We start from the raw sequence: 50,856 nt of genomic DNA, 5'->3' as shown, positions 1-50,856 counted from the left end.
GGAGGGGGTGGGGTTAGGGGGTGCGGACGGCGTCTAGGGCTAGCAGGGCTACGTGTAGGGAGAGGGCGGCCTCGACCGAGTCGAGGTCGACGTCGAGGATGCGGGCGATGCGGGCCAGGCGCTCGTAGAAGGCTGGCCGGGACAGGTGTGCCGCAGCCGCGCCAGCCGACTTGTTGCGTCCCTGCTCCAGGTACGCACGCAGGGTGTCGAGCAGCCGCTCCCGGGGGTGCCGGGCGTCGTATTCCAGCAGCGCCCCGAGTTCGCGCTCGACGAAGGTCTGCAATCGGGGCTCGTCGCGCAGCAGGTGCAGCAGGCCGGCCAGGCCGACGTGCGGTAGCCGGAAGATCGGCAGGTCGCGCCGGTCCCGGCGGGCCGCCTCGGCGATCTGCCGCGCCTCGACCAGCGACCGTCGGGCCTCCCGCAGGCTGCCCACTCCGGAACCGGCGGCGACGATCACCCCGTACCCCGCCGTCCGACCAGCACCGTCGGACCCGGCACGGGCCCCGTCGACGCCGGAACCGGAAACGGCACGGGCTCCATCGACGCCGGGGACGGCGCGGGACGCTTCGGTGCCGGCCGCGGCCCGGACCGAGCCGGCGTCGAGGCGTACCCGGCGCAACGCCGCGGCGAACGCGGACAGCGCGCGATCCTCGGCGGCCGGGTCCGGCAGGGCCAGCAGCACGCCCACCGAGTGGTCGTCGACCGCGCTGGTCAGCGCGGTCAGTTTCGCCTCCCGCAGTGCCTGGCCGACCGCCTCGGACAGGTCCCGTAGCCGGGCCGGGCCGGCCTCCGGGCCGCTCTCGGAGGCCGGGTCGTCGGCCCGGTGGCGGACCAGTACGCCGACCAGGTGCCGGCGGTCGAGCACCACGCCGAGCGCCTTGGACCGCAGCGCCACCTCGTCCACCGGTCGGGAGTGGTCGAGCAGCGCGGTGAGCAGGGTGCGGTGGATCTGGCGTTCCAGCCCTTCGGCGTCCCGGCGGATCAACCGGCCCAGCGCGAGGGTGGACGCGGCCCGCTCGACCAGGATGGTGAGTCGGGTCGGCGGACCGTTGTCGGTGCGCACATCCGAACCGGCCGGGTCGGTAGCCCGACTGGTGGGCAGGTCACCGCCGGCGGGCCAGCGCAACAGCAGCCGTCCCCAGTCCTGCCCCCGGGCGCCGACGACCGTCACCAGCCAGCCGCTGTCCGGGTCGTACGCGGTCCGCCCGGTCGGCCGGATCCGCCGGGAGTGCTGCTCCCAGCCGTCCAGCAGCAGCTCGGCGCTCTCGCCCGCCGGGTCGTACCCCAGCACCTGCCGGGACAGGTTCTCCAGCACCACCGGGCAACCGGACAGCTCGGCGGCCTGCCGAAGCACCTCGGCGGCGTCGGCCCCCTCGACGGAGAGATCGGTGAACCGTTGGTGGATCTCTTCGGTGGCGCGCAGCTCGGTGAGCTGGGCATCGACGATCAGTGCGTGCACCGCCTCGGTGATCCGCACGAACGGGGTGGCCCGGCGCAGCTCGACCAGGGGCAGGCCGCGCCGCTCGGCGGCGGCGGCCATCACCCGGGGTACGCCACTGACGTAGCGGCGGCCCAGCTCGACGACGAGACCGGAGACGCCGACGTCGGCCAGGTCCCCGATGAACGCGCGCAGCCCCGCGTCGTCGCCGGGCAGCCCGATGCCGGTGGTGAGCACCAGCTCGCCGCCACCGAGCAGGGTCGCGATGTCCGGCACCTCGGCGACGTGCACCCAGCGGACCGGCCGGTCCAGCCCGGCGTCCCCGGCGACCAGGCGCGGCGCGCCGTGGCGGACCGGGTCCAGCGCGAGGACCTCACGGACGGTAGGGAACACGGCCGCCACGTTACCGTCCGTGACGCCGGATCTCGACATCCCGCCGCCGGCGTCCGCCCTCACCACGGGTCGTCGCGGCTCAGCTCCCAGCAGGCCACGGCGGTGGCGGCGGCGACGTTGAGCGAGTCGACGCCCCGGCGCATCGGGATGACCACCCGGGCGTCGGCGGCGTCCATCGCGGCCCGGGTCAGGCCGGCACCTTCGGCGCCGAGCAGCAGCGCCGAGCGGGCCCGCTGGGCCGCGTCGAGACTCTGGATCGGCACCGCGTCCGGCGCCGGGGTCATCGCCAGCACCGTGAAGCCGGCCTCCCGGACCTCGGCGAGGGCGCCGGGCCAGGGGTCGAGCTTCGCGTACGGCACGGCGAACACCTCGCCCATGCTGACCCGGACGCTGCGCCGGTAGAGCGGGTCGGCGCAGCTCGGCGAGAGCAGGACCGCGTCAACCCCGAGCGCCGCCACCGCCCGGAAGATCGCGCCGAGGTTGGTGTGGTTGTTGACGTCCTCCAGGATCACCACCCGGCGCGCGGCGGCGAGCACCTCGGCCGCCGTCGGCAGCGGCCGGCGGTGGAACGACGCCAGCACTCCCCGGTGTACGTGGAAGCCGGTGGCCCGCTGCAGCACGTCCTGCGTCGCCGCGTAGACCGGCGCGTCTCCGGTGTCCAGGTCGGCGAGCTGGTCGATCCGCTTGGCGTCGACCAGGTACGACCGGGCGGGGTAGCCGGCGCGCAGCGCCCGGCGCAGCACCAGCTCCCCCTCGGCGATGAACAGGCCGTGCGGCGGCTCCCAGCGGGTGCGCAGCTCGACGTCGGTGAGCGCGCGATAGTCGGCGATCCGGTCGTCGTCGGGGTCGGTGATCTGGTGGACGGGCACCCGACGATTCTGCCGGACGGCCGACCGGGTGCTGCGGGGCCTGCTCGGCGTGGTGTTTTGCCCGATAAAGAAGGGGAATGACCGGCGGAGTACCGGACCCGACGTGGAGGACCAGCCAGGTGAGCACAGACCACACCGCGCCGGACGAAGCGGGCGCCCTGCCCCGGCACCCGACCGTCGCGGACCACATCGTGGCCCGCCTGTTCACCTGGGGCGTGCACCGCTACTACGGCTACCCCGGCGACGGCATCAACGGCCTCACCTCCGCGCTGCAACGCACCCGGGAACGGGCCCAGTTCATCCAGGTGCGGCACGAGGAAACCGCGGGCTTCGCCGCCTCCGCGCACGTCAAGTACGGCGGCGGGCCGCTGGGCTGCGCGTTGGTGACCAGCGGTCCGGGTGCCATCCACCTGCTCAACGGCCTGTACGACGCCAAGCTCGACCACCAGCCGGTGATCGCCCTGGTCGGGCACACCGCGGTCACCGCCGAGGGCGGTGGCTACTACCAGGAGGTCGACCTGCACGCCCTCTACAAGGACGTGGCCGCCGCCTTCCTGGCCCAGCTCGACCATCCTGCGCAGGTCCGGCACCTGGTGGACCGGGCGTGCCGCACGGCGCTGGCCCGGCGTACCGTCACCGCCCTGATCCTCCCCCTGGACATCCAGGACGAGCCGGCCGTGCCGGATCCGCCGCACGCGCACGGCTACTACCAGACCAGCAACGTGCCGAGCAGCACGCCGACCGCGCCGCCCCCGCAGGACGTGCGCCGGGCCGCCGAGGTGCTCCGCGGCGGGCAACGGGTGGCGATGCTGGTGGGTCAGGGTGCGCTCGGCGCCAAGGACGAGGTACGCGAGATCGCCGAGCGGCTCGGCGCGGGGGTGGCGACCGCGCTGCTCGGATTCACCGCCGTCGACCATCGGGAGCCGTGGGTGACCGGTGCGATCGGGCTGCTCGGCACCCGTCCGAGCTGGCGGCTGATGAACGGCTGCGACCGGCTGCTCATCGTGGGCAGCAACATGCCGTACTCGGAGTTCTATCCGCCGGCCGGGCAGGCCCGCGCGGTGCAGATCGACCTGGACGGCACCCAGCTCGGGCTGCGGTATCCGACCGAGGTCAACCTGACCGGCGACGCCGGTCCCACACTGCGGGCGCTGCTGCGCGAACTGGGCCCCGGGCCGGGGCCGACCGCCTGGCGTCTGGAGATCGCCGAGGCCACCTCGGCATGGCGCCGTTCCCAGCGCGAACTCGCGGAGCAGCCCGCCGACCCGGTCAACCCCCAACTGCTCTTCCACACCCTGAGCAAACGGCTGCCCGACGACGTGATGATCTCAGTGGACTGCGGTACATCGACCGCCTGGTACGCCCGACACGTGCAGGTACGCCCCGGAATGCTGGCCAGCCTCTCCGGCACGCTGCTGTCCATGGGCGGCGCCATGCCGTACGCCCTCGGGGCGAAGTTCGCCCACCCGGACCGGCCGGTGGTGGCGCTCATCGGCGACGGCGCGATGCAGATGAACGGGGTCAACGAGCTGATCACCGTGGCCAAGTACTGGCGGAGCTGGGCCGACCCGCGCTTCGTGGTGCTCGTGCTCAACAACCGGGACCTGGCATTCGTCAGTTGGGAGCAGCGCTCCACCGAGGGGACGCCGATGTTCCCGGACAGCCAGCAACTGCCGGACATCGGCTACCACCAGTGGGCGCAGGTGCTGGGGCTGCACGGTGAGCTGGTCGACTCACCGGACCAGGTGCCGGGACTCTGGGACCGGGCGCTCGCCGCCGACCGACCGGTGGTGATCAACGCGTTGGTCGATCCGGCCGAGCTGATGCTGCCGCCGCACTTCACCGCCGAGCAGGCGCGAAAGACGGCGGCGGCGGTGCTGCGCGGCGACACCGACTGGGCCGGGATCATCCGACGGGGCCTGCCCGCCACCATCGCCAGCTACCGACCGCGCCGCCGCCGAGACTGACCTTCGCCGAACACCGGCTGTCGCCGCCCGGCGACCATGCCTCAGCTGGCCCGGATCGGCGGGACAGACGCGATGGCGGTGCAGTCGCGACCGGCCAGGTCACCCATCGCCGTGTTGAGGTGCGCCCCGGCGTCCGCCGCCCTGCTGTCGAGGAAGAACGGTGTCTTCGTGGCCGCTGCCAGCGTCATGTCGTCCCGTAGGCCGGTCCGCGCGACCTCGATGTCGATGTTGCTGGCCCTGATCCACTCGGCGAACCTCCGGTCGACCGCCGCCTTCTCGCCGGCCAACGAGCCCGGCGTCGACCGTTCGCCGAGATCGTCGAAGACGGCGGTCACCCGGACCGTCCGGTCGCTGAGCATCCGGAGCAGGCCAGCCAGGTCCAGTCGCAGCAGGTCGGTCGGCGTCGCGTTGTCGGCCCCGGGCGCACCGGCGCGCAGGACCTCACGGTGATTCTCCGCCGTGATGGCCTCCGCCTCGGCACAGGCGGCGAGCACCTGCCGCTGGTAGAGGTAGAGGGGCAGGTACCGGAACCCGACCACCACGAGCACCGCGAGGACGAGAAAGGCACCGAGCAGACCGACTCCGAGCCTGGACCGGCGCGGCTGCGCCCCGACTCCGTTCACCGCATCCCCCGCGCCGCGTCGACAACGAATCCAGTCGATGGATTCTACGAGCGACGTACCCCTGCCGCTGTCTCCTGACCGACCCCCGCGAGGTGAGCGGGGGACGGTCGCGGGGGCGGGTCAGCCGCGGCGGTCCAGCCAGCGTTGGAGCGCGGAGCGGGGATCCTGGGTGGTCTGGGGGTCGGGGACGGCGGGACGCTCGACGGGGCGGTGCGGATCGCCGGTGAGGGCATGGCTGGGTGCGGCGAATGCCTTCTCCGGCTGACCCTTGACCGCCGTCGCGATGACCCGGGCCACCGCGTCGATCACCTTGGCCTGCACGGCGGAACCCACCTCGTCGGCCGGGTCGTCCGGGTTCGCGGCGATACCGGCGGCCGCGACCTGCGGGGTGAAACCGACGAAGGTCTCGGTGGAGTTCTGCTCCGAACTGCCGGTCTTACCGGCCACCGGGCGGCCGTCCAGGATGGTGTTCACGGTGGTGGCGGTGCCACCGTTGCACTGCCCGTTGGCCGACTGCTGGCCGACCGGGCAGCGGGCCGCGTCGGTCGCGGCGCGGGCCACGTCCGGGTCGAGCACCCGCTTGCAGGCCGGCTCACCGACCGGCACCTTCTCGCCGTTCGCGGCGGTCACCGAGACCACCGGCAGCGGCGTGCAGTAGGTGCCCTCCGCGGCGACCGTGGCGTACGCGTTGGCCAGGTCCAGCGGGGTCGTGGCGGCCACGCCCAGGGTGAACGAACCCCAATTGGCCGCGTTGTCCTTGGCGAAGGCGGCGTCCGCGTCGGCCCGGAAGGTGATGCCGAGCCGCTGCGCCATCTGCACCACCTTGTCCTGGCCGACCTGCTCGGCCAACCAGACGAAGTAGGTGTTCACCGAGCGGCCGAAGCCGTCCCACATCATCCGGTACCCGTCCATCCACTCCGGGTTGGCGTTGGCCGGGCACCAGTGGCCGTCGCAGGTGCCGGGCCCCTCGGCGGCGTACCGGGTGGGCAGCTTGGCGGGCGCGTCGAAGCCGGTGGAGAGGGTACGGCCCGACTCCAGCGCGGCGAGCATGGTGAACAGCTTGAAGGTCGAGCCGGCCTGGTACCCGTCGACGCTGGAACCACCGGAGATCAGCGGGTTGACGGTGTTCGGGTAGTTGGCCTGCCCGGCCGGGTTGTCAGCCAGGCTGTAGTGCCGGTTGACCGCCATCGCCAACACCCGCCCGGTACCCGGCTGCACGGCCGCGATCGGCAGAGCGCGCTTGTTGTCGTACCCGTAGACCTTGGTTGCCTGCTGTTGCGCGGTGGCCTGGACCTGCGGGTCCAACGAGGTGACCACCGTGTAGCCGCCCGAGCGCAGGGCCTGCTCGCGGTCCGGCACGGTCGCGCCGAACGCCGGCTGGGCCAACCACCACTGGCGCAGGTAGTCACAGAAGTAGCCCCAGTCGTCGTGGCCCTGGGCCACGGCGGTGCAGCCGTTGGGCTGCGCGGTGGGGTGCAGGGCCAGCGGCTCCGCCTTGGCCTGGGCGGCCTGAGCGCCGGTGATCGACCCGGTGGCGACCATCGAGTCGAGCACGTACGACCGGCGGGCCAGCGCCGCGTTCTTGTCCCCGTCGATCGGGCTGTACGCGTCCGGGGACTGCACCAGCCCGGCGAGCAGGGCCGACTCGGCGAGGGTGAGTTGTGCCGGGGGCTTGCCGAAGTAGCGCTGGCTGGCCGCCGCGATCCCGTACGCGCCGGAGCCGAAGTAGGCGATGTTCAGGTACCGGTTGAGGATCTCGTCCTTGCCGAGGCTCTCCTCCAGCGCGCTCGCGTACCGGATCTCCTGGAGCTTGCGCCCCATGGTCGGATCGGTGGCGGCGGCGCGCTCGGCGGCGCTGCGGGTGGGGTCGGTCTTGAGGACGTTACGGACGTACTGCATGGTCAGGGTCGAGCCGCCCTGCGCGGTACCGCCGCCCTTGACATCGGCCACCAGCGCCCGGAACAGGCCACGCGGGTCGGCGCCGCCGTGCTCGTAGAACCGCCGGTCCTCGGCCGACACGATCGCCTGCCGCATCACCGGGGCGATCTCTGCCAGCGGGACGTCGGTGCGGTTCACGTCGTAGAACGTGGTGATCAGCGTCTTGCCGTCGTTGGCGTAGAGGTAGGAGCGCTGCGGGGTGGCCGGGGTGCGCAGCGCGGCCGGCAGCGCGGCGTACGTCCCGATCGCGGTGCGGGCGGCGAACCCGAGCAGCAGATTGCCCGGCAGCGCGGCGACTGCCAGGGCGAGCCCGGCCAGCAAGCCGGCGAGCAGCACGGTGAACAGCCGCGACAGCGGCGAGCGGGAGGCGGCCATGCTCCCCAGGATTGCCACGAAAGCCGCCAACCGACCACCCCAGCCCCCCAATTGTCAGCAACTTCACGACCACCCCCACCCCCACCCCCCTGACGCGGTGATCAAGAGGTTTGCGTCAGCCGGAGGCCCGGTTCTGACGCAGACCTCTTGATCACCGGGCCGTTAGGGGGTCGGGGTTGTGGGGGTGGAGAGGCTGGCGGCGGCTGCGTCTCTTGCGGTTTCGCGGGGCATCAGGCGGCCCGAGCGGTAGCCGATGCCGATGCCGGCGATCAGTACGAAGATCGCACCGAACGTCTGGAGCGAGCCGATCAGCGCGCCGCCCAGGCCGAGCAGGGGGGCAGCGATGATCAGCATGACCCCGTCGCCGAGGCTGAACGTGCCCGAGCGGGCAACCGCCCATCCGGTGAGGAACCAGCCCACGCTGTAGAAGGTGGCGCCGACCAGGACCAGCGAACGCGCGGTGGTGCCGAAGACCGGCGTCTGCTCGGCGAGCCCGGCGAAGGGCAGCATCAGCACGGTACCGGCGATGCTGACCAGCAGACCGGCGGCGGCCACCCGGCGGCTGCGAGTCGCCGCGAGCAGACCGGTGAGGGCCAGCAGCGCGAGCAGGCCGAGCCAGACCGCCGCGACCCAGCCGATGAGGTACACCGGCCGGCCGTCGGCCGGATACGGGTCATTGCCCACCCCACCGTCGCTGGCCATCGCCACCGCGCCGTAAAGAATGGCGTACGCGGGCAGCAGCCACACCGCGGCCCGCGCGAAACGGCGCACCGACCAGGCCCAGCTCGCGTTCGTCGCTGGCCCGGCCGGTGTCGGCTCGCCAACGAACGGCAGTACGCCGAACCCGCCACCGGTTCGCCGGGAGCCCAGCGGGCCGGCCGGATCATGCGCGCCGGGCACCGGGGCAGAGGACCACATCCGATTCGCCGGATCCTTCATGCGTTACCTCGCTCGCCGACGAGCGGTGCGGGACGCGCCGGGGCGCCCCGAATGCCTGGTCACCACCCGTCCTAGGACCGATCGTGGCAGGACTCGGAGCGCCCCATGAGTCTTTCTCGCATTTACCCGGCCGGGCGGCCGGCGCGCTGGATCAGCCGCGCTCGCGCTCGTCGGCCGGATCGTTGACCAGGCTGTCCGGGGAGACCGGCTCCGGAGCGGGCAGCCCCTGCGGCGCCTTGCCGCCGGTGGCCTGCGCCTCGGCGACGCGTACCTCGTCGTGGATCTGCTGGGCCGCGGCCGCCGCGGCCTGGGCGGCCTCCGCGGCCTCGCGCTCGACCTGGCTCGCCTGATCGGCCGCCTCCGGCGCGGGGAGATCCCCCACCATCTGGCTCAACCCTCCGAGCGCGCCACCCATCCCCTCCAGTGCCTTGGTCAGCTCGGCCGGGATGATCCAGACCTTGTTGGCGCTGCCCTGGGCGATCTGCGGCAGGGCCTGCAGGTATTGGTAGGCGAGCACCTTCTGGCTCGGGTTCGCCTGGTGGATCGCGTCGAAGACCGTCCGGATCGCCTTCGCCTGACCCTCGGCCTGCAGGATCCGGGCCTGCCGGTCACCGTCGGCCCTCAGCACCGCCGACTGCTTGTCACCCTCGGCGGTGAGGATCACCGACTGCTTGTGGCCCTCGGCGGTGAGGATCGCCGCGCGACGGTCCCGCTCGGCGCGCATCTGCTTCTCCATCGAGTCACGGATGCTGGCCGGCGGCTCGATCGCCTTGATCTCCACCCGGGTCACCTTGATGCCCCAGCGGCCGGTGGTCTCGTCCAGCACCCCGGAGAGGTGCCGGTTGATCTCGTCGCGGCTGGTCAGCGCCCGCTCCAGATCCAGCGAGCCGATCACGTTACGGAGCGTGGTGACCGTGAGCTGCTCGATGGCCTGCAGGAAGCTGGAGATCTCGTAGGTCGCCCGGACCGAGTCGACCACCTTGAAGTAGAGCACCGTGTCGATCGAGACCACCAGGTTGTCCGAGGTGATCACCGGCTGCGGCGGGAAGCTGACCACCTGCTCCCGCATGTCGACCTTGGTGCGGACCGCGTCGATGAACGGCACCAGCAGGTTGAGGCCGGGGCTGAGGGTGCGCTTGTACTTGCCGAGCCGTTCCACCACGTCCTGGCGTTGCTGCGGCACGATCCGCACCGCCTTGGCCAGCGTCACCACGGCGATCAACGCCACCGCGAGCACCAGCACGCCTATGACCGTCATCCCGTTCACCCTCTCGCTTCCGGCAGCTCGCCGGCGGAAGAAATGTCGTCCTGCCAGACCAGGGCGGTCGCACCCCGGACCTTTATCACTCGTACCCGTCGACCCGGCTCGAAGGTCTGCGTCGCGTCGTACGGCCGGGCGCTCCACATCTCCCCGTCGATCTTGACAAGGCCATGCTCGGCGTCGACCCGCTCCAGCACCAGTGCCGTGGAACCCTCGATCGCCTCCACGCCGAACGGCTGCTCGCCGCTCTCCAACGCGGAACGCTGGTGCCGCCGGAGGACCGGACGGATCCCCACCAGGCTCAGCGCCGACACCACCGCGAAGACCAGGGCCTGCAGCACCGGCGGCGCGCCCAGGGCAGCGGCACCGGCGGCCGCGAAGGCACCGGCCGCGAACATGATCAGAAAGAGCGTCGTCGTGAAGATCTCGGCGACCGCCAGCATCACACCCAACACGATCCACACCACGGCGTCCACACCACGATCGTGACACGCGAATGCACGCGCGGCTGACCCGTGATGATCAGTAGGCTCGGCGAGACCCGGGCCCGCTCCTCCGCGGATCGCCCAGCGCCGATGTCTGAGGAGATCGCCTTGACCCTGCTGCCCGAGACCGCCCGCCAGGTCGACGCCCGGGTCGCCCAGGCACAGGCCGTCGGACGCGCTCCGTCGCTGGTGCTGGGCGTGGTCCGCGACGGCAGGCTGGCGCACCTGGCCGCCGCCGGCGAGCACCCTCGCCCGGACGTCGACCTGCAGTACCGGCTGGGCTCGATCAGCAAGACGATGACCGCCACCCTGGTCATGCAGTTGCGCGACGCCGGTCGCCTGGCCCTGGACGACCCGCTGGAGCGGCACCTGCCGGGTACCGGCGTCGGCGTACTCACCCTGCGCCAGCTACTCGGGCACGCCAGCGGCATCCAGCGGGAGCCCGAGGGCGAGTGGTGGGAGCGGACCGCGGGCGTCGACCTCGCCACCCTGCTCGCCGGACTCACCGCCGACAAGATCGCTTACCCCCCGTACGCCACGTACCACTACTCCAACCTGGCGTACGGGCTGCTCGGCGGCGTGCTCGAACGGCTCACCGGTACGCCGTGGGCCGACCTGCTCGACGAGCGGATCCTCACTCCGCTGGGGATGCGCCGCACCACGTACGCGGCCACCGAACCGTTCGCCCGCGGCTACGTCGTCCACCCTTGGCACGACACGCTGCGCGAGGAACCTCGTACCGACACCGGCGCGATGGCCCCCGCCGGGCAGCTCTGGTCGACGATCGAGGACCTGGGCCGGTGGGCGGCGTTCCTGGCCGACCCCGACCCGTCGGTGCTGGCCGCCGAGACGCTCACCGAGATGTGCTCCCCCGTGGTGATCAGCGACCTGGAGGCGTGGAAGGGCGGGCACGGCCTCGGGCTGGAACTGTTCCGGGAGGGCGACCGGGTGTACGTCGGGCACGGCGGCTCGATGCCCGGCTACGTCGCCTCGTTGGCCGTACACCGGCCCAGCCGCACCGCCGTGGTCGGCTTCGCCAACTCGTACGGCCTGCGCGTCGGGCACATCGGCGGGCTCGGCCGACAGCTGCTCACCCTGGTGCTGGACGCCGAACCCGCGCCGGTCACCCCGTGGCGTCCGGCCGCCGCGGCACCGCCGCCCGAGCTGGCCGAGCTGACCGGCCGCTGGTGGTGGATGGGCAGCGAGATCGAGGTGTCCGTGGACGCCGCCGGCGAGCTGCGCGCCGGCCCGGTCGGAGCGCCGGATCTGCACTTCGTGGCCGAGGGACCGGACCGGTGGCGGGGCCGCGCCGGCGGGGAGAACGGCGAGATCCTCACCGTGCTGCGCGACGACCACGGTCGCGCGGTCGCCCTCGACATCGCCACCTTCGTCCACACCCGCACCCCCGACCAGGAGCCCTGAACGCGCCGGGTGCGCTGGGTGCGCGGGTGCGCGGGGTGCGCGCCGTGCGCTACCGCGCTGCGCGGTGGCGCAGCGCCGCGTAGCGCAGCGCCGCGTGGCGCAGCGCCGCGTGGCGCAGCGCCGCGTGGCGCAGCGCCGCGTAGCGCGGTAGCGCGGCGCCTGCGCGGGTCAGGCTGGGGTGGTGACGAAGTCGATGAGGCGTTCCATGGCGTTGATCAAGGGAGTCTCCACGTCGGCGAAGCTGTTCACCCGGGACAGGATGTGCCGCCACATGTCGGCCGGTTCGGCCACTCCGAGGGCCGCGCAGACGCCCTCCTTCCACGGCCGTCCCGGTGGCACCACCGGCCAGGCCGCGATGCCCAGCGCGGCCGGCTTGACCGCCTGCCAGACGTCCACGTAGGGGTGCCCGGTCACCAGCACGTACGGCGAGTTCACCCGGGCCACGATCCGGCTCTCCTTGCTGCCCGGCACCAGGTGGTCGACGAGGACGCCGAGACGCCGGGTCGGGCCGGGAGCGAAGTCGCGTACCTCGGCGTCGAGGGCATCGATGCCGTCCAGCGGCTCCACCACCACGCCCTCGATGCGCAGGTCGTCACCCCAGATCCGCTCGACCAGCGCCGCGTCGTGGATGCCCTCCACCCAGATCCGGCTGGCCTTGGCCACCTGGGCGCGGACGTTGTCCACCGCGACCGAACCCGAGGCGGTACGTCGGCGGGCCGCCGGCACCGGCGCGCGGGTCGGGCGGCGCAGCGTCACGGGGCGACCGTCGAGCAGGAACGCCGCCGGCAGCAGCGGGAAGTTGCGCCGCCGACCGTGCCGGTCCTCCAGCACCACCGCGCCCGACTCGAAGCCCACCACCGCGCCGCAGAATCCGGAGTCGACGTCCTCGACCACGAGGTCCGGTTCGGCGTCCACCTCGGGGGTGACCTTCCGCCGCCGCCAGTCCCCCGCCAACACGTCCTCGCCGTATCGCCCCGCCATGTCGATCACGCTAACCGGCAACCCGCGCCCCCACGCACCGCCACGCCGACGGCGGCGCGACGGTGGACGGGCGGACCGAGGGTGGGGCGAAGGGGGCAGTTCGGGGCAGGGCGGGCGGCCGGAGCGGCAGTCGAGACAGGGCCGCCGGTGACCACGTACCCTTTCGGCATGTCCACCCCCGCCACGGGCGCGGCCACTCTCGCGCCGCGCCGGTCGAGCCGGTTCGTTGCCTGGGTACGCGCCTGGCGTGCCGGGTTGGTGCCGTACGACGAAGTGGCCGACGCCATCGCCGGCGACGAGGAGCACCTCGTGGCGGATGCCCCCGGCACCTGGACCGACGTCCCGCTGGGCGCCGCGCTGCCCACCCTGGCCAAGCTCTCGCCGGACGAGATCCGCCTGGTGCTGCCCGCGCCGGGCGACCCACGAGGGCTGCCCGGTCCCGGGGACTTCGCGGGTGCGGCGCTGGTCACCGGCGAGGCGGTGGTCGCCGGCAGCCTCGGGTTGATCCCGCAGGTACGGCTGCACACGTCCGGCTCCGGGGACTGTTTCGAGACGGTGCTCTGGCGGGTGTACCCGCTGCCAGCCGACGCGCCCGCCGCCTCGCTCACGCTGCCCGGCGCCGCCGAGGCCGAGGCCGAACTGGCAGCCGCGCTGGCCGAGACCACCGCCGCGCTGACCCGCCTCGACGTCGCCCAGTGGCGACCCGAGTTGGCCGGCGCCCTGGCCGCGCTGCGGCGCCCGGACGGCACCACCGACCTGCCGCCCGGCTTCGACCCACGCGCCCGCCGGCTCTTCGCCCGGGCCGCGGTGCTCGACCGGGTGCTCGCCCTGGCCGGGCACGCCGCGCCCGGTGGCGCGATCAACAACTACGAGGCCCAGCAGCGGGACGCGGCTCTCCGCCCGCTCACCACAGCCTGTCGGCAGGCGCTGGTTGCCGCCTGCAACGCCCCGCTGCGCCCCTGACCGCACCACCCTCTGATCGCGCCGCCCCGCAGCGCCGCACCACCCCAAGCGCCGCTCCGCACGGCCGCACCGCGGCGGTGCGCGCCGCGCATGATCGTGCTCGATCCAGGATGTAGTGGCCTCGGCCGGGAGGATGGCCACTACATCCTGGTTACAGCGCGATCATCACCGCGATCACCACAGCGCGATCACCCCAGCGATCACCACCGCGACCGGCACCGACACGACCGCCCCAGCCAGGGGTCAGATCTCGTCGAGCAGGTCCGCGACGGAGTTGACGATCCGCGACGGACGGTACGGGTAGCGCTCCGCCTCGGTGCGGCTGCTGATCCCGGTGAGCACCAGGATGGTCTCCAAACCGGCCTCCAGGCCGCACAGGATGTCGGTGTCCATCCGGTCGCCGATCATCGCGGTGCTCTCCGAGTGCGCGTTGATGGTGTTCAGCGCGGAGCGCATCATCATCGGGTTCGGCTTGCCGACGAAGTACGGCTCGACCCCGGTCGCCTTGGAGATCATGGCGGCGACCGAGCCTGCGGCGGGCAGCGCGCCCTCCACGGACGGGCCGGTCACGTCGGGGTTGGTGCAGATGAACCGGGCCCCGTCGTTGATCAGCCGGACCGCCTTGGTGATCGCCTCGAAGCTGTAGGTGCGGGTCTCGCCGAGCACCACGTAGTCGGGGGCGAAGTCGGTGAGCACGTAGCCGACCGCGTGCAGCGCGGTGGTCAACCCGGCCTCCCCGATGACGTACGCGGTACCGCCGGGCCGCTGGTCGGCCAGGAACTGGCCGGTGGCCAGCGCGGACGACCAGATCGACTCCTCCGGCACGTCCAGCCCCATCCGGCTCAGCCGGGCCGTCAGGTCCCGCGGGGTGTAGATCGAGTTGTTGGTCAACACCAGGAACGGCTTGCCGGAGGCACGCATCCGGTTGATGAACTCGGGTGCGCCGGGCACCGGCTGGCCCTCGTGCACCAGCACGCCGTCCATGTCGGTCAGCCAACTCTGCACGGGCTTGCGGTCATGCATGATGATCCTCAGAGGTCAGGGGCGACGGGTCGGTACACAGCAGACGCTGGGACAGGTGTCCCACATCGGCAGCTCACCCAGGCGGCGGCGCAACTGTGCGCCGTCCGGGTCGATCCGCTCGAGGACCAGCTCACGGACCATGGTCACGAAGCGCGGGTCGGTGCCCGGGGTGCCGGCACGGACGAAGTCCAGGCCGAGTTGCTTGGCCGTCTCCAGCGCCTCGGTGTCCAGGTCCCACACCACCTCCAGGTGGTCGGAGACGAACCCGATCGGGCTGACCACCACGCTGGTGGTGCCGCCCTGCGCGAGGGTGGCCAGGTGGTCGTTGACGTCCGGCTCCAGCCACGGCACCTGTGGTGGCCCGGAGCGGCTCTGCCACACCAGGTCGTACGGCAGGTCGGGGGCGGCGGCCGCGGCCACCAGCCGGGCGACCTCGTGCAGCTGTGCCTCGTACCGGCCGCCGTGCGGGCCGGCGTTGGCCGCCATCGAGCTGGGTACGGAGTGTGCGGTGAAGACCAGCCGGGTGGTGTCCCGCTTCGCCGGGTCGAGCTGGCCCAGTGCGGTCCGTACCGCGTCGACGTGCGGCTCGACGAAGCCGGGGTGGTCCCAGAACTGGCGCAGCTTTTCGATCACCGGCGCGTCCGGGCCGACGGCGGCGCGGGCGGCGGCGATGTCCTCCTGGTACTGCCGGCAGGACGAGTAGCCGCCGTACGCGCTGGTGACGAAGGCCAGAGCCCGGGTGACGCCGTCGTCGCGCATCTGGGTCACGGTGTCGGCGAGCATCGGATCCCAGTTGCGGTTGCCCCAGTACAGGGGCAGGTCGAGGCCGTTGGCGGCGAAGTCGGCGCGGATCGCGGCCAGCAGGTGACGGTTCTGCTGGTTGATCGGGGACACCCCGCCGAAGTGCAGGTAGTGCTCGACGACCTCGGCCAGCCGCTCGGGCGGTACGCCGCGACCCCGCGTCACGTTCTGCAGGAACGGCATCACGTCCTCGGGCCGTTCCGGCCCGCCGAAGGAGACCAGCACCAACGCGTCGTACACCATGGGGTCATTCTTGCCGGTCGGCCCGGACCGGCCGGCGACGCCCCCTGCTCCGCGCTCGGCGGCAAATGTTAAGAAGGGCCCCCTGCTCTACCGCAGGCGTTAACAGGGTGCCCTTCCTTACATCCTCAGGCGCCGATGGCGTGGTAGCCGCCGTCGACGTGCACGATCTCGCCGGTGGTGGCCGGGAACCAGTCGGAGAGCAGCGCCAGGCAGGCCCGGGCGGCCGGCTCCTGGTCGGTGAGGCTCCAGCCCAGCGGTGCCCGCCCGGTCCAGGCGTCCTCGAACTGGTCGAAGCCGGGGATCGACTTGGCGGCGATGGTGCGCAGCGGCCCGGCGGCGACCAGGTTGCTGCGGATGCCCTGCTTGCCCAGGTGCAGCGCCAGGTAGCGGGACGCGGACTCCAGGCCGGCCTTGGCCACGCCCATCCAGTCGTAGACCGGCCACGCCTTGGTCGCGTCGAAGGTCAGGCCGACCACCGCGCCGCCGGCGGACATCAGCGGCAGCGCCGCCATGGCCAGCGACTTGTACGAGTAGGTGGAGACGTGCAGCGCGGTCGCCACGTCCTCCCAGGGGGCGTCCAGGAAGCCGCCGCCCAGGCAACTCTGCGGGGCGAAGCCGATCGAGTGCACCACGCCGTCGAGCCCGTCGACGTGCTCGCGCACCCGGTCGGCGAGGCTCGCCAGGTGCTCGGTGTTGGTCACGTCCACCTCGATGACCGGGGCCGGCTCGGGCAGCCGCTTGGCGATCCGCTCGACCAGGGACATCCGGCCGAAGCCGGTGAGTACGACCTGAGCGCCGTTCTCCTGAGCGAGCTTCGCCACCGAGAAGGCGATCGAGGCGTCGGTGATGACACCGGTGACGAGCAGCCGCTTACCAGCGAGCAGTCCGGACATCGCAGTTTTCCTCCGTACTCAGAAAGGTCAGTGGCCCATGCCGAGGCCACCGTCGACCGGGATCACCGCACCGGAGACGTACCCGGCGGTGTCCCCGGCGAGCCAGGTAACCACTGCGGCGACCTCGTCCGGGCTGGCCATCCGGCCGGCCGGGATCGACTTGCGGATCTCCGCCTTGCGGTCCTCGGACAGCCCGGCGGTCATGTCCGTGTCGATGAAGCCGGGCGCCACCACGTTCGCGGTGATGTTGCGGCTGCCCAGTTCCCGGGTGATCGAGCGGGCGACGCCGACCAGGCCGGCCTTGCTGGCCGCGTAGTTGACCTGGCCCGCTCCGCCGGAGAGGCCGACCACCGAGGAGATGAAGATCATGCGGCCCCACTTGGCCCGGAGCATCTTGCCGGAGGCACGCTTGGCGACCCGGAAGGCGCCGGTGAGGTTGGTGTCCACCACGCCGGTGAACTGCTCCTCGGACATCCGCAGCAGCAGCGTGTCGTCGGTCATCCCGGCGTTGGCGACCAGCACCTCGACCGGTCCCAACTCGGCCTCGACGGCGGTGAACGCGGCGTCGATCGAGTCGGCGTCGGTGACGTCGGCCCGTACCCCGAACAGGCCCTCGGGCGCGTCGCCGCTGCGGTGCGTCACCGCAACCCGGTCGCCCTGCTTGGCGAAGGCCTGCGCGATGGCGAGGCCGATTCCCCGGTTTCCCCCGGTCACCAGCACGGTACGGGCCACTGTTCCCCCTTGCGAATGGTCAGCACGAACCCGTCGGAGCCTAGGCGTTACCGGCAGGTAAGCGCTAACGGGAGCCGCGTCACACCTCGGTACGACACCGGGATCAACCCCTGGTGGCACGCGTCGCGGGGGTGTCGACCCGTAGCCTCCCGATGGTGAACCGGCACCCGATCGCCGTGGCCCTGGCGGCCCTGCGGCAGACCCTGCTGGGCCCGGACGCCCCGCCCGGCCGACCGCTGCTGGCCCGCTGGCCCGCGCTGGCCCGGTACGCCACCCCGGCCGGGCTGCTCGCCGCGCTCGGCCTGTTCTCGATCACGTTCGCCGTGGAGACCGACTGGGGGCTGCCGGCGCCGGTCGGGGTGCTGTTCGCGGCGATGACCGTGGCGCCGCTGCTGGCGCTGCCCCGGCGTCCGCTGCTGGCCTGGCGGCTGATCGTGGTGGCCCTGCTGGTGTGTACGTTCAACGCGCCCGCCGACCAGTCCTGGCCGTGGACCCCACCGCTGGCGCTCGGGTCGGTCGCGGTGGTCGCGGTGGTCGTCACGCGGGTCGACCGGCCGGTGCTGCTCTGGCTGGTGACGATCACCACGGTGCCGGTGCTCACCCTGGTCGACGCCAAGAACAAGGCTCCCGTCCTGTTGCTGCTCGGCGTGTTGGCGATCCTCGGCGACCTGGTCCGTCGCAACCGGCTGTCCCGGCGGGAACTGGTCGCGCAGACCGAGCTGAGCGAGCGCGAGCAGGAACGTCGCGCGGTACTGGAGGAACGCACCCGGATCGCCCGGGAGCTGCATGACGTGGTGGCCCACCACATGTCGCTCATCGCGGTGCAGGCGGAGACCGCGCCGTACCGGCTGACCGACGTGCCGGCGCCGGCTGCCGCCGAGTTCGTCGCCATCGCCGGCTCGGCCCGCGACGCGCTGACCGACATGCGGCGGCTGCTCGGGGTGCTGCGTAGCGAGTCGACGGGCCCGGAGACCGCGCCGCAGCCGGATCTGGCCGACCTACCGGCGATGGTGGAGGCGGCCCACCGGGCCGGGCTGGCGGTGACCCTGGACGCACCGCCGGTGGACTCCGGGCGGGTGCCCGCGCCGGTCGGGCTGGCCGGGTACCGCATCGTGCAGGAGGGGCTGGCCAACGCGGCGCGGCACGCGGCCGGCGCCGCGGTGCGAGTCACCGTCCGCGCCGACCCGTCGACCTTGACGGTACGCGTGCAGAACGCGCGACCCGCCGAGGCGGGCTCCCGGCCGGGCGAGGCCGGTGCCGGGCACGGGCTGACCGGCATGCGGGAGCGGGCCACCTCGCTGGGCGGTACGTTCACCGCCGGGCACCAGCCCGACGGGGGGTACGCGGTGGTGGCCGAGCTGCCGTACGAGGTGGAGGGCGGGGACCGGTGATCCGGGTACTGATCGCGGACGACCAGGCGATGGTCCGGCAGGGCTTCGGCGCGCTGCTCGCCGCGCAACCGGACCTGCTGGTGGTGGGGGACGCGGCCGACGGCGCGCAGGCCGTCACCGCCGCCCGCCGACTCGACCCGGACGTGGTGCTGATGGACGTACGGATGCCGGTGCTGGACGGGCTGGCCGCCACCCGCAAGCTGCTCGGCGACCGGTCGGCGCAGCGTCCCCGGGTGCTCATCCTGACCACGTTCGACCTGGACGACTACGTCTACGAGGCGCTGCGCGCCGGTGCCAGCGGCTTCCTGCTCAAGGACGCCCCGGCGGCCGACCTGGTGCAGGCGGTACGGGTGGTGGCGGCCGGCGACGCGCTGCTCGCCCCGGCGGTCACCCGTCGGCTGATCGCCGAGTTCGCGGCCCGCCCGGACCGCCGCCGGCCCCGCCCCACCACCCTGGCCGCGCTCACCCCGCGCGAGACCGAGGTACTGCGGCTGATCGCCCGGGGCCGCAACAACGCGGAGATCGCCGCCGACCTGGTGGTGGCCGAGCAGACCGTGAAGACCCACGTCGGGCGGATCCTGGGCAAGTTGGGGCTGCGCGACCGTGCGCAAGCCGTGGTGCTGGCGTACGAGACGGGTCTGGTCGCCGCCGGCGAGTAGCCCTGCGGAGCCAGCCCGGGAACGGCTCCCCGGGACGACGCCCGAGCGCCGGCCGTCGTCGCACCCTCCCTCCGGACGACATTCCGGAAGGGGAGCACGTGATGCGACTACGAGGTGCCCGTCGGGTGGCGCTGGCCGCGCTGCTCGGCACGAGCCTGGTGCTACCTACCCGACCCGAGCCGGTCGGGGCGACCGGCTTCGTCGAGGCGTACCCGGTGACGGCGGCGGCGATGCGGGCGGCCGGCCCGCCGTACGCGGACTGGGCGGCGGATGGCCGACGGTTCCTGGCGTTCGATCCGCGAGGGGACGGCCGTGCCGTCGAGGTGCTCGGCGACCTGGTCGACGCGGACCGGATCGTGGTGCTGGTGCCCGGGGTGGGCAGCACGCTGGCGGACTTCGACCGGGGGCTGGGCGGGGTGGCGCGCCGGGCGCCGGCGGTGCAGGCCGGGCAGCTGTACCGGGCGCTGCGGACGGCCGACCCGGCGGCACGGGTCGCGGTGCTGGCCTGGCTCGGATACGACCCGCCGGACGGGGTGCTGACCGCCGCCGGTTGGGCCAGCGCCCGTCGCGGCGCGGTCGGCCTGACCGGGCTGCTCCGGGAGTTGGCCGGGCACCGCCCCTCGGCGACGATCACGCTGGTCGGGCACAGCTACGGGGCGTTGGTGGTGTCGTTGGCCGCCGCGGACGCCCCGCCGCAGGTCACCGACGTGGTCAGCCTCGGCGGGGTCGGTGCCGGGGTGCAGCACGCCGACGAGCTGCCCGACGGGAGGCGGTTCTGGGCCGCCGAGGCGTCCACCGACTGGATCCGTCGGGTGCCACCGGTACGGCTGCCCGGTCTCGGGTACGGCCGCCGCCCCGGCGACCCGGCGTTCGGCGCCCGGCCGCTGCCGGTGACCGGGGTGGCCGGGCACGACGGCTACCTGGTGCAGGGCAGCCCCACGCTGGTGGCGGTGGCGACCGTCGTGCTGGTCGGTGCGGAGGTGGCCCGGTGAGCCGCGACCGCGCGGTCGACGCGCTGCGGGCGTACGCCATCGGTGGGGTGGTTTTCGGGCACTGGCTGGTCACCGGGCTGGTGCTGGCCGCCGACGGCGGACTGCACCAGGCCAGCCCGCTCACCGCGCTACCCGGCCTGGCCCCGGTGACCTGGGTGTTGCAGACACTCGGGTTGTTCTTCTTCACCGCCGGGTTCGGCTCGGCCCGGTCGCTGGCCCGCTACCGGGGTGGGCCCGGCGGCTGGCTGGCCCACCGGTTCCGCCGGCTGCTGCTGCCCGCGCTGGCCCTGCTGGGTGTCGGGGCCGCCGTGCTGCTCGCCGCCACCGTGGCCGGTACGCCGGACGACACGCTCGCCGTCGCGCTGCGGCTCGCGGTCAGCCCGCTGTGGTTCCTGCTGCCGCTGCTGCTGTTGGTCGCGGCGACCGGTCCGCTGCGTACCGCCGTCTGTCGTTGGGGGGTGGCCCGCAGCGTCGCGCCGGCGGTGGCCGTGGTGGCGGTGGCCGACGCGGCGGTCCGCCTGCTGCCGGACGACACCGGCCTGCCGCCGGTGACCGTGGTGGCGGCCTGGGCGGTGCCGTACCTGCTGGGCCTGGCGTACGCCGACGGGCGGCTGGCCGGCCGGAGGGTGGCGGGCGCGCTGGCCGGCGGCGGTGCCGTCGCGCTCGCCGCGCTGCTGGCGCTGGGCTACCCGGTCAGCGCGGTGGGCGTGCCCGGGGCGGGGGTGTCGAACCTGAACCCGCCGTCGCTGGCGGCGGTGGCGCTGGCGGTCACCCAGATCGGGCTGGGACTGCTGGCCCGGCCGGCGCTGGACCGGCTGCTGGCTCGACCGCTGCCCGGCCGGGCGGCGGCGGAGGTGAACCGCAGCGCGGTGCGGATCTATCTGTGGCACCAGCCGGTGCTGGTCGCGGTGGCCACACTGACCGCCCGAGGCGGGCTGGCCCTGCCGGGGCTGCACACCGCGCCGGACGGCCCGGGCTGGGTGCTCGCACGGTGCTGCTGGCTGCCGCTGCTCGCCACGGTCCTGGTCACGCTGGTGCGGGCGGGACGGCCGGCGGCCCCGGCGGATCGGGCGGCGCCAGCCGGGCGGTGGAGGGACCGCCGGCCGGTCGGCCGAGTACGCCGCGACGCCGACGCAGGTGTACGATCATCGACGTTCCGGCCCGCCCGACCGCAGGAGGTGATCGCTGTGCGAGATAGCGATCCTCCTAGTCGTGGCCGGGCCGATGGTCAGCCCCGCTGAGCCACGACTCAGTCTGGCGAGCTGACCCCGCTCCGCTCCCCCGCCCCCGGCCACGCCGGGGTGCGCGTGCCGCGCCGTCCGATCCCGGACGGTAGCCGGGAGCCGCCCGGTCACGACTTCGTGTGCGCGTCCCCACCCCTGCGGTCCGCCCCCGCACGCGGACCGTCCAGCCGCCACCCGGAGCCATCCATGAGCCGCTACGTCGCCCCGCTGGGCTTCACTCTCGCCGCCGTCTGGGTGGCCGTCATCTTCGTGCTGGCCGGCGGCGGTCACTGACCACCGCCGGCCACCCGGTCAGATCATCCGGGACGACCACAGCAGGCTGAGCGCGCCCGCGCAGAGCGCCAGCAGCAGCGCCAGCCCGGCGTACCACTGGGTCACCTCGCGCGGCTCGGTCCGGAACCCGATCGAGCTGCCCATGTCCTGGTAGACCTGCTTGAGCTCGCTCACCGAGGCCGCCTCGTAGAAGTAGCCCTCGGTGGTCTCGGCCAGCTCGGCCAGGGCCAGCCGGTCCACCGGCACCCGCTGGAGCTGGCCGCCGATGTCGACCTGACCCGTGTCGGTGCCGAACGCGATCGTGGAGACCGGCACGTTGGCCGCCTGCGCGGCCGCCGCCGCCTCCTCCACCGACCGACCGGAGGTGCGGAACCCGTCGGAGAGCAGCACGATCCGGGCCGGCGGGATACCGGCCGCGCCATCGGCCGGCACCGACCGGATCGCCTCCAGGCAGGTGAACACCGCCTCACCGGTCGCGGTCGCCTCGGCCAGCACCAACCCGTCGATCGCGCTGGTCACCGCGTCCCGGTCCTTGCCCGGCGGCACCAGCACGTTGGCCGCCTTGGCGAACGACACCAGCCCCAGGTTGTAGCTCTCCGGCAGCTCGCCGACGAACTGCTTGGCCGCCTCCTGGGCCGCCTCCAGCCGGTTCGGCGCCACGTCATCGGCCTGCATCGACAGCGACACGTCGATGGCGAGCATCACGGTGGCCCGCTCCAGGGGCTCCTTGGTGTCCACCGCGGGACGGGCCAGCGCGGTGCCCAGCACCAGCAGGCAGAGCAGGAACGCGGTCGCCGGGACGTGTCGGCGCCAGCCCAGACCCTTGGGCGCGAGCGTACGCAGCAGGTCAACGTTGGTGAACCGCATCGCGTACGCCCGGCGGTGCAGCTGCCGCCAGACGTAGAACGCGGCGAGGGCGAACACCGGCAACACGGCCAGCAGCCACCACGGTTGCAGAAAACGGATCATCGTGTCGTCCCCCGGGTGCGGGCGTGCCGCTGCGCGGCCACGAAACGCACCATGTCCAGCAGCCAGTCTCGGTCGGTACGCAGACGCAGGTGGGCCGCGCCGGCGCCACGCAGGGCGGCGGCGATCGTGGCCCGCTGGGCGGTGGCGGCCTCGGCGTAGCGCTGCCGCAGCCGCGGATCGGCGGTCTGCACCTCGTGCAGCTCACCGCTCTCCGGGTCGACCACCGGCAGAACCCCCACGTCGGGCAGCTCCAGCTCCCGCGGGTCGACCACCTCGATCGCCAGCACGTCGTGCCGGACCCGCAGCTTGCGCATCGGCCGGGACCACTGCTCGGCCGGCGCGAGGAAGTCCGAGACCACCACGGCCACGCCACGTCGGCGGGGCGGCCGGTTGAGCATCTCGATCAGGGCGCCCAGGTCACCCCGGCCGGGCTGGATCGCGGTGCGCGCGACAGTACGCAGCAGGCCCTGCGCCTCCTTGCGCCCGGAGCGGGCCGGCAACCGGGTGAGCACCCCGGGCCCGACCGGCGGCGGTCCACCCCGCCACCGCCGGGCCGGCGCCACCGCGCCACCGCCGGTGCCGATCACCGCGCCGATCCGGTTGCCACCGCGCACGGTCAGGTGGGTGATGGCGGCCGCGGCGGCCACCACCACCTCCCGCTTGAGCCACTGCCCGGTGCCGAAGTCCAGGCTGGCCGAGAGGTCGAGAGCCAGCCACGTCTCCAACTCCCGGTCGGCGACCGTACGCCGTACGTGCGGTGTCGTCGTCCGGGCGGTGACCGGCCAGTCCATCCGGCGTACGTCGTCGCCGGGGCGGTACTCCCGCGACTCACCGGCCTCGCTGCCCGGCCCGGGCAGCAGCCCGGCGTAGTCGCCCTGGAGCAGGCCGTCGAGCTTGCGGGTGACCAGCAGTTGGAGCCGGGACAGCACAGCTTCGCTACGGTCGGCGGGGGCGGGTCGAGGGGTGGGTGAGGTCACGGCCGCTGCCCGGGCCAGCCAGCGCCCGGCGGCGGGGCGGTCGGCGACGGGGAGGCCTGCTGCCGGGGTGCGACCGCCGGGAGCGGGATGGTGGACATCACCCGGTGCACGATGTGGTCGGCCGGCACATCGTCGGCGAGCGCGTCGTAGCTGAGCACCAGCCGGTGCCGCAGGATGTCCGGTGCGATGTCCTGCACGTCCTGCGGCAGGGCGTAGTCCCGACCGCGCAGCAGCGCCAGCGCGCGGGTGGCCCGGACGAGGCCGAGCGAGGCGCGCGGGCTGGCACCGTACTGGATCAGCTGGGCGACATCCGGCATGCCGTGCTCGGCCGGGGCCCGGGTGGCCAGCACCAGCCGTACCGCGTAGTCGACCAGCGCGTTGTGCACGAAGACCTGGTCCGCCTTGCGTTGCAGGGCGATCAGCTCGGGGGTGTCGAACACCGCCGTCGGCTCCGGCGCGGCCACGCCCATCCGGTAGACGATCTCCCGTTCCTCGGCGTCGGTCGGGTAGCCCACCACGATCTTCATGAGGAACCGGTCCCGTTGCGCCTCCGGCAGCGGGTAGACGCCCTCCTGCTCGATCGGGTTCTGAGTGGCCATCACCAGGAACGGGTCGGGCACCCGATGGCTCTCCCCGCCGATGGAGACCTGCCGCTCGCTCATCACCTCCAACAGGGCCGACTGCACCTTGGCCGGGGCTCGGTTGATCTCGTCGGCGAGCAGGAAGTTGACGAAGACCGGGCCCAGCTCGACGTCGAACTTCTCGCTCGACTGGCGGTAGATCCGGGTGCCCATGATGTCGGCCGGCACCAGGTCGGGAGTGAACTGCACCCGGGCGAAGGAGCCGCCGACGACCTTGGCGAGGGTCTCCACCGCCAGGGTCTTGGCCACCCCGGGCACCCCTTCCAGCAGGCAGTGACCGCGGGCGAGCAGCGCGACGAACATCCGCTCCACCATCCGGTCCTGCCCGACGATGACCCGTTTGATCTCGAACAGCGCCCGCTCCAGCAGGCTCGCGTCCTGCGCGGGCGTCGTCACCGGCCCGGGTTTGTCCGGAGCCACCCCGTTCGGCGTCGGGGCATCGGGCGTGGTCGGCTGGGCCACCGGTCCTCCACAGCGTTGGTCGGTCGTCGCGGCTGGTGTGCGGTATCAAGACTCGCACGCCTTCCTGAGTACCGAGTGGGTGAGAGTCTGATTTTCGGCGCGCCGTTCCGAGCAGCCGAATCGCCCGTCGCGGGTGGACACGGACCGGGCCGCCGCGTGTACGATTCACCCCGTCGCCGGGCGGCTCCCCCCGTGGCCGCCCGGCGCTCAAGCTCCCACCCGTGTCGCCCTAGACTGGCCGAGGTGAGCACCCTCTCCCCCGCCGACGAGCCCCTGGTCTGCTCGGCCAAAGGTTGTCGTGCTCCCGCCGTCTGGGCGCTGCAGTGGCGCAATCCCCGCCTGCACGACGCCGACCGCCGCAAGACCTGGCTGGCCTGCGACGAGCACCGCGGCAGCCTCGGCGACTTCCTGGACTCTCGCGGCTTTCTGCGTGCCGTCACTCCGGTGCCCGGATCGCCTACGCTCGACGTGTGAGCGAGCGCAGCGAGGACCGCGTCGACCCACCGGTCTCTCCCGGCCACACCGCACCGTCCTGGCCCCCCACTCCGGCCCCCGCACCACCTCCGTCACCCGGTGTCCTGCCGCCCGGCCCGCTGCCCGCCGGCGCGCCCGGTCCATTCGCCGGTGCGCCCGGCCCGCTGCCCGCCGGTGCGCCCGGCCCCCTGCTGACGGGTGCGGCGGTCGGGCATGGGCCGCTGGAGCCGTGGCCGGACACGGTCCGCTGGCAGCCGATCTCCGCCGACCTGATCTGGGTGGAGCTGATCCGGCTGGCGTTCGTGGTGGCGCTCGGGCTGGCGGTGACGGCGATCGGCTGGGCGCTGAGCGGTCACTGGCTGTTCGGGCTCGCCCTCGCCGTCGTGGTGCTGCTCGGCGGGTGGCGGGCCGTGGCCATCGTCCGCGCGGTCCGCGCCTGGGGGTACGCCGAACGGGAGGACGACCTGCTGGTACGGCACGGGCTGCTGGTCCGACGGCTCTCCATCGTCCCGTACTCGCGGATGCAGTTCGTGGACGTCAGCGCAGGCCCGTTGGAGCGCGCGTTCGACCTGGCCACCGTGCAGTTGCACACGGCGGCGGCGGCGAGCGACGCCCGGGTGCCGGGGCTGCGCCCGGCGGAGGCGTCCCGGCTGCGCGACCGACTCACCGCGCTCGGCGAGGACCGGGCGGAGGGGCTGTGAGCGCGCGACGAGGCGTCCGCCGGCCCGGCCGGGGACCGGCCCGATGAGCGACGGTCCCGCCGAGCCGGGCACCCGGCCACCGCCCCCGCCCTACCAGCCGCCGCCCGGCACCCCGCCCTACCAGCCCCCGCCCTACCAGCCGCCGCCCGGCGGCGCGGTGCCCTACAGGGCTGTGCCGCCCGGGGTGGCCTACCCCTGGCCGGTGCCGCCGCCCGGTGGCGACGGCGAGCCACGCCAGCGGTTGCACCCGCTCAGCCCGCTGCTGCACGGCGCGAAGTCTCTGGTCGTGGTGATCGCCGGGTTGTCCTGGTCGACGCTGTCCCGGGTCGGCTTCGGCTGGTTCGCCGCCATGGTGGCGGTGTTGGCGCTCGGCGCGACCGTGCTGTCGGTGATCAGCTGGTACAACACCGGCTACCACGTGGTCGGCCGGGAACTGCGGGTGCACGAGGGGCTGCTCTGGCGGCGCACCCGGGCCATCCCGCTGGAGCGGTTGCAGGCCGTGGAGGTGGTCCGACCGCTGCTCGCCCAGCTCACCGGCCTGGCCGAGCTGCGGCTCGAGGTGGTCGGCGGGGGCAAGACCGAGGCGCCGCTGGCGTACCTCGGGGTGGCCGACGCGACCCGGCTGCGCGAGCGGCTGCTGGCACTGGCCGACCGGGCGGCACAGCCGCCCACACCGGGCCTCGCGACGTCCACGACGGTTGAGGGCACGACGCCGCCGCCGGCCGCGCCGGGTCGACCACTGCACGCGGTACGCAACCAGAGCCTGCTGGTCAGCCAACTGCTGACCCCGCAGGCGTTCCTGCTCCCGTTCGGTCTGGCCTTCGTCGTACTGCAGTTCCTGTCCGCGGACTCGTGGTCGTTCGTGGCGGTGGCCAGCACACTGACCGCGATGGCCGGCGTGCTGCTGCAACCGGTGCGCCGGGTCCTGGACGACTGGAACTTCCGGCTGGCCCGCGACGGCGGCACACTGCGGGTGCACAACGGCCTGCTGGAGACCCGGGCGCAGACCGTGCCGCTGGACCGGGTGCAGACCGTACGGGCCACCTGGCCGCTGCTCTGGCGGGTGAACGGCTGGCTGCGGCTGCGGCTGGAGGTGGCCGGGTACTCCGTCGCGGAGGCCGACGACCGTAACCGTCCGGACCGGCTGCTTCCGGTCGGCGACCTGCCGACCGCGACGATGATCGTCGCGGAGGTGCTGCCGGGGGTACGCCTCGACGCCCTGACGCTGAGCCCACCGCCACCGCGGACCCGCTGGCTGCACCCGCTGGGCCGGGGCGCGCTCGGCGCCGGGCTCTACGAGCGGGTGTTCGTCACCCGGTCCGGGCTGCTCACCCGGCAGTTGTCGATCGTGCCGTACGCCCGGATCCAGAGCGTACGGGTGGTGCAGGGGCCGGTACAGCGCCGGCTGGGGCTGGCCACCGTCCACGCGGACACGGCCGGCGGCGCAGGAGCGGCAGCCCAGGACCGCGACCTGACCGAAGCGTGGGCCCTGGCAGCCGAACTGACCACCCGCGCACGAACCGCCCGAAAGTCGACCTGACCCGGGCAGCAGAGCGGGGACGGGCGGGGCGTCAGTGGTCGGCGGGTACGGCGGGCTGGTCGGCGGTGTTCGGTCCACGCGGCGCCGGCCGGGCGTCGGCCGCTCGGTCCGGCGGGCCTTCCGGGCTGGCGTCCTGTCCCGGCGGCTCCACGGCGGCCTCGCCGGACTCGGCGCGACGGGCCTTGCGGGTTGCCCACCAGCGCTCGGCCAGGCCGACCACCAGGTAGGTCACCCCGACGTACGCCCAACCGACCAGCACGTCGATCACGTAGTGCTCACCCGAGTAGACCAGGGTGAAGGTCATCGCCAGCGGGTACGCGAGCAGCAGCGGCCACCAGCGCCGACGGGTCGTACGCAGGAAGAACAGCACCACGAAGAGCGCCCACGCGGTGTGCAGCGACGGCATCGCCGCGACCGGGTTGGAGGCGATCTGGCCGGCGTTGAGCACGTTGCCGGCGCCGTGCATGCCGAACGCCTTCCAGCCCCGGGTGGAGATCCGGACGACCTCGGTGAGCAGCCCGTTCTGCGCCGCCCACCAGGGCGGGGCGGCCGGGTAGATGAAGTAGGTGGCCAGGCCGGCGGCGCAGAGGAAACCCCAGCGCCGCATGTACGCCGCCCAGCGGTGCCGGTCACGTAGCCACAGCACCGCGGCGGCGGTCAGCGCCACCACGAAGTGCGAGAAGTACACCCAACTCGCCGCCACGTCCCACCAGTGCACCTGCGGGTGATAGAGGTGCTGCTGCAACCAGATGGTCGGCACCTCGCCGCCCGTGGCCCAGCCGAACATGAACCGGTCGGCGACGATCAACTCCATCGCGTGCGGGGTCGAACCGTTGTCGGCGAACCCGCGCGAGAGGTTGTAGACGACGAACAGCAGCACCACCGGCACCCAGTCCCGGGCGAACCGCAGGTGGCTACGCCACGGCCGCTCACTGTTCCAGGCGATGGTCCCGGCCCAGATCCACACGAAGGCGTACGCGGGGTCGGTGGGCAGCCCGATGGCCAGCCAGGCGACCACGAAGGCGACCGCCCAGACCGTCATGGCGACGATGCGCCGACGACCCCCGTCCGGAGACGCGGGCGGGTCGGTCCGGGCGGGGGGTTGGGGGTCAGTCACGACGGCCATCGCGGTCAAGGTTAACGACGGGTACCGCATCGACGGACGGCGACCACCCGTCGCAGGGGTCCACGCGCGGTCGACGGGTGCGGCCGGATCACCGGGCGCGCGGCCGGCGGAGTTGGCGAGCACTAGGCTGACGACCATGCAGGAGCAGCCCGAGCCGGCCTTCGCGCCGGGTCTGACCGCCCAGGTCGAGTTGACCGTCACCGACAGCGACACCGCCCAGGCGGTGGGTTCGGGGGACGTACCGGTGTTGGGCACTCCCCGGGTGCTGGCCCTGGCCGAGGCGGCCACCGTCGCCGCCACGGCGACGGCGATGCCACCCGGGTCGACCACCGTGGGGACCCGGGTCGAGCTGGAGCACCTGGCGCCGACCGTGGTCGGCCGGACGGTCCGGGCGCAGGCCCTGCTGGTCGACGTCGACGGCCGGCGGCTGTCGTTCGAGGTGACCGTCAGCGACGGGGACGCGACGGTTGCCCGGGGCCGGGTCGACCGGATCCTGGTGGATCGGCAACGCTTCGTCGAGCGCGCCGGGCGGGCGTCGTGACCGCCGGCTTCGTCGAGATCGCCGACCGGGTGCACATGCTGCGCGAACCGCTGCTGCGGGTCAACGTCACCCTGGTCGTCGGCGACGACGAGGCGCTGCTGGTGGACACGCTCTCCTCGGCCGGGCAGGCCACCGAGTTGGCCGCCGCCGTCCGGGCGGTCACCGACCGTCCGCTGACCCTGGTCAACACCCACCACCACTACGACCACTGGTTCGGCAACGCCGTCCTGGCCGGCGAACCGCCCCGCCCGGTGTACGCGCACGAGCTGGCCGCCGCCGCGATGCGCGAGCAGCCGGACCGGCTGCGCCGGGAGGCGTACGAGGAGGTGCGCGAGGAGCACCCGGCGCTGGCCGCCGAGTTGGCCGACACGCCGCTGCTGGCCCCGACGCACACCGTGCACACCGAGACGACGCTCGACCTGGGCGGTCGGCGGGTGCTGCTGCGGCACCCGGGGCGCGGGCACACCGACGCCGACCTGGTGGTGCACGTGCCCGACGCGGACGTGCTGGTCGCCGGTGATCTGGTGGAGCAGAGCGGCCCGCCCGCCTTCGAGGACTCGTACCCCTTGCAGTGGCCGGACGCGGTCGCGGACCTGCTCCGGCTGACCACCGCGCGCACGGTGGTGGTGCCGGGTCACGGCGACCCGGTGGACGTCGAGTTCGTCCGCGCCCAGCACGCCGAGCTGGCGAAGCTCGCCTGGCTGATCCGGGCCGCGCACACCGGCGGCGCGCCACCGGAGCGGGTCGCCGCCGAGGCGCCCTTCGGCGCCCGCGCGGCCCTCACCGCGGCCCGGCGCGGCTACACCGAGTTGACCGGCACCGCCTAACCCTCGAAGCGGCGACGGACCTCGGCGCGGGTGGGCATGGCGGTGGCGCCGCCCGGGGACTCGCAGACCAGGCCGGCCACCCGCAGCGCGAACGCCACCCGGTCGACCCAGCCGGCCGGTTCGGCCGGTTCGCCGTCCAGCAGCAGGTCGGCGATCAGCGCGGCCAGCACCGAGTCGCCGGCGCCGGTGGCGTCCACGGCGTTCACCTTGGGCGCCGGTACGCGTACCGGGTCCGCGTCGGCGGCGGCGAGCACCGCGCCGGCCGCGCCCATCGTCACCACCACCGTGGCGGCGCCCAACTCGCGCAGGTACGCGGCCACCCCCTCGACCGGCTCGCGCGGATAGAGCAGGTCGGCGTCGGCCGTGCTGAGCTTCACCAGGTGCGCGCCGGCCGCGAACTCGGCCACCACGGCACGCAACCCGGCCAGCGCGGCCGGCCCGTCCAGCAGTCGGGGGCGTACGTTCGGATCGAAGACCCGCAGCCCGGTGGCGAGCGACCAGGCGCGCCGGGCGGCGGCCAGCGTGTCGGGTCGGAGCAGCACGACCGACCCGCAGTAGAGCACGTCCGCCCCCTCCAGCAGCGGGAGGCTCAGGTCGTCGGGGCCGAGCAGGCCGTACGACGGCGGCTCGCCATAGAAGCGGAAGTCGGGTTCCGGGCCGGCGAACGTGACCACCGCGAGCGTGGTCGGTGCCGGCACCGTGACCGCTCCGGCGAGCCCGACGTCGAGCGCGGTCAGGAAGTCACGAATACGGCCGGCCAGCACGTCGTCGCCGAGCGAACCGACGAACTGCGCCGCGCCGCCGAGCCGGGCCACCCCGACGGCGACGTTGAGCGGCCCCCCGCCGATCGCCTGCCGGTAGACCCGCTCACCGTCGCGCTCGGTGTCGAGCAGGTCCACCAGCGCCTCACCGAGCACCACCGCGTACCCCATGCCGGTCTCCTTTCGTCGTCGCCAGCCGCCAGTGTCGGTCGCACGCTAGGCCGCGTGGTGGATCGGTCCGGCGAGCGTCGTCAGCGGGTGGCCGGTGCCGCCCCAACGGGCCGCGACGATCTGCGCGGCCACGCTCACCGCGGTCTCCTGCGGCGTACGCCCACCGAGGTCCAGCCCGATCGGCGAGGCGAGCCGGGCGAGCTGAGCCTCAGTGAGCCCTTCCTCGCGGAGCAGCTTGTGCCGCTCGTCGTGGGTACGCCGCGAACCCATCGCACCGACGTACGCCAGCTCGTGCCGCAGCGCCAGCGCCAGCAGCGGCACGTCGAACCTCGGGTCGTGGGTCAGCACGCACACCACCGTCCGCCGGTCGACGCGGCCGGCCTCCAGCTCCGAGCGCAGGTAGTGGTGCGGCCAGCGCACGACCACCTCGTCCGCCTCGGGGAAACGTGGGGCCGTGGCGAAGACCGGCCGGGCATCGCAGACCGTGACCCGGTAGCCGAGGAACGCGCCGATCCGGGCCACCGCGGCGGCGAAGTCGGTCGCCCCGAGGACGATCATCCGGGGTTCGGTGGCGTACACGGCCACGAAGAGGTCCAGGCCGGTGCCCCGGCGCTGCCCGTGGTAGCCGTAACGGAGCACCCCGCTCTGGCCGGCGGCGAGCAGCCCGCGGGCGTCGGCGGTGGCGGCGGCGTCCAGCCGGTCGTCGCCGAGGGAACCGGTCACCCGCTGGCCAGCCAGCACCAGCCGCCGACCCAACCGTCCCGCCGGGTCGTCCGGCAGCGTGCCCGGCGGGTCCGCCGCGTCGGCGGCCACGCAGGTGACCACCGCCGCGGGTTCGGCGGCGCGGCGCGCGGCGGCGACGGCGTCCAGCTCCGCGAGAGCGCCGGAGTCCATCCGCTGTACGAACACGTCGAGCACGCCGCCACAGGTCAGGCCGACGATGTACGCGTCGTCGTCGCTGATCCCGTACCGGGTCAGCTCGGATCGGCCGGTGTCGAGCACGTGCCGGGCCCGTTCGTAGAGGTCGGCCTCGACGCAGCCGCCGGACACGCTGCCGGTGACGGTGCCGTCGGCGGTCACCAACATGGCGGCGCCGGGCGGCTGTGGCGCGGACCGCCAGGTGGCCACGACGGTGGCCAGCGCGACCGCCTCGCCGGCACGGCAGCGGCGGTGCACCTCGTCGAACACGTCCGGCACGCGCTGCCGCCTCTCCGTCTCGTGAGCGCGGCCGGCTGGCCTCCGCGCTCGGCTGGTCTCGGCGCTCGGATGCTCTCCGCGCTCGGCTGGCCTCCGCGCTCGGCTGGTCTCCGCGCTCGGATGCTCTGCCACAAGTGCCGCATAACGCCCTCTGTGGAGGATATGGCTGCTTCGATCGGGAGTGGGCGCGAGTTGACGAACAATGCCGACCGGGCGCGGCCCGGATCACCGGCCAGCCGCACCGGAGCGTCTGACACATCGAGGAACGGCTATTGCATAGCGGCCCGGCGACGTGGTGGGATGACGCGTACCGGGCGGCGCGAGGGCTGTCGCGCCGCCGGTTGCCGGGTTCGACATGACGCGAGGGCACCGGTCCGCGACAGGGACCGTGGACGGCACGCGTTCACCGACCGGTTCCGGCCGGGGCACCCGTCGCCGTGATCGTCGCATTCCACCCGCTTGCGGCGGGGCGGCTCGGGCGGCACGCCTCGCGAGTCAGGAGACCCCGTGAACCGTTCCCGTACGGCCGCGTTGCTCATCGCGGCCGTGACCCTCGCGCTGGGCGCCGTCGCCCTGGCGTCCAGCCCCGACCCGGCCGCCGCACACGGTGCGGCGATGACGCCAGGCAGCCGCACCTACCTGTGCTGGCAGGACGGGCTCAGCCCGACCGGCGAGATCAGGCCGAACAATCCCGCGTGCTCCGCCGCCGTGGCGCAGAGCGGGGCGAACTCGCTCTACAACTGGTTCAGCGTGCTGCGCTCGGATGCCGACGGCCGGACCGTGGGCTTCATCCCGGACGGTCAGCTGTGCAGCGGCGGCAACCCCGGCTACCGCGGCTACGACCTGGCCCGTACCGACTGGCCGGTGACCCATCTGACGGCCGGTGCCCGGCTGGACTTCCGGTACAGCAACTGGGCGCACCACCCGGGCACCTTCTACTTCTACGTGACGAAGGACAGTTGGAGCCCGACCCGGGCGCTGGCCTGGAGCGATCTGGATGAGCAGCCGTTCCTGACGGTGACCAACCCGCCGCAGCGCGGTGCGGTGGGCACCAACGAGGGGCACTACTACTTCAGTGGCAACCTGCCGTCGGGCAAGAGCGGGAAGCACGTCATCTACTCCCGCTGGGTACGCGCGGACTCGCAGGAGAACTTCTTCGGCTGCTCGGACGTCGCCTTCGACGGTGGCAACGGCGAGGTGACCGGGGTGGGTCCGGGCGGTACGCCGACCCCGACTCCGACCACCCCGACGCCCGGGCCGACCGACCCGCCGCCCACGACCACGCCGCCGCCCGGCGGTGAGTGCATGGCGGTCTACAGGGTGGTCAACGCCTGGCAGGGTGGCTTCCAGGGCGAGGTAATGATCATGAACCACGGCAGTACGCCGTTCGCCGGCTGGACCGCGAGCTGGACCTGGCCCAGCGGGCAGTCGATCAGTCAGGTCTGGAACGCCACCCAGACCTCGTCCGGCTCGTCGGTGACGGCGACCAACGTCTCGTACAACGGCACGGTCGCGCCGGAGGGCACCACGACCTTCGGCTTCCTGGCCAGCACCACCGGCACCAACGCCCTCCCGACGGTGACCTGCGCCCGCCGCTGATCCAGCCGACCCCGGGCCGCCGAGCGCGGACCGGCGAACCAGGCGTAAGGAAGGGCCCCCTGTTATGCAGAATGCGATAACAGGGGACCCTTCCTTACTGATCAGCGGACCATGGAGCCCACGACCGGCTTGGTGAGCAGCGCGGACTGGTTGCGCTGGATACCGGGGTCGAGGGTCTTGGCCACGAAGATGGCGTGCCAGATGCAGAAGATCAGCACGGTCCACACCTTGCGGGAGTGGTCGGCCTCCTCCCGCTTGTGCTCGTCGAGCAGGCGCAGCGCGTACGACAGGTCGAGCAGGTCGCCCGCGCCCGAGGTGCTCAGCACGTGGCGGGCCCACTCGTACATCTCGCCGCGCAGCCAGACCCGGGTGGGGGTCGGGAAGCCCAGCTTCTTGCGGTTGACGATGGCCGGCGGTACGACGCCCTGCAACGCCTGACGCATCGCGTACTTGGTCGCGTCGGAGCGCGGCGGCAGCTTGAGGTCCACCGGGATCTTCGCCGCGACCTCGAACACCTCACGGTCGAGGAACGGCACCCGCACCTCCAGCGAGTGCGACATCGAGATCCGATCGGCCTTGACCAGGATGTCGCCGCGCAGCCAGGTGTAGAGGTCGACGTACTGCATCTTGGTGACGTCGTCCAGCTCGGTGCACTCGGCGTAGATCGGGGCGGTCACGTCGGTGTAGCGCACCGATGGGTCGTAACGACGCATCAGGTGCTGCTTCTCCTCCTCGGTGAACATCCGGGCGTTGCCGTAGTAGCGCTCCTCGATCGGGGTGGTGCCGCGCTCCAGGAAGCTCTTGCCCTTGACCCCCTGCGGGATCGCCTTGGAGACCGCGCGCAGCCCCTTCTGCACCCCGCCGGGCAGGCCGTTGACGGTCCCGAGCGAGAGCGGCTCCCGGTAGATCGTGTATCCGCCGAAGAACTCGTCCGCACCCTCACCGGAGAGCACCACGGTGACGTGCTCGGCGGCCTTCTTCGCCACGAAGTAGAGCGGAACCAGCGCCGGGTCGGCCACCGGGTCGTCCAGGTGCCAGACGATCTTCGGCAGCGCGTCGATCATGTCCTGCGGACCGATCTTGGTGGGGATGGTGGTGACGTCCAGGTGCCGGGCCGAGTCCTGGGCGACGTCGATCTCCGAATATCCCGGTACGTCGTAGCCGACGGTGAAGGTGAGGATGTTCGGGTTGAACTCGCGGGCCAGCGCGACCACGGCCGTGGAGTCGATGCCGCTGGAGAGGAACGAGCCGACCGGCACGTCGGAGCGCATGTGCATGCGCACGCTCTCCCGCAGCGTCTCCCGGATCTCGTGGTAGAGCTTCTGCTCGTCGTCGACCGGCGCCGGCCGGAAAACCGGCCGGTACCAACGGCGTACGTCGATCCGCCCGCCCGGGGTCCAGGTCAGGTACTCGCCGGACCCGATCCGGTTGATGCCCTTGTGCAGGGTGCCGGGCTCGGGGACGTACTGCAGGGTCAGGTAGTGGCTGAGGTTGGCCCCGTCGACGCCCGCGTCGCCCTGGTAGCTGCTGTGCGCGAACGGCAGCAGCGCCTTCTTCTCCGAGGCCAGGTAGAGCCCGTCGGCGGTCTCCAGATAGTGCATCGGCTTGATGCCGAAGTAGTCGCGGGCGCCGAACGCGCGCCGCTCCTGCCGGTCCCAGATGACGAAGGCGAACATGCCGCGCAGCCGGGTGAGCACCTGCTCGCCCCAGAAGTGGTAGCCGGCGACGATCACCTCGCCGTCGCCAGCGGTGGCGAACTGGGCGCCGAAGTCCCGGGCCAGCTCCTCACGCAGCTCGATGTAGTTGTAGATCTCACCATTGAAGGTGAGCAGGTAACGGCCGTTCGCGTAGGGCAGCGGCTCGTGGCTCGACGCGACGTCGATGATGGCGAGCCGCTTGTGGGCGAACACTCCGTCCGCGTACCGGCCGGAAGCGTCGCCGACCACCTCGACCCCGGTCTCGTCGGGCCCGCGGTGGTGCAGGCATTCCAACGCTCCAGCGATGTGGTCGCGGTGCGCGGCGGCGTTGCCGTTCGCGCTGAAGAAGGCCAGGAGTCCGCACATGGTGGTCATCTTCCCACGCGCGCGATCGGCCCGTCGCAGCCGTCCGACGATCCGGAGCGCTCCCGGCCGGCGCCACCGCGAAGCGGGCGCGCGGTACGGTCGGGACCAGCAATGACGCGGAGGGAGCGGCGCAATGACCGAGGGACGCACCGACGGTACGCCGACGGACGGTACGGAATCGCACGATCCGGACTTCCCGGAGGCGTTCCTGTCCTTCATGCGGCAGGGCTGGCGCGACACCGCGCTCCCCGTCGCGCCCCGACCGGAGGCCCCGAACTACGCCAAGCGGCGGGCCGCGCTCTCGGCGGCCTTCCCCGGCGAGACGCTGGTGATCCCGACCGGCACCGAGAAGGTCCGGGCGAACGACACCGCCTACCCGTTCCGGCCGGGCAGTGACTTCGCCTACCTGACCGGCGACCACGACCCGGACAGCGTGCTGGTGCTGCGCCCGAACGGCTCGGGGCACGACGCCACGCTGTACATGCGGCCCCGCTCGTCCCGGGAGAACGACGAGTTCTTCCGCAGCCGGCACGGTGAGCTGTGGGTGGGCCGGCGGCACACGCTCGCCGAGAAGTCCACCGAGCTGGGCCTGCCGACCGCCGATCTGACCGGCCTGGAGGCGACCCTGGCCGACCTGGCGCCGGGGCGGACCCGCGTGCTGCGTGGCTTCGACGCCCAGGTGGACGCCGCGATCCGCCCGTACGACGGGGTACGCGCCGACGGGCAGCCGCCCCGCGACCGGGAGCTGGCGATCGCCATCTCGGAGCAGAAGCTGGTCAAGGACGAGTGGGAGATCGGCCAGCTCCAGGACGCGATCGACGCCACGGTGCGCGGCTTCGAGGACGTGGCGCGGATCCTGCCGGCCGAGCGGGCCGTGTCGGAGCGCCTGCTGGAGGGGATCTTCGCGCTGCGGGCCCGGCACGACGGCAACGACGTCGGGTACGGCTCGATCGTCGGCGCCGCCGAGCACGCCACGATCCTGCACTGGGTGCACAACCACGGCGCCACCCGACCGGGTGATCTGCTGCTGATGGACATGGGCGTCGAGGGCCGCAACCTCTACACCGCCGACGTGACCCGGGTGCTGCCGGTGAGCGGCCGGTTCACCGCCCTGCAACGCCAGGTCTACGACATCGTGTACGCCTCACAGCAGGCGGGCATCGAGGCCATCCGTCCGGGCGTGAAGTTCAAGGACGTCCACCTGACCTGCATGCGGGTGCTCGCCGAGGGCCTGGCCGAGCTGGGTCTGCTGCCGGTGAGCGTGGACGAGGCGATGGACGAGAAGTCCTCGGTCTACCGGCGGTGGACGCTGCACGGCTTCGGCCACATGCTCGGCATCGACGTGCACGACTGCTCGAACGCCCGCAAGGAGACGTACCGCGACGGCACGCTGGGCGAGGGCTACGTGCTCACCGTCGAGCCGGGGCTGTACTTCCAGCCCGAGGACGAGCTGGTCCCGGCCGAGCTGCGCGGCGTCGGCGTACGGATCGAGGACGACGTGCTGGTCACCTCGACCGGTGCGGTGAACCTGTCGGCCGGTCTTCCGCGCACCTCCGACGAGGTGGAGACCTGGCTGGCCGAGCAGCGTGCGGCTGGTGCCCGCCTGCCCGGCTGACCCAGCACCGGCACGACCACACGGCGGACCCCGCCGCCGGGACGCGACGTTTCGACGTCCGCGTACCCGGCGAACGGGGTCCGTCGGTGTTTGTGCTGGTCACACCCTTCCTGCCACCCCGGCCCGGTTCACCGGCGGGTGCCCTAACCTGAGTGAAATACGCGGTTTTCTCGGATACGTCCGCATCGCGAAGATGGCTCTCATACGGTGGGGATCAGAGGCTGCAACCGATTTGTAGCTGGTCGCGCCCCCTCGGGCGGTGCGACCCCGTCTGGTAGCAGGAAAGGGCGGAAGGCTCTGATGTCCAACGACGTAACGACTACCGACGGCGGGGCCATGGCGGCTCCGCCGACACGACGACGGCGGGCGCTCTGGGTCGCCGGCGTGGCCGGGCTGACCGGCGTGGTCGGCCTGGCGGCCCTCGGCGGCGTGGCCGCCCGGGACGACAAGCCCACCTCCGGCCGGGCATCCGACGCGCAGCCGTCGACCAACCGGCAGAACGTCAGCGACGACGGCGGCGCGGGCGAGAACGCCGACGGCGCCAAGGAGAACAGCGGCCAGGACCCGGGCGACGACTGGAGCGGCGACGACTGGAGCGGCTTCGACGACAAGTCCGGCAAGGACGATAAGTCCAGCAAGGACGACAAGCGCGACGAGAAGGACCGCACCAAGCAGGTGCCCTGCGACACCGACAAGCTGATCCAGGAGATCACGTTCGCCAACAGCAGGGACGGCGGCGTGCTGGAGCTGGCCAAGGGCTGCACCTACAACCTGACCCGCACGGACGAGTACGGCAACGGCCTGCCGGTGATCACCGAGCGGATCACGCTCAAGGGCGACCACACCACCATTGGGCGCGACAGCTCCGCCGACTACTTCCGGATCCTCAACGTGGCTCCGAGTGGGGACCTCACCCTCAAGGGCCTGAGCATCAAGGGCGGCCAGACCATCGAACGAGGGATGAACGTGGAGCCCGCGACGGTCTGGGCCCCGTACTCGACCTCGGTCCGGTCCGCCACGGCGACCCCGCTGGCCACGCCGGCCGCCGCGCCGGCAGCGAAGCCGACCGTGACCGCAGCCAAGCCGGCAACGGCAACGGCCAAGCCCGTGGCGGCAGCGGCCAAGCCCGTGGCGGCAGCGGCAGCGGCCAAGCCCGTGGCGGCAGCGGCCAAGCCGACCGTGACGGCAGCCAAGCCGGTGGTGGCAGCAGCCAAGCCCGTGGTGGCAGCGGCGGCGGTGCCGTTGGTGGAGGAGCCCAGCGCGAACGACGGTGCCGGGGTGCTGGTGCAGCCCGGTGGCCGCGCCGAGATCATCGACAGCGAGTTGCTCTACAACCAGTCCGGCGGCAACGGCGGCGGTCTGGCCAACTTCGGCACGGCCAAGCTCAGCAAGACCACCGTGGCGCACAACACCGCCTTCTTCTACGGCGGCGGCATCTTCAACGCCGGCCTGCTCCAGGTCGACGAGTCGAAGATCAAGGACAACAACGCGATCATCGGTGGCGGCGGCATCGCCAACGGCGGCGCCGAGATCTTCACCGAGGACGTCGACGGCGGTTCGGTCTGGGTCTACAAGAGCGAGATCAGCGACAACCGGACGCTCGGCTTCGGTGGCGGCGTCCTGGACGTCGAGGGCACCACGACCCTGCACGAGACAACGGTCACCGACAACACCGCGCTGCTCGCCGGTGGGGGCGTCGCGGTCGCCGACAGCCACCTCAACCTCAAGAAGGTCACAGTCGCCAAGAACAGCACCGCCGGAGTGGGCGGTGGCCTGGCGGTGGCCTTCGACAGCGCCGCGACGGTCGAGGACAGCTGGATCAAGGACAACACCGCCGGGTTCTTCGGCGCCGGCCTCTACAACGAGGACAGTGTCACCACGCTTCGCGACAGCGAGGTGGTGGGCAACCGTGCCGTCGGCCCGCTCGGCAGCGGCGGCGGCATCTACAACACCGACGGCGGCGAGCTGACCCTCCAGCGGACGAAGGTGACGCACAACTTCGCCACCCTGCCGCCCGGAGGCATCTCCAACGGCCTCGGCAGCTTCGTACGACTGGACGACAAGTCCGTCGTCTCCGCCAACCGCCCCACCAACTGCCTGAACGTTCCCGATTGCTTCTGAGGAACGGGTGGCTGATCCACATAGAGGGTGCGCCCCTCCGAGCCGGTGACGGCACGGAGGGGCGTACCCATTTAGGCAGCTCACGAGGGGTGACAGCCGGCTTGGGTGTGCGCGTGCCCGGCCGGGGCGTCCGGGGCAACCCGGCCGGAACGTGAACCGAATGTGGGGTTGTTTCGGATACGCCCGCGAGGCGAGGAACATTCTCTTACGGTGGGTTTTGGGAGCTACAACCGATTTGTAGCAGGGGACGACCACCTGAGGGCGGCGACCCTGTCTGGTACGAGGAGAGGGCAGAGAGCTCCGATGTCCAACTACCTAACGAACAACGAAGCCTCAGGGCGGGCGACGGCCAAGCGCCGCCGCAAGCTCTGGCTCGCCAGTGGCGTAGCCGGTTTGACGGGCGTGGTCAGTCTCGCGGCGGTGGGCGTCGCGGGCAGCGCCGGAGCGGTCGGCGGCCTGAACTGGAACACCGCGCAGGTCAGCAAGGACGGTGACCAGCGGAGCGACGAGGGTCGCGACCAGGACCGGGACAAGGACCGGGACAAGGACCGGGACAAGGACCACGAGCGCGGGAAGGAGGTGCCCTGCGACACCGACAAGCTGATCCAGGCGATCGTCTTCGCCAACAACAAGCACGGCGGTGTGCTGGAGCTGGCCAAGGGCTGCACCTACAACCTGACCCGCAACGACTACCAGGGCAACGGCCTGCCGGTGATCACCGAGCGGATCACGCTCAAGGGCGACCACACCACGATCGAACGGGACGCCACGGCCGACTACTTCCGGATCCTCAACGTCGGCAGCAGCGGACACCTCACGATCAAGGGCCTGACCATCAAGGGCGGCCAGACTCTCGAACGGTTCCTGCCCGTCGAGCCGGCGGCGGTCTGGGCGACCTACTCGGACTCCGAGGCGCTCGCGGCGCAGGTGAAGGCCGGCGTTCCGCTGAACCAGGCGCTCACCGCCCGACAGGCCAACCCGAAGGCGGGCCTGAAGGCCGCGCCGAAGGCCACGCCGAAGGCCACGCCGGAGGCGAAGGCGGGCGTCGTCACACCGCTCGTCGAGGAGCCGGAGGACACCGACGGCGCCGGCATCCTGGTACAGCCGGGCGGCACCGCCGAGATCCTGGAGTCCGAGGTCGTCCTGAACCAGTCCGGCGGCAACGGCGGTGGCGTGGCCAACTTCGGTACCACGAAGATCTGGCACAGCACCGTCACCCGCAACACCGCCTTCTTCTTCGGCGGTGGCGTCTTCAACGCCGGCCTGCTCAAGGTCGAGGAGTCGAAGATCAAGGACAACACCGCCGTCATCGGTGGTGGCGGCATCTCCAACGGCGCCGCGGAGATCTTCCGTGACGACGTCGACGGCGGGACCGTCGAGATCAAGAAGGGCGAGATCAGCGACAACGAGACGCTCGGCTTCGGCGGCGGTCTCCTCGACATCGAGGGCACCACCACCGCGTACGAGACCAAGTTCGTCTCGAACACCGCGGTTCTCGCCGGTGGTGGTCTGGCGGCGGCGGACAGCCACCTCAACCTGCACGACGTGACGGTGGAGAAGAACAGCACCGCCGGTGTCGGTGGCGGTCTGGCCGTCGCCTTCGACAGCGCGGTCACCGTCGACAAGGCCAACATCAAGGACAACACCGCCGGCTTCTTCGGCGGCGGGGTCTTCACCGCCGACAGCACCACCACGCTGCGCGACAGCGAGGTCGTCGGTAACCGGGCAGTGGGCCCGATCGGGGTCGGTGGCGGCATCTTCAACATCTTCGGCGAGGTCAGCCTGCAAAAGACGAAGGTCGCCTACAACTTCTCCACCTTCGCTCCGGGCGGCGTCTTCACCTTCTTCGGGCAGGTGAACGTGGACGACAAGTCCGCGATCACGGCGAACCGCCCGACGAACTGCCTGGCCATCCCGGGCGGCAGCATCGAAAACTGCTTCGCCTGAGCACCCTCGGGTGACGTGCGGCCGGTGACGGCGGCACGACGGCCAGCAGACGAACCGGCCCCCTTCCGCACCAAGCGGAGGGGGGCCGGTCGCACGCTCGGAGCGTGGTCAGTTCTGCACGAAGACCGCCACACTGCGCGCCGGCACGGTGAAGGTGCCGGCCGTACGGTCGAACGAGGCCGTACGCAGCACCGGGTCCGCCGAGTTCACCAGCACCGGGTGCAGCGCCACATCCGCCCCCCGCAGACCGGTCAACGTCTGCTTCGCGGTCGACGGCGTGCCGTTGAAGACGACGGTCACCGACTTCCAACTTCCGCCCAGCCCTCGGGCGTCCAGCGTCATGGTCAGCACCCCCGGCGTCTCCGACGCGCCGGAGAGCGGGAACGCGACCCGCTGTTGCACCTGCTCGGCGGTGCCCAGCCCGAACACCGGCGAGGATGCCCGGATGCGCAGCAGCTCGGCGTACCGGGCGTCGGTGGTGGTGATCGCCGCGCAGTCCGGCACCAGTGCCGGGTCGGCCAGCAGCGGCTTCGCGTACGCCCACTTGTCCTGGTTGTCCTGCGCCGGCGGAAGGCCGACGCCGAACCCGTTGCCGTTGGCGCAGCCCCAGCGGATCTGGTTGAACCAGTCGCCGGAGTTGAACGAGTTACGGTCCAACGACTTGGACCGCAACCGCTCGGTGCCGGCGGTGACGAACCCGGTGCCCTGCCCGAACGCGGTGGTGGCCAGCGCCAGCACCTGCATCCGGGAGCGGTCCGCCGCCGAGGTGTCCTGCGGCAGCTTGTACGCCAGCGCGTCGTACAGGATCTCGTTGTCGTGCGCGTCGACGTAGGTCACCGCCTCTCCCGGCGCGGCGGTGTAGCCGGCCGGCGAGCCGTTGTAGTCCACCTGCGCGCCGGTGACCTGCCGTCCCGCCGAGTCGGTGAACCGGTAGCCGCGCAGGTTGCCGGTGAGCCCCACCTTGATCAGGTCGTGGGAGTGCAGCAGTCGGGCCTTCTGCTCGGCGGCCGATCCGTTCACCGCGTCGCCGTTCGGGTCGGTGTAGAGCCCGGAGGCGAAGCCCTGCGCCCGCGGGTTGGTGTCGAACGGCCCACCGCCGCGCACCGCGTCCCGCAGTCGGTCGTTGAAGGTGCCGATGCCGGTGCCGGCCATGTTGGCCTGGGTGGCCTGCACGAACCGGGCGTCGTTGGCGACCTCGCCGAAGTTCCAACCCTCGCCGTACAGCATGATCGCCTTGCCGTCCACGCCGTCGCGGCCGACGGTCAGCTTGTCCAGCGCCCTGCGGACGGCGAGAATGTTCGCCTTCGGGTGGTGACCCATCAGGTCGAACCGGAAACCGTCCACCTTGTACTGCTTCGCCCAGGTGACCAGCGAGTCGACCACCAGTTTGCCCATCATGGCGTGCTCCGGCGCGGTGTTGGCGCAGCAGGTGGAGTTCGCCACCGTGCCGTCCTCCAGCAGCCGCTGGTAGTAGCCGGGCACCACCTGGTCGAGCACCGACTTGGCGTCGGTGCCGGCGGCCGAGGTGTGGTTGTAGACCACGTCCATGACCACCCGCAGGCCGGCGTCGTTGACCCCGGCCACCATCCGCCGGAACTCGGTGGTCCGCGCCGCGCCGGCCGGATCGACGGCGTAGCCGCCCTCCGGCACGGTGTAGTGCAGCGGGTCGTACCCCCAGTTGTAGCCGTCGGTCTCGGCGACCGCCGCCACGCACCTCTGCTGCTCCTCGGAGTCCGGCGGCAGCGCCGCCAGGTCACAGGCGGGCTGACGCTGGTCGGCCCGCTTCTCGGGGATGGTGGCGAAGTCGAACGCCGGCAGCAGGTGCAGGTGGGTGACACCGGCGTCGCCGAGCGCCTTCAGGTGGGTCATGCCGGCGGTTCCCGGGTCGGTGAAGGCGAGGTAGGTGCCCCGCCGCTCGGCCGGCACGGTGTCGTCGGCGATCGAGAAGTCCCGCACCGACAGCTCGGAGATCTGCGCCTTGGACGCCGGCACCGGGGCCGGCTTGCGCAGCGTCCGCCAGCCCGCCGGGGCCAGCGCCGGATCGGTCAGGTCGACCAGTTGACTGTGCGTGGAGTCCGCCGCGAGCGCCACCGAGTACGGATCGGTCACCGAGGCGGTAACCAGCCGCTGCGCGGCCGGCTGCCACGCCTGCACCTGGTACCGGTAGTACTTGCCGGTCCAGGCGTTGCTGCCGCGCACCGACCAGACGCCGGTGCGGTCGTCCCGACGCATCGGAACCGTCTTCGGCTGCGCGGTGGGCGTGTCGAACAACTGCAGCGCCACCGTCCGGGCCGTCGGTGCCCAGAGCGCCAGGCTCGGCGTACGGCCGGCGAAGGTCGGCCCGAGGGTCGCGTCGGTGGCCCGGGAGTACACGTCGTCGAGCACGCCCGGGATCTGCACGCCGGTCGCGGCGAGCAGGGCGCCCTCGGCGTCGCGCTCGGTGACCAGCAACTGCCCGCGTAGCGCCGCCGGCACCTTGGCCAGGTCACCCCGGTCCAGGGCGAAGGCACGGTACGACCACAGGTGCGGGAACTCCGCGCGCTGGGCCTCGGTGAGCCCGTTGCGCTGCGCCCGCAGTGGCAGCGTGGTGTACGTCCCGGTCAGCTCGCCGTCGACCACGCTCACCCCGCCGGTCGGCGCGGCGACCAGCGCGTACGTCCTACCGTCGGTCGGCGGGGTCTGCCAGGCCACGGTGGACCGGTCGATCCAGTGCGCCTTCTGCTTGGTGATGTCGGTGTCCCCGCCCGTGCTGGTGGCGGTCGACGGCAGCAGCCGACCCGGGGTGGCGGCGAGCAGCCACACCTCCCGGCCCGCGCTGGCGAAGTCGAGCCGCTGGTCGTCCGGCAGATCCTTGGTGTCGCCCTGATGGATGATGTAGTTCAGCCCGGTCGCCCCGGCCGCCAGTGGCACCCGGAACACCGCGCCGAACGCGTCGACCGAGGTCGGCTTGAACGGGGTGGCCCAGTCGGTCGGGTTGGCCGCGCCGTCCCACAGGTGCAGGCCCCAGCCGTCGTAGTTGCCGTCGGCCCGCCGGTAGTGGATCACGGCGGTGCCCTCCTCGACCGGCGGATCCGGTTCACCGGTCGCCGCCTGGCGGGTCGGGTAGATCACCGGGTCGCCCTGCTTGAGCCAGATCTCGCCGGTCTGTGTGACGTCGATGCTCCGGTCGACGGCGACGTCCTTGGTGCCGTCCTTGTCGACCACCACGAAGCCGACCGACTTCGCGCCCGGCTTGAGCTTCACCCAGGCGAACCGGCCGTAGGAGTCCTCCCCGGCGAACGGCTGCCCCTTCGGCCACTCGGTCACGTACGCCGGGTCGATGTCACCCCACGCGTACAGCCCCCAGTCGTCGTAACCGCCGGCCGGGCGCTGGTAGTGCACCACCGCCCACTCGCGGGAACCGCCCTGCTCCGGCGTACCCACGATGGCGGTGGAGCGGGCGGTCGCGGTGCGGCCCTTACCGTCGCGGACCACCGCCCGGTACTCGATCCGGGTGCCGCCGGCCAGTCCGGCCAGGTCGTGGTGCACGGTGTACGGCGCGTGGTCGGCGCTGCCCAGCAGCGTCCACGGGCCGCCGGCGACCCGCGCCGCGACGGTGACGGTGGCCAGCGGGTCACCGGTCACCTGGGCGGTGACCGCGGCGCGGGTGGCCACCAGCGCGTCCGGGGCGGGAGTGGTGATGGCGATGGTGGGTTTGCCGGCCGGCTGCGCGATGGCCGTGCCGGCCCGGTGCACCACCGCCGACAGCGGCGGCACGGTCAGGGTCAACGTGCCGTCCGCGCCGGCACTGGCCGTTGCGGCACCCCCGTAGATACCGGTGAAGGTGGCGCCGGCCGACCACGTGTCCACGGTGACGGTCTGCGCGGTGTCGGCGTTGTTCACCGCCACCACGTACTCGGTACGGTCGGCGGGAGCGATCCGGGAGGCGGCGAACACGCCCGGCCCGTCGGCGGCGTACCGGGTGACCTGCACGCCGTCGCGCAGCGCCGGGTGCGCCTGGCGCAGCCGACCGAGCTCGGCGATGGTCCGGTACAGCGGGTGGGCCGGGTCGAACTGGTCGCTGGCGTGGGTGCGGTCGGTGCCGAGCAGGTCGTCGTCGAGGTAGTCGGGGACCTTTGAGGCGAACATGTCCTGGCGTGCGTCCCGGTCCCCGCCGGGGCCGGTGAAGCCCTGCTCGTCGCCGGAGTAGATCACCGGTTGGCCGCGGGTGAGGAACATCAGCTGGTGGGCGAGCTGGTCGCGGCGCAGGTGGCTGGCCGGGTCGGTGCCGCCACCGGCGATGAACGAGCCGATCCGGCCCATGTCGTGGTTGCCGAGGAAGGTGGTGAGCCGGCCGGCGTCGGTGTCCCGGGCGGCATAGAGGTCGTCGCGGGCGTACACGTCGGCCAGTGCCTTCGCCGAGCCGGCACCGGCGGTGTAGCCACGCGCGGCCTCCTGGAAGGCGAAGTCGATGGTGGCCGGCAGGCCACCGCGCCGCACGTAGCTGGAGGTGATCTCCGGGTTGGCGCTGTACACCTCGCCGAACATGAAGAAGTCCTTCTTGCCGGCCTTCTCCGCGGCGCGCTCGATGCCCTGGCTGAACTGCGGCCAGAAGTCGAGGTTGACGTGCTTGACGGTGTCCAACCGGAACCCGTCGACGCCGGTGCCGCCGATCCAGTCTCCGTACGCCTTGGTCATCCCCTGGACCACCTCGGGACGCTCGGTCCACAGGTCGTCGAGACCGCTGAAGTCGCCGTACTCGCTGTTCTCCCCGGCGAAGGTGGAGTCGCCCCGGTTGTGGTACATCGTCGCGTCGTTCAGCCAGGCCGGCACCTTCGCGGTGGCATCGCCTCGCTCCGGGAAGACCGGGGTGTACGGGGCCGACGTCTCATCGACGGCCGGGAAGTCGCGGCTGCCGTCGGCGTAGTTGCGGTCCTCGAAGGCCCGTCCCTGCGCGTCGGTGTACGGCGAGGTGACCTTGTCCACGTAGGCGTACCTGTCCTCGGCGTACTTGATCACGTCGGCGGTGTGGTTGACCACGACGTCGAGGTAGACCTTGATCCCCCGTCGGTGGGCGAGCGAGACCAGCTCCCTCAGCTCGGCGTTGGTGCCGAAGTGCGGGTCGACCTGGGTGAAGTCGGTGATCCAGTAGCCGTGGTAACCGGCCGAGGTGTCGTCGCCCCTGGTCTGCACCGGGCGGTTCTTGAAGACCGGGGCGAGCCAGATGGCGGTGGTGCCCAGGCCCTGGATGTAGGCCAGTTTGTCGATGACGCCCTTGAGGTCACCGCCGTGGTAGAAGCCCTTGTCGGTCGGGTCGAGCCCGGTACGCAGCCGGTCGCCGGCGAGGCCACCTTTGTCGTTGCGCCGGTCGCCGTTGGCGAACCGGTCCGGCAGGACGAAGTAGAACTGCTCGGCGCGCGCGGTGTCGGTGCCCGCCTTCAGCAGCGCCTCGGCGGTGGGCTCGTCGCGCCACTGAACCGCGCCGGCGGCGGCCAGCGGGTCGGTGCCGGACGGTCGGGGGTCGGCGGCGGTGCCGAGCGGACGCACGGAGTCCGGAGTGCCGACGAGGGTGACGGTGAGCAGGCAGACGAGGGCGAGCAGGACGGTACGCGGTATCGGCGGGGGTTTCATCGACGCCTTCCTCTGGTCGCTGATTGGCCGCACGCTAACCGTCGTGGAAACAATCTGCAATACCTTGCAAACAAAGTCGCAACAGAGCAGCATCCTTGCGGAAGTAAGGTCCGTCGCCCGACCGTCCATCGCCGAGCGTCCAGGTCAGAGCCCGCTGCAGCGCACCCCGTCGACCGTGCACTCGCGCGGAGTGGTGGAGGCCCGCTGCCACTCGAACCGCAACGCCACCGACCCGCCGGCCGGCACGTCCACCCCGCTGGTGTACGTGAAGCTCCCGTCGCCCGGCCGCGCGGTCCCCTGTGGCACGCCCTCCACCCAGGAGGTCACCAGGCGCCCACCGGCGTAGTCCAGCCGTGCCGTCCAATCCCGGCTCTCCCGGGTCGCGTTGACGATCAGCACCTCGCCGATGAAACCGCTGTCCCAGCTCTGCACGACCCGGTACCGGCCACCCACGGCCGGTGGCTCCGGTGCCCGGGTCGGCGGCCGGGTCGCCGGCGGACCGGCCGATGGCGGTCGCGACGCCGGGGTGCTCGGCGGCGACCCGGTCGCGCGGGGAGACAGCCCGGGCAGCAGCGCCGCCGACGATCTCGACGGCGTCGGGGCAGCGGCCGGGTCCGTCACCTGCGGCAGCGGCACCACCGGCGGCACCGCACCGTCGTCCGGCGCGGGACTACGCCCCCGGTACGCGCCCAGGGCCACGAAGACCAGGACCACCATCACGACGACGCCGGCCAACACCACGATCCAGGGCGACGACGCGATGGCGACCGGGCCACGGGACGGTCGCGGGGCACGAGGCATGCCGGACATGTACCTCCCTCAGCGGGGCCGTCCGGGCAGCCTAGCGATCCCCGGCCAGGCTCGGAAGCGCCGACGGCCGCACCGGCCGGGTCCACCGACCCGGCCCCGGGTCAGCCAAGCTGGCAGTCGACCCCGTTGATCGTGCACTTGACCGGCCGCTCCCCCGACTTGCCCCAACCGAGCCGCAGCCGCAACGTCCGGGTGGCACCGGGGTCCAGCGACCGGGTGCCCCGCAGCACGAACTCGCCGTCTCCGCGCCCCCGCACCGAGACCCCCGAGTCGTCGCTGAGCCACAGGCCCCACGTGTCGTCGTCGTACGTCAGCTCCACCCGCCAGTCCACCGACTGACCCGAAGCGTTGGTGACCGCCAGCTCCGCCTCGGACCCGTTCCAGCCGTCCGTACCGACCTGGTACCGGGCCGTCACCGTCTCGCCGGCCGGTCCGAGCGGCACCGCCGGAACCGCCGGGGCGCTCGTCCGGCCGGGTGCCGGCGAGCGGGTGGTCACCTGCGGCAACGGCGTACGACTGCTGCGCGACGGCCGGGGCGACGCGGTACGCCGGTCCACTCCGGCCGGAGTCGGCCCGGCGGCCGCCGACGCGGCCGCCGGCACGGTCGGCAGGAACACCGGCGGCGCCGCCCGGGGCGCATCCTCCCGCTCCCGGGTACGGAACGACAGCAGTGCGATCACCAGCAGCAGCACCAGCGTGCACACGCCGACCAGCACCACGACCCACGGCACCGACGCCAGCACCCGAAGCCTTCGCGACTCTGCCACGCCAGCCGGCCGCACCGCCATCAGGTCTCCCCTCGTCCCCACCGACGCGACAGCGTAGCCAGCGCCGGCGGGACGGGGAAACGGGCGGGTACGGATCGAGCCGACCGGCCAAGCGGTCAGCCCGTCCGGACGACCGTGCAGATGACCGGGCCCTCACCCGTGGTGCGCAGCAGGTAGCGGTACCGCTCCCCGGGCACCGCCTGCCCCTGACTGTCCAGAAACTCCCACTCCACCGACACCTCGGTCAGCAGCGCGGACACCGGCTGCACATCGCCGATCCGGGCATGGGCCGCGATCAGCTCCCGATCCTGGTAGTCGGGCGCGGCGCCCACGAAGGACAGTGCCACCGCCGCCAGCGAGGTGAACGAGAAGCTGTACGTGTCGGCCACCACCAACCCGGGCAGGGCGTAACAGCCGGCGATGGCCGGCAGGTCGGCGGACGTCAGCGCCACGCCGTACCGGTCGAAGAAGTCGGTCAGGGTGTCGAGATCGGTGGAGGCGGTCACGGCGACACCAATTGCCGGCCACCCGTCGGGTCAAACCTCAGCGCGCCGGAACCTGGACCTCGATCTCGGCACCCAACCGGGCCTGGGCGGCCAGGCCCAGATCGTCGCCACTCCAGAACCGCCCCGGGTCGTACCAGTTCGGACGCCGGCCGGCGGGCAGCAGGCCCATCGCCTCGTAGGTCACCGCGACCACCTCGGCGCAGTACGCGGTCTCCAGCGCCCGGTCCCGAGCGCCCGGTGACCCGCCCGGCGGCGCGGTCGGGGTCGACCGTGGGGCGGGGCGACCGGGACGTGGCAGCGCCGGTACGCGACCGCGCACCCACCGCCAGGCCAGTTGGGCGGTGGACGGGAACGGTGTGCCGTCCAGCCGTGCCACGGTACGCAGCACCGCCCGCTCCATCTCCCCGTTCGCCGGCGGGTCGAGCTGGCGCAGCCAGGCCCGCTGGCCGTACCGGTTGGCCCAGACGCAGACGGCATCGCGCAGGTTGTGCAGCTGCACGCCGCGCTGATGGGTGCCCGACCACAGGTCCGGCAGTGACCTGCCGAGCTCCGCGTGCCACATCAGCGGCGGCAGGTCGTCGAGCACCACGGCCATCCCGACGTGGTTGACCGGGCTGTTGGTGGTGAACTGGATCGCCCGGTCCGGCACGCTGCGGCCCCGGAACACCCACACGTCGCCGGTGCGGGTCAACTCGACGGCCTCGTCCAGGCTGATGCTCATGACGGTCTAGCCTAGGCCGATGCGGCAGAAAATGCGGTGGTGGAAGGTCCTCGGGCTGGCCGGCCTCGCGGGAGTCGCGGCCTCCGGCGTGGTCATCGCGCGGGCCGAACGACGTCGGCGCGCGTACACCCCGGAGGAGATCCGGCAGCGCCTGCTGGAGCGGCACGCCCAGGCGGCCGACCCCGCCGACCCGGCCTGACGCCCTGTCGTTCGTGGAGCCTCGACCGGCGGGTGCTTGGTGGGGCGGCATCCGCTGCCTGCGCCTCCGACGGTGGCTGGGCCGTACATTCGAATGATCGTGCCGGGTCTCGGTGTACCTGCCTGACCGTCGGTCGGTCATTCCCGCGCTGAACGCGCGGTGGAGTCGAAGCGGTGCCGGGCGGGGGCACTCGCACCACGGAGCCACATACCTCAGAGTCATATTTATGCCTCAGAGGTATAACGCTCAACGCGGACCTGCCTGCCGACCCCGCAGCGGGCGTTGATCCGCCTCGGACCGTCTCGGGGGATGCCCGGTACGCGCGTGTTCGCGGTGCGCATGGCGTCCGGTTTGTGGTGAATCGTCCCGTGGGCGGGGCCACCCCGATCGCGGAATCATGGGCCGCCCCGGGTCGTTGTACAGGGGGTAACCACGACAACCGGCGGCCCTCGCCCCGGCCCCCCGGCCGCCGGGCAGATCCCCCTCTTCACGCGCGGCACACCGTCCCCCGGTTGTGTGTGTCGTGTGCACCCCCTGAGGCAGAGGAGCACGCCATCATGCGTACCGATCTGATCCGTAAGACCGCCCTGACCGCTGCCGGCCTCG

42 protein-coding genes are annotated in these 50,856 nt (G+C 72.5%); 18 read left to right on the top strand and 24 right to left on the bottom strand.

Annotated features, from left to right (window positions below; all coding sequences use genetic code 11):
* Positions 1-13 precede the first annotated feature (13 nt).
* Together ACFQGL_RS29335 and ACFQGL_RS29330 are read right to left on the bottom strand one after the other, a co-directional pair.
* On the bottom strand, positions 14-1,831 hold the full coding sequence (locus tag ACFQGL_RS29335; RefSeq protein WP_465263545.1) for a PucR family transcriptional regulator: 1,818 nt from the start codon (positions 1,829-1,831) through the stop codon (positions 14-16).
* A 59-nt stretch (positions 1,832-1,890) separates the two neighbouring features.
* A complete protein-coding gene (locus tag ACFQGL_RS29330; protein ID WP_377515862.1) occupies positions 1,891-2,766 on the bottom strand; it encodes a TrmH family RNA methyltransferase in 876 nt (291 codons plus the stop codon).
* Positions 2,767-2,819: 53 nt separating this feature from the next.
* Between ACFQGL_RS29330 and ACFQGL_RS29325 the strand changes: the two genes are divergently transcribed.
* Positions 2,820-4,667: a thiamine pyrophosphate-requiring protein gene (locus ACFQGL_RS29325; RefSeq protein ID WP_377515858.1), complete on the top strand. Its 1,848-nt coding sequence runs from the start codon at positions 2,820-2,822 to the stop codon at positions 4,665-4,667.
* A 41-nt stretch (positions 4,668-4,708) separates the two neighbouring features.
* On the opposite strand, the gene ACFQGL_RS29320 is transcribed toward ACFQGL_RS29325, so the two are convergent.
* From ACFQGL_RS29320 to ACFQGL_RS29300, 5 genes are all read right to left on the bottom strand, one after another.
* Positions 4,709-5,290, bottom strand: a complete 582-nt coding sequence (locus ACFQGL_RS29320) for a hypothetical protein (protein WP_377515857.1) — start codon at positions 5,288-5,290, stop codon at positions 4,709-4,711.
* Between the two features lie 120 nt (positions 5,291-5,410).
* Positions 5,411-7,603 carry a transglycosylase domain-containing protein gene (locus tag ACFQGL_RS29315; RefSeq protein WP_377515855.1) on the bottom strand — a complete coding sequence of 731 codons (2,193 nt, stop codon included), beginning with the start codon at positions 7,601-7,603 and terminating at the stop codon, positions 5,411-5,413.
* Positions 7,604-7,765: 162 nt separating this feature from the next.
* Positions 7,766-8,542 carry a hypothetical protein gene (locus tag ACFQGL_RS29310; RefSeq protein WP_377515854.1) on the bottom strand — a complete coding sequence of 259 codons (777 nt, stop codon included), beginning with the start codon at positions 8,540-8,542 and terminating at the stop codon, positions 7,766-7,768.
* 151 nt (positions 8,543-8,693) lie between these two features.
* Complete coding sequence (locus ACFQGL_RS29305; protein WP_377515853.1) at positions 8,694-9,800, bottom strand: SPFH domain-containing protein; 1,107 nt, start codon at positions 9,798-9,800, stop codon at positions 8,694-8,696.
* 5 nt (positions 9,801-9,805) lie between these two features.
* The gene (locus ACFQGL_RS29300; protein ID WP_377515852.1) at positions 9,806-10,279 is read right to left on the bottom strand and encodes an NfeD family protein; all 474 of its coding nucleotides are present in this window, start codon (positions 10,277-10,279) and stop codon (positions 9,806-9,808) included.
* 117 nt (positions 10,280-10,396) lie between these two features.
* Here ACFQGL_RS29300 and ACFQGL_RS29295 point away from each other — a divergent pair, with 117 nt between their 5' ends.
* Positions 10,397-11,710, top strand: coding sequence for a serine hydrolase domain-containing protein (locus ACFQGL_RS29295; RefSeq protein WP_377515861.1), 1,314 nt, complete (start codon positions 10,397-10,399; stop codon positions 11,708-11,710).
* 168 nt (positions 11,711-11,878) lie between these two features.
* On the opposite strand, the gene ACFQGL_RS29290 is transcribed toward ACFQGL_RS29295, so the two are convergent.
* Positions 11,879-12,691 carry a DUF3097 domain-containing protein gene (locus ACFQGL_RS29290; protein ID WP_377515851.1) on the bottom strand — a complete coding sequence of 271 codons (813 nt, stop codon included), beginning with the start codon at positions 12,689-12,691 and terminating at the stop codon, positions 11,879-11,881.
* 168 nt (positions 12,692-12,859) lie between these two features.
* Between ACFQGL_RS29290 and ACFQGL_RS29285 the strand changes: the two genes are divergently transcribed.
* Positions 12,860-13,654 (top strand): hypothetical protein, encoded by a 795-nt coding sequence (locus tag ACFQGL_RS29285; RefSeq protein ID WP_377515850.1) that lies wholly within the window; start codon positions 12,860-12,862, stop codon positions 13,652-13,654.
* Positions 13,655-13,897: 243 nt separating this feature from the next.
* Here the strand turns inward: ACFQGL_RS29285 and ACFQGL_RS29280 are convergent, their stop codons facing one another.
* The 4 genes from ACFQGL_RS29280 to fabG all read right to left on the bottom strand — a co-directional run bounded on the left by ACFQGL_RS29280 (position 13,898) and on the right by fabG (position 17,346).
* Positions 13,898-14,677 carry an HAD-IIA family hydrolase gene (locus ACFQGL_RS29280; protein ID WP_088988620.1) on the bottom strand — a complete coding sequence of 260 codons (780 nt, stop codon included), beginning with the start codon at positions 14,675-14,677 and terminating at the stop codon, positions 13,898-13,900.
* A 15-nt stretch (positions 14,678-14,692) separates the two neighbouring features.
* Positions 14,693-15,721, bottom strand: a complete 1,029-nt coding sequence (locus ACFQGL_RS29275; RefSeq protein WP_377515849.1) for a ferrochelatase — start codon at positions 15,719-15,721, stop codon at positions 14,693-14,695.
* A gap of 125 nt (positions 15,722-15,846) precedes the next feature.
* A complete protein-coding gene (fabI, locus tag ACFQGL_RS29270) occupies positions 15,847-16,614 on the bottom strand; it encodes an enoyl-ACP reductase FabI (RefSeq protein WP_377515848.1) in 768 nt (255 codons plus the stop codon).
* Between the two features lie 27 nt (positions 16,615-16,641).
* Positions 16,642-17,346 (bottom strand): 3-oxoacyl-ACP reductase FabG, encoded by a 705-nt coding sequence (gene fabG, locus ACFQGL_RS29265; RefSeq protein WP_377515847.1) that lies wholly within the window; start codon positions 17,344-17,346, stop codon positions 16,642-16,644.
* A 155-nt stretch (positions 17,347-17,501) separates the two neighbouring features.
* Between fabG and ACFQGL_RS29260 the strand changes: the two genes are divergently transcribed.
* The 5 genes from ACFQGL_RS29260 to ACFQGL_RS29240 all read left to right on the top strand — a co-directional run bounded on the left by ACFQGL_RS29260 (position 17,502) and on the right by ACFQGL_RS29240 (position 21,905).
* The gene (locus tag ACFQGL_RS29260) at positions 17,502-18,737 is read left to right on the top strand and encodes a sensor histidine kinase (RefSeq protein WP_377515846.1); all 1,236 of its coding nucleotides are present in this window, start codon (positions 17,502-17,504) and stop codon (positions 18,735-18,737) included.
* Positions 18,734-19,396, top strand: a complete 663-nt coding sequence (locus ACFQGL_RS29255; protein WP_377515845.1) for a response regulator — start codon at positions 18,734-18,736, stop codon at positions 19,394-19,396. The genes ACFQGL_RS29260 and ACFQGL_RS29255 overlap by 4 nt, the downstream gene beginning before the upstream one ends.
* A 101-nt stretch (positions 19,397-19,497) precedes the next feature.
* Positions 19,498-20,388 (top strand): alpha/beta hydrolase, encoded by an 891-nt coding sequence (locus tag ACFQGL_RS29250; protein ID WP_377515843.1) that lies wholly within the window; start codon positions 19,498-19,500, stop codon positions 20,386-20,388.
* Complete coding sequence (locus tag ACFQGL_RS29245; protein WP_377515841.1) at positions 20,385-21,629, top strand: acyltransferase family protein; 1,245 nt, start codon at positions 20,385-20,387, stop codon at positions 21,627-21,629. The genes ACFQGL_RS29250 and ACFQGL_RS29245 overlap by 4 nt, the downstream gene beginning before the upstream one ends.
* Before the next feature lie 66 nt (positions 21,630-21,695).
* On the top strand, positions 21,696-21,905 hold the full coding sequence (locus tag ACFQGL_RS29240) for a hypothetical protein (protein ID WP_377515840.1): 210 nt from the start codon (positions 21,696-21,698) through the stop codon (positions 21,903-21,905).
* An 18-nt stretch (positions 21,906-21,923) separates the two neighbouring features.
* Here the strand turns inward: ACFQGL_RS29240 and ACFQGL_RS29235 are convergent, their stop codons facing one another.
* The 3 genes from ACFQGL_RS29235 to ACFQGL_RS29225 are packed head-to-tail and all read right to left on the bottom strand — an operon-like array spanning position 21,924 to position 24,954.
* The gene (locus ACFQGL_RS29235; protein ID WP_377515839.1) at positions 21,924-22,874 is read right to left on the bottom strand and encodes a VWA domain-containing protein; all 951 of its coding nucleotides are present in this window, start codon (positions 22,872-22,874) and stop codon (positions 21,924-21,926) included.
* On the bottom strand, positions 22,871-23,869 hold the full coding sequence (locus tag ACFQGL_RS29230; protein ID WP_377515860.1) for a DUF58 domain-containing protein: 999 nt from the start codon (positions 23,867-23,869) through the stop codon (positions 22,871-22,873). The genes ACFQGL_RS29235 and ACFQGL_RS29230 overlap by 4 nt, the downstream gene beginning before the upstream one ends.
* Positions 23,848-24,954: an AAA family ATPase gene (locus tag ACFQGL_RS29225; protein WP_377515838.1), complete on the bottom strand. Its 1,107-nt coding sequence runs from the start codon at positions 24,952-24,954 to the stop codon at positions 23,848-23,850. Before ACFQGL_RS29225 ends, ACFQGL_RS29230 begins: the two co-directional genes overlap by 22 nt.
* Positions 24,955-25,197: 243 nt before the next feature.
* On the opposite strand from ACFQGL_RS29225, the gene ACFQGL_RS29220 reads away from it, so the two are divergent.
* From ACFQGL_RS29220 to ACFQGL_RS29210, 3 genes are all read left to right on the top strand, one after another.
* A complete protein-coding gene (locus ACFQGL_RS29220) occupies positions 25,198-25,428 on the top strand; it encodes a hypothetical protein (protein ID WP_377515837.1) in 231 nt (76 codons plus the stop codon).
* A 119-nt stretch (positions 25,429-25,547) separates the two neighbouring features.
* Positions 25,548-26,129, top strand: coding sequence for a PH domain-containing protein (locus tag ACFQGL_RS29215; RefSeq protein ID WP_377515859.1), 582 nt, complete (start codon positions 25,548-25,550; stop codon positions 26,127-26,129).
* A 43-nt stretch (positions 26,130-26,172) separates the two neighbouring features.
* On the top strand, positions 26,173-27,669 hold the full coding sequence (locus ACFQGL_RS29210; protein WP_377515836.1) for a PH domain-containing protein: 1,497 nt from the start codon (positions 26,173-26,175) through the stop codon (positions 27,667-27,669).
* 31 nt (positions 27,670-27,700) lie between these two features.
* Here ACFQGL_RS29210 and ACFQGL_RS29205 read toward each other — a convergent pair whose 3' ends face one another.
* On the bottom strand, positions 27,701-28,795 hold the full coding sequence (locus ACFQGL_RS29205; RefSeq protein WP_377515835.1) for a phosphatase PAP2 family protein: 1,095 nt from the start codon (positions 28,793-28,795) through the stop codon (positions 27,701-27,703).
* A 136-nt stretch (positions 28,796-28,931) separates the two neighbouring features.
* On the opposite strand from ACFQGL_RS29205, the gene ACFQGL_RS29200 reads away from it, so the two are divergent.
* Both ACFQGL_RS29200 and ACFQGL_RS29195 read left to right on the top strand, forming a co-directional pair.
* Positions 28,932-29,336 carry a thioesterase family protein gene (locus ACFQGL_RS29200; protein WP_377515834.1) on the top strand — a complete coding sequence of 135 codons (405 nt, stop codon included), beginning with the start codon at positions 28,932-28,934 and terminating at the stop codon, positions 29,334-29,336.
* Positions 29,333-30,163, top strand: a complete 831-nt coding sequence (locus tag ACFQGL_RS29195) for an MBL fold metallo-hydrolase (protein WP_377515833.1) — start codon at positions 29,333-29,335, stop codon at positions 30,161-30,163. Before ACFQGL_RS29200 ends, ACFQGL_RS29195 begins: the two co-directional genes overlap by 4 nt.
* On the opposite strand, the gene ACFQGL_RS29190 is transcribed toward ACFQGL_RS29195, so the two are convergent.
* Entirely contained in the window at positions 30,160-31,095 is a 936-nt protein-coding gene (locus ACFQGL_RS29190) for a PfkB family carbohydrate kinase (RefSeq protein WP_377515832.1), read from the bottom strand. The genes ACFQGL_RS29195 and ACFQGL_RS29190 overlap by 4 nt on opposite strands.
* 45 nt (positions 31,096-31,140) lie before the next feature.
* Positions 31,141-32,292 carry an XdhC family protein gene (locus tag ACFQGL_RS29185; RefSeq protein WP_377515831.1) on the bottom strand — a complete coding sequence of 384 codons (1,152 nt, stop codon included), beginning with the start codon at positions 32,290-32,292 and terminating at the stop codon, positions 31,141-31,143.
* A gap of 507 nt (positions 32,293-32,799) precedes the next feature.
* Here ACFQGL_RS29185 and ACFQGL_RS29180 point away from each other — a divergent pair.
* Positions 32,800-33,891 (top strand): lytic polysaccharide monooxygenase auxiliary activity family 9 protein, encoded by a 1,092-nt coding sequence (locus ACFQGL_RS29180; protein ID WP_377515830.1) that lies wholly within the window; start codon positions 32,800-32,802, stop codon positions 33,889-33,891.
* Positions 33,892-33,992: 101 nt separating this feature from the next.
* Here ACFQGL_RS29180 and asnB read toward each other — a convergent pair whose 3' ends face one another.
* Complete coding sequence (gene asnB, locus ACFQGL_RS29175) at positions 33,993-35,954, bottom strand: asparagine synthase (glutamine-hydrolyzing) (protein ID WP_377515829.1); 1,962 nt, start codon at positions 35,952-35,954, stop codon at positions 33,993-33,995.
* A gap of 133 nt (positions 35,955-36,087) precedes the next feature.
* Here asnB and ACFQGL_RS29170 point away from each other — a divergent pair, with 133 nt between their 5' ends.
* The 3 genes from ACFQGL_RS29170 to ACFQGL_RS29160 all read left to right on the top strand — a co-directional run bounded on the left by ACFQGL_RS29170 (position 36,088) and on the right by ACFQGL_RS29160 (position 41,637).
* Complete coding sequence (locus ACFQGL_RS29170) at positions 36,088-37,569, top strand: aminopeptidase P family protein (RefSeq protein WP_377515828.1); 1,482 nt, start codon at positions 36,088-36,090, stop codon at positions 37,567-37,569.
* A 300-nt stretch (positions 37,570-37,869) separates the two neighbouring features.
* The gene (locus tag ACFQGL_RS29165) at positions 37,870-39,690 is read left to right on the top strand and encodes a right-handed parallel beta-helix repeat-containing protein (protein WP_377515827.1); all 1,821 of its coding nucleotides are present in this window, start codon (positions 37,870-37,872) and stop codon (positions 39,688-39,690) included.
* Between the two features lie 303 nt (positions 39,691-39,993).
* Positions 39,994-41,637 carry a hypothetical protein gene (locus ACFQGL_RS29160; RefSeq protein WP_377515826.1) on the top strand — a complete coding sequence of 548 codons (1,644 nt, stop codon included), beginning with the start codon at positions 39,994-39,996 and terminating at the stop codon, positions 41,635-41,637.
* A gap of 108 nt (positions 41,638-41,745) precedes the next feature.
* Here ACFQGL_RS29160 and pulA read toward each other — a convergent pair whose 3' ends face one another.
* The 5 genes from pulA to ACFQGL_RS29135 form a co-directional block, all read right to left on the bottom strand.
* Positions 41,746-47,247 (bottom strand): pullulanase-type alpha-1,6-glucosidase, encoded by a 5,502-nt coding sequence (gene pulA, locus ACFQGL_RS29155; protein ID WP_377515825.1) that lies wholly within the window; start codon positions 47,245-47,247, stop codon positions 41,746-41,748.
* Between the two features lie 144 nt (positions 47,248-47,391).
* Positions 47,392-48,057 (bottom strand): cellulose binding domain-containing protein, encoded by a 666-nt coding sequence (locus tag ACFQGL_RS29150; protein ID WP_377515824.1) that lies wholly within the window; start codon positions 48,055-48,057, stop codon positions 47,392-47,394.
* A 101-nt stretch (positions 48,058-48,158) separates the two neighbouring features.
* Entirely contained in the window at positions 48,159-48,845 is a 687-nt protein-coding gene (locus ACFQGL_RS29145; RefSeq protein ID WP_377515823.1) for a hypothetical protein, read from the bottom strand.
* A gap of 95 nt (positions 48,846-48,940) precedes the next feature.
* Complete coding sequence (locus tag ACFQGL_RS29140) at positions 48,941-49,330, bottom strand: hypothetical protein (RefSeq protein WP_377515822.1); 390 nt, start codon at positions 49,328-49,330, stop codon at positions 48,941-48,943.
* 37 nt (positions 49,331-49,367) lie between these two features.
* Entirely contained in the window at positions 49,368-50,051 is a 684-nt protein-coding gene (locus ACFQGL_RS29135) for a hypothetical protein (protein ID WP_377515821.1), read from the bottom strand.
* Positions 50,052-50,070: 19 nt separating this feature from the next.
* Here ACFQGL_RS29135 and ACFQGL_RS29130 point away from each other — a divergent pair, with 19 nt between their 5' ends.
* Positions 50,071-50,250 carry a hypothetical protein gene (locus ACFQGL_RS29130; RefSeq protein WP_377515863.1) on the top strand — a complete coding sequence of 60 codons (180 nt, stop codon included), beginning with the start codon at positions 50,071-50,073 and terminating at the stop codon, positions 50,248-50,250.
* Positions 50,251-50,856 lie beyond the last annotated feature (606 nt).

It is taken from the genome of Micromonospora vulcania (genome assembly GCF_042658605.1).
Classification (GTDB): domain Bacteria; phylum Actinomycetota; class Actinomycetes; order Mycobacteriales; family Micromonosporaceae; genus Micromonospora; species Micromonospora vulcania.
The sequence above is the reverse complement of the archived record's forward strand: the minus strand, read 5'-3'. Positions and strand labels throughout refer to the sequence as shown.

What these genes read in the sequence shown, in the direction of transcription:
- ACFQGL_RS29315 (WP_377515855.1), bottom strand. Translation starts at nt 7,603, where the DNA reads ATGGCCGCCTCCCGCTCGCCGCTGTCGCGGCTGTTCACCGTGCTGCTC.
- ACFQGL_RS29310 (WP_377515854.1), bottom strand. Translation starts at nt 8,542, where the DNA reads ATGAAGGATCCGGCGAATCGGATGTGGTCCTCTGCCCCGGTGCCCGGC.
- ACFQGL_RS29305 (WP_377515853.1), bottom strand. Translation starts at nt 9,800, where the DNA reads ATGACGGTCATAGGCGTGCTGGTGCTCGCGGTGGCGTTGATCGCCGTG.
- ACFQGL_RS29290 (WP_377515851.1), bottom strand. Translation starts at nt 12,691, where the DNA reads ATGGCGGGGCGATACGGCGAGGACGTGTTGGCGGGGGACTGGCGGCGG.
- ACFQGL_RS29285 (WP_377515850.1), top strand. Translation starts at nt 12,860, where the DNA reads ATGTCCACCCCCGCCACGGGCGCGGCCACTCTCGCGCCGCGCCGGTCG.
- ACFQGL_RS29280 (WP_088988620.1), bottom strand. Translation starts at nt 14,677, where the DNA reads ATGCATGACCGCAAGCCCGTGCAGAGTTGGCTGACCGACATGGACGGC.
- ACFQGL_RS29275 (WP_377515849.1), bottom strand. Translation starts at nt 15,721, where the DNA reads ATGGTGTACGACGCGTTGGTGCTGGTCTCCTTCGGCGGGCCGGAACGG.
- fabI (WP_377515848.1), bottom strand. Translation starts at nt 16,614, where the DNA reads ATGTCCGGACTGCTCGCTGGTAAGCGGCTGCTCGTCACCGGTGTCATC.
- ACFQGL_RS29250 (WP_377515843.1), top strand. Translation starts at nt 19,498, where the DNA reads ATGCGACTACGAGGTGCCCGTCGGGTGGCGCTGGCCGCGCTGCTCGGC.
- ACFQGL_RS29235 (WP_377515839.1), bottom strand. Translation starts at nt 22,874, where the DNA reads ATGATCCGTTTTCTGCAACCGTGGTGGCTGCTGGCCGTGTTGCCGGTG.
- ACFQGL_RS29210 (WP_377515836.1), top strand. Translation starts at nt 26,173, where the DNA reads ATGAGCGACGGTCCCGCCGAGCCGGGCACCCGGCCACCGCCCCCGCCC.
- ACFQGL_RS29205 (WP_377515835.1), bottom strand. Translation starts at nt 28,795, where the DNA reads ATGGCCGTCGTGACTGACCCCCAACCCCCCGCCCGGACCGACCCGCCC.
- ACFQGL_RS29200 (WP_377515834.1), top strand. Translation starts at nt 28,932, where the DNA reads ATGCAGGAGCAGCCCGAGCCGGCCTTCGCGCCGGGTCTGACCGCCCAG.
- ACFQGL_RS29190 (WP_377515832.1), bottom strand. Translation starts at nt 31,095, where the DNA reads ATGGGGTACGCGGTGGTGCTCGGTGAGGCGCTGGTGGACCTGCTCGAC.
- asnB (WP_377515829.1), bottom strand. Translation starts at nt 35,954, where the DNA reads ATGTGCGGACTCCTGGCCTTCTTCAGCGCGAACGGCAACGCCGCCGCG.
- ACFQGL_RS29170 (WP_377515828.1), top strand. Translation starts at nt 36,088, where the DNA reads ATGACCGAGGGACGCACCGACGGTACGCCGACGGACGGTACGGAATCG.
- ACFQGL_RS29165 (WP_377515827.1), top strand. Translation starts at nt 37,870, where the DNA reads ATGTCCAACGACGTAACGACTACCGACGGCGGGGCCATGGCGGCTCCG.
- ACFQGL_RS29160 (WP_377515826.1), top strand. Translation starts at nt 39,994, where the DNA reads ATGTCCAACTACCTAACGAACAACGAAGCCTCAGGGCGGGCGACGGCC.
- pulA (WP_377515825.1), bottom strand. Translation starts at nt 47,247, where the DNA reads ATGAAACCCCCGCCGATACCGCGTACCGTCCTGCTCGCCCTCGTCTGC.
- ACFQGL_RS29150 (WP_377515824.1), bottom strand. Translation starts at nt 48,057, where the DNA reads ATGTCCGGCATGCCTCGTGCCCCGCGACCGTCCCGTGGCCCGGTCGCC.
- ACFQGL_RS29145 (WP_377515823.1), bottom strand. Translation starts at nt 48,845, where the DNA reads ATGGCGGTGCGGCCGGCTGGCGTGGCAGAGTCGCGAAGGCTTCGGGTG.
- ACFQGL_RS29135 (WP_377515821.1), bottom strand. Translation starts at nt 50,051, where the DNA reads ATGAGCATCAGCCTGGACGAGGCCGTCGAGTTGACCCGCACCGGCGAC.
- ACFQGL_RS29130 (WP_377515863.1), top strand. Translation starts at nt 50,071, where the DNA reads ATGCGGCAGAAAATGCGGTGGTGGAAGGTCCTCGGGCTGGCCGGCCTC.